We start from the raw sequence: 57,259 nt of genomic DNA on the forward strand, positions 1-57,259 counted from the left end.
GCGGCCGCCGCGACGAGCGCGCCGCCCTGCATGACACCGCGCATGAGCGCGCGCGGCGGGCGGGGCAGGCGACGTGGGCGAGGTGGGCGGTGGAACCGGGCAAACATCATGGTTTATCTCCTGATTTACCGCGCAACAGCGATTCGGGATGGCGCTCCAGATAATCCGACAGCGCATTGAGCGACTGCAACGTGCGCGTCAGTTCCTGCAACGCCTGATGAACGTCGGACTGCAACGGCGAGTCCTGCTGCAAGGTCGCCTCGGCCGAGCTGAAGGTCTGCTTCGCGGCCGAGAGCGTGTCGCGCGCCTGCGGCACGACTTCCGTGTCGAGGCGCGAGAACAGCTGGTCGGCATTCTTCAGCGCGCTGTTCAGGTTGTTGCCGATCTGGTCGAACGGCACCTTGTCGAGCTTCTTCGCGATGTCGGCAACCTGCAGCTGCAATTCGTCGAGCGTGTTCGGAATGGTCGGCAGCTCGATCGGATCGTTCGTCACGTCGACGCTGGCAGGCGGCGCTTTCGGGAAAATATCGAGCGCCACGTAGAGCTGGCTCGTAATCAGGTTGCCGGTGCGCAGCTGGCCGCGCAGCCCGTGCTTGACCAGTTGCGCGAGCAGGTTCTGACCGGCGAGCGTGCCCGGGGCCGGCGCGGTTTCGCGGAAGCGCTTGCCGAGGCGGTCCGGATACACGTTCATCGTGACCGGCATCGTGAAGCTGCGCGTCTTCGGGTCGTAGTCGATGCCGATGTTGGTCACCTGGCCGAGCACGATGCCGCGGAAGTCGACCGGCGCGCCGATCGACAGCCCGCGCAGCGACTGGTTGAAGTTCATCACGACGCGCAGCGGGATGCCGTCCGGTTCGCGCATCGCGTCCGCTTCGTCGGAGCCGAGGCGGAACGTCTGGTTGTTCGGCGCCTGCGGGCCCATGTTCTGGCCGAGCGGCGACTGGAACGACAGGCCGCCGACGATCACCGTCGCGAGCGACTGCGTGTTCAGCTTGAAGCCGCTCGAATCGAGCCGCAGATCGACACCGCTCGCATGCCACCAGCGCGTGTTGGTGCCGACGTACTGGTCGAACGGCGCGGACACGAACACCTGCATCGTCACGCCGGTGCCGTCCTTGTCGAGCGAGAAGCCGACTACCTGGCCGACCTGCACGCGCCGGTAGAAGATCGGCGAGCCGATGTCGATCGAGCCGAGCGAGTCGCCATGCAGCGTGTACTGGCGGCCCTTCTGGTCGCCGGTGATCGGCGGCGGCGTTTCGAGGCCGACGAAGCTCTTTTCCGTTTCGGTCGAGCGGCCCGCGTCGGCGCCGATATAGGCGCCCGAAAGCAGGGTGGTCAGACCCGACACGCCGCTCGCGCCGACCCGCGGGCGCACGACCCAGAAGCGCGAGTCCTTGACCGCGAACTGTTCGCCTTCCTTGGTGAGCTGCACCTGCACGAGCACGTGCGACAGATCCTGCGCGAGCCTGATCGTCTTGACCGAGCCGACGTCGACGTCCTTGTACTTGACCTTGGTCTTGCCGGGCTCGAGCCCTTCGGCACTGATGAAGCTGATCGTGATGACGGGCCCGCGCTCGGTCACAGACTTGACCACGAGCGCGATGCCGATCAGCGCGGCGATCAGCGGAATCACCCAGACGAGCGAGGGCAGCCAGCGGCTGCGCGGCTCGATGTCGGGGTCGGGCAGATGAGGCGGCAGCTTCGGTCCGTTCGAATCGTGGCGCGGCGCATCGTCGGAAGCGGGCGTCGGTCCTTGCGGGCTAGTCATGATGAGGGTCCTGAGGTTGGGAGGGGCTGCCTTCCACGGGGTCCCAGATGAGCCGTGGATCGAATTGCATGGAGGCGATCATGGTCAGGATCACGACCGAGCCGAACGCGATCGCGCCCGGTCCGGCCGTGATCACGGCCAGCGACCTGAAGCGCACGAGTGCCACCGTGAGCGTGACGACGAACACGTCGAGCATCGACCAGCGGCCGATGCGCTCGACCATCCGGTAGAGCGTCGTGCGCTGCTGCGGACGCCAGCGCGAGCGGCGCTGCGCCGTGGCGGTCAGCAGCGCGAGCACGCCGAGCTTGAGCATCGGCACCATGATGCTCGCGATGAACACGATCACCGCGAGCGGCCAGTCGCCCGAGGTCCAGAAATAGACGACGCCGCTCATGATGGTGTCGTCCTCGGAGCCGAGCAGCGACGCGGTGTGCATCACGGGCAGCAGGTTCGCGGGAATATACAGCAGCGCGGCCGCGATCAGCAGTGCCCAGGTACGCGTCAGGCTGTCGGGATGGCGCGAGTGCAGGTGCGCGCCGCAGCGTCCGCAGTGCTGCGGCGCGCGCGAGCGCACGCGCGGCTCGACGCGTCCGCACGCATGACAGGAAATGAAGCCCGCGCGTTTCGCGGTGACGTATTTCATCGCGGGTTCATCCTTCGCGTCGAGTGGGCGGCAGCGGCCGCTTGCCGCGCCGGCCGAGTTCGTCGGCGAGGTCCCACAGCACGGCCGGGTCGAACGTGACGACCACGGCGAACATCAGCGTGAGCGCGCCGAACGCGAACAGCGCCGCTTCGGGGATCACGCGCGCGAGGCTCACCATCTTCACGATCGTAATCAGCACGCCGAGCATGAACACTTCGATCATGCCCCACGGCCGCACGAACTGGATCGCGCGCAGCACGCGGTTGAAGTGGCTCGGCACGTAGCCCGCGCGCAGCGGCACGAGCACGTAGAGCAGCGCGACGAGTTCGGTGAGCGGAAAGAGGATCGTCGAGCAGAACACCATGACCGCGACGATCTGCATGTCCTCGCCCCAGAGCGCGACGAGCGCACCGAACAGCGTGGTCTGCGAGGTGATGCCGTTGGTTTCGAGTTCGACGATCGGAAAGCCCTGCGCGATCAGGAACGTGATCAGCGCGGCGAGCGTCATCGCGCAGATCGCGTCGAGCTTGCGCGAGACGCCGCGATAGAGCGTTGCGCCGCAACGCGGACAGCGCGCGGCAGTGCGGCCGACAAGCCGTGGCTTGCGGAACAGCGTATCGCATTCATGGCACGCGATCAGATTGTCATGTTCCATGCGGTAGATGGGCTAACGACGTGGAAGGCGGCGTGCAAGGTCCGTTGTGCCCGCTTGTGCCTGCTTGTTGCCTGGGTTATTGCCTGGTTATGGCCTGTTTATGCCGGGCTTATCCCTGTGCATGCCCGTTGTGCAGGGCGCAGCGGGCGGCGGGGTGGAGCAATAGTACCAAACGCGCCCCGCCACCGCCGCTATGCGCCGTAGCAAAGTTCGGACCTGTCCGCCCCGTGCCGCGACAGCCGGCTTGCCGTGCCTGGAGTAGCATGGCGGCCTTGGCGTGTGTCGCAGCAGGGCTCCCACCGCAGGCAACGCGAAATGGCGGGGAATAGCCGGGCAAGCCGCGCCGTTAACTTCCATCCGACTGCGTTCCCTCCGACTGCGTTGCTCCGTCATGCCACTCAATCCTTCGTTCGGTACCCGGGAGTCGTACACGCGGACCGCCATCGCGTTTCACTGGCTGATCGCGCTCCTGATCGTCTGCGGCTTCGCGCTCGGCTGGGTGATGACCGACATCCCGGGCTTCACGCCTGCCAAGCTGCGTTATTTCTCCTGGCATAAATGGATCGGCGTGACCGTGTTCGCGCTCGCGATTGTGCGCATCCTGTGGCGCGCGACGCACGCCGCGCCGCCGTTGCCGCGCCGCATGCCCGCCTGGCAGCGCGGCGGCGCGCATCTCGTGCACCTGCTGCTGTACGCGCTGATGATCGCGATTCCCGCGTCCGGCTATCTGTATAGCTCGGCGGCCAACGTGCCGGTCGTCTATCTCGGGCTGATTCCGCTGCCGCGCCTGATCGCGCCGGACCCGCATCTCAAGGACCTGCTGAAGAACCTGCACATCGCGCTCAATTACACGTTGCTCGTGCTGGTCGCGCTGCACGTCGCGGCCGCACTCAAGCATCAATGGCTCGATCGCGACGGGCTGCTTTCGCGCATGCTCCCTTTTCTCAAATAAGGACAACCATGAAGGTCTCGTTTTATCGCTATATGCTCGCCGCGTTCGCGGCGGCCTCGCTGACCGCCGCCGGCGCGGCGCTCGCGCAGGTCGACGTCGCGAAGAGTTCGGTGACGGCCACCTCGAAGCAGATGAACGTGCCGGTCGAAGGCAAGTTCGGCAAGTTCAGCGCCGAGGTCAGCTTCGATCCGGCCAGGCCCGCGGCCGGCAGCGCGCAGATCAACATCGACGTCGCCAGCTACGACCTCGGCGACGAGAGCTACAACGAGCAGGTGCGCGGCAAGGAATGGTTCGACGCGAAGACGTATCCGGGCGCGACGTTCGTGTCGAGCGCGATCGCGCCGGCCGGCGGCGGCAAGTTCAACGTGACGGGCAAACTGTCCATCAAGGGCAAGTCGCAGACCGTGGTCGTGCCGGTCACAGTGGCGCAGCAGGGCGCGCTGCAGACCTTCGACGGTGCGTTGCCGATCAAGCGCTCGCAGTTCGACATCGGCACCGGCGAGTGGAAGGACACTTCTGTCGTCGCCGATGAGGTGCTCATCAAGTTTCATCTCGTTGTCGCGCACAAGTAGTGCGCGGCCGGCTTCTTCCTGATTTCTTACCGCCATCCAGGAGCATGAATTGAAAACGTCCATGTCGATCGCTGTCGGTGCGCTGGCATCCTCCCTTTCGCTCGGCGCGTTTGCCGCCGATACCTATATGCTCGATCCGACTCACACGTATCCGAGCTTCGAGGCGGATCACTTCGGCGGCCTGTCGATCTGGCGCGGCAAGTTCACGAAGACCACCGGCACGGTGACGCTCGATCGCGCGGCGAAAACCGGCACGGTGGACGTAACCGTCGATCCCGCTTCGGTGCAGACCGGCAACGGCAAGCTCGACGAGCACCTGAAGGCGGCCGAGTTCTTCGACGTCGCCCAATATCCGGGCGTGACCTACAAGGGCACCGGGATTAAATTCGACGGCGACAAGCCGGTCGAGGTGATCGGCAACCTGACGATTCGCGGCATCACGAAGCCGGTGAATCTGAAGATCGATTCGTTCAAGTGCATGCCGCACCCGGTGCTCAAGCGCGAAGTCTGCGGCGTCGAGGCGAGTACCGAATTCAACCGCGCCGATTTCGGCATGGACTTCGGCGCGAAGTACGGCTTCGGCATGGAGACGCGTTTGCATATCCAGTCCGAAGGCATCAAGCAGCAGTAAACGCGCTGCTTTCGCGACTACCGTCGCCGCGAAGCGAGCCGCGCACTGTCTCGCTTCGCGCTGCGCCGCAACACGAAAACCGCTTCGATCGCTCGCACGACGAAGCGGTTTTTTACCGCTGCTACCGAATGCCGCGCCCTTATGGGGCCGGCCTCCGCTATTTGCCGCTCGCCTCGTTTTATTTTTTCAGTTAAATAGAACGCATGAAGCCATGCCGGTGATGCGCGTAGCCGGTGCGGCCTGCGCGGCACAGCGCCTTCGCCGATAAATATTGCGCGCGGCACAGGAGATCGGGATGAATGCAACGACAGCAGCAAGCGTCGCGGGAAGCCGGCACAGCTCGTGGCGCGCCGTGGCGGCGGCCTCGATCGGCAACGCGCTCGAATGGTTCGATCTGGTCGTGTACGGCTTTTTCGCCGTCATCATCTCGAAGCTGTTTTTTCCGGCCGGCAACGAGACGGTCTCGCTGCTGCTCACGCTCGGCACGTTCGGCGTGTCGTTCTTCATGCGGCCGCTCGGCGCGATCGTGATCGGCGCGTACTCGGACCGCGCGGGGCGCAAGGCGGCGCTCACGCTGTCCATCGCGCTGATGATGACCGGCACGCTCATCATCGCGGTCCTGCCGACCTATCAGAGCATCGGCCTCGCCGCGCCGCTGATCCTCGTGGTCGCGCGCTTGATGCAGGGCTTCTCGGCGGGCGGCGAGTTCGGCAGCGCGACCGCGTTTCTCGCCGAGCACGTGCCGGACCGGCGCGGCTTCTACGCAAGCTGGCAGATGGCGAGCCAGGGGCTCACGACGCTGCTCGCCGCCGGCTTCGGCGCGCTGCTGACCGGCAGCCTCTCGCCGCAGCAGATGACGTCGTGGGGCTGGCGCGTGCCGTTCGTCTTCGGTCTGCTGATCGGCCCGGTCGCGCTCTATATCCGCACGAAGCTCGACGAGACGCCCGAATTCCTCGCCGCCGAAACGACGCAGACGCCGCTGCGCGATACGTTCGCGACGCAGAAACTGCGGCTCGTGATCGCGATGGGCGTGGTCGTGCTCGGGACCGTGTCCTCGTACCTGGTGCTGTTCATGCCGACCTATGGCGTGAAGCAGTTGGGGCTCGCGCCGTCGGTCGCGTTTTCGGCGATTGCGGTGACGGGGCTGATCCAGATGGTGCTCTCGCCCGTGGCCGGGCATCTGTCGGACCTGCATGGACGCACGCGCATCATGCTGAGCGCGGCCGGCCTGCTGCTCGTGCTGGTCTATCCGGCGTTTCTGTATCTGATCGCGCATCCGAGCTTCGGCACGCTGATCGTGTGGCAGATCGTGTTCGGTATTCTCGTGAGCGGCTACTTCGGCGCGACGCCGGGTTTGCTGTCGGAAATCTTTCCGGTGCAGACGCGCACGACCGGCATGTCGCTCGCGTATAACATCGCGGTGACGGTCTTCGGCGGCTTCGGGCCGTTCATCATCGCGTGGCTGATCGGCGCGACCGGTTCGAAAGCCGCGCCGAGCTATTACGTGATGTTTGCCGCGCTGGTGAGCATCGCGGCGTTGATTGGGGCGCGGCGCAGGTTGGGGTTCCGGTAGCTGGATTGCAGCCTGATGCGGGTTCAGTGCACTTTTTCCGTCATGTGCCCGGCGGCACGAAGCCGCCCGGCGGGTCGCTACTCGCTTAGAAGGCGCTTCAGTTCGTCGAGAAACGATGCCGTCGTGTGGCCCCATAGCTTCGGATTGAAATCCTGTCCGTACTTTTCATAAAAGGCACTGTCCAGGTTTTCGCCGCAGCTTGCCGCCAGTCTGTTAATTTCATCGATAGCAGACTGGCGCATTTCAGGCGTAATTCCATTTTTATAAATGCTAACAATTTCCTCAATCGAGTCTGCGTGGTAGTGATAATCCTGATTCAGGTATCCGCCAAAGAGGATATCGAGATTTGGGTATGAGGGATTATTTTCTGCGCGAGTCATCATTGGGTGTATGTCTTCCCAGCCTCTGATTAAGCGCTATCGTTTCACGCGTGTGCGGCATGGTTGCAAGGCGGAGTAAACGTAAAAGGCCGGTTTGCAATGAACCGGCCTTTTGACTCTTTCGGCTCGCGCAATCCGTGAGCTATGCGCGAATCCGCATCAGACTTGCGCGCCCGCGTTCGGATCGTTCGGATCGACGCGGTCCTTCTTTTCCTTCAGCAAGTCTTCGCGCTTGACGCCGAACCACATCGCGAGCGCCGCGGCGACGAACACCGACGAGTAGATACCGAACAGAATACCGACCGTCAGCGCGAGCGCGAAGTAGTGCAGCGTCGGGCCGCCGAACAGGAACATCGACAGCACCATCATCTGCGTACAGCCGTGCGTGATGATGGTTCGCGACATCGTGCTCGTGATCGCGTGGTTGATCACTTCGATCACGCTCATCTTGCGTTCGCGGCGGAAGGTCTCGCGAATCCGGTCGAAAATAACGACCGATTCGTTGACCGAGTAGCCAAGCACCGCGAGCACCGCAGCCAGCACCGACAGCGAGAACTCCCACTGGAAGAACGCGAAGAAGCCGAGAATGATCACGACGTCGTGCAGGTTGGCGATCACGCCGGCCACCGCGTACTTCCATTCGAAGCGGAACGACAGGTAGATCACGATGCCGACCACCACGCACGCGAGCGCGAGCAGACCGTCGGTGGCGAGTTCCTTGCCGACCTGCGGGCCGACGAATTCGACGCGCTGCAACTGCACCTCGGGCGTATCGGCCTTCAGCGCGCCCATCACCTGTTCGCTCTGTTGCGCGGACGTGTAGCCCGTTTTGAGCGGCAGGCGGATCAGCACGTCGCGCGAGGAGCCGAAGTTCTGCACCTGCGCGTCGGCATAGCCGAGCTTGCCGAGCGTGTTACGCACCGGGTCGAGCGGCACCGCGCCCGGATACTGCACTTCGATCACGGTACCGCCGGTGAATTCCACCGACAGATGCAGCCCGCGATGCACGAGGAAGAACACCGCGGCGAGGAAGGTGATCAGCGAGATCGCGTTGAAGACCAACGCGCGCTGCATGAACGGAATGTCTTTGCGGAAACGGAAAAATTCCATGGTCTTGTTCTCCGGGACTCAGCGGGATGAACCCGGTTTCTCCGGCGTCGAGGCGCTCGACGCCGGCGTGCCTGGCGCATTGCGTCGGCGCACGGTCGGCTTCGCGCGGCCTTGCGCGCCGGCCGCGGCCTTTGCGCCCGCCTTCGGATTGGCCTTGGCGGCGGCCTTCGTGGCGGCGATGGCCTGCGCGGTGTCGGTCGCGTCGTCGTCGCTGCCGAGGCTATTGCCGGCGTAGGCGGCGCCTGCTCCCGCCGTTTGCGGACGCCACACCTGGCCGATCGACAGCGACTTCAGCTTCTTCTTGCCGCCGTACCAGAAGTTGACCACGCCGCGCGAGAAGAACACGGCCGAGAACATCGACGTCAGAATGCCGATACAGTGAACCATCGCGAAGCCGCGCACCGGACCCGAGCCGAATGCGAGCAGCGCGAGGCCGGCGATCAGCGTGGTCACGTTCGAGTCGAGAATCGTCGCCCATGCGTGCTCGTAGCCGTTCTGGATCGCCAGTTGCGGCGGCGCGCCGTGGCGCAGTTCTTCGCGCACGCGCTCGTTGATCAGCACGTTCGCGTCGATCGCCATACCGAGCGCGAGCGCGATAGCGGCGATACCCGGCAGCGTGAGCGTGGCCTGCAGCATCGACAGCACCGCGACCAGCAGCAGCAGGTTCACCGAGAGGCCGATCATCGAGATCACGCCGAACAGCATGTAGTACGCGATCATGAACACGGCGATCGCCGCGAAGCCCCACACCACCGAGTGGAAGCCCTTCTTGATGTTGTCGGCGCCGAGGCTCGGGCCGATCGTGCGTTCCTCGATGATTTCCATCGGCGCGGCGAGCGAACCGGCGCGCAGGAGCAGCGCGAGGTCGGTGGCCGCTTGCGGGGTCGGCTGGCCGGTGATCTGGAAGCGGTCGCCGAGTTCGGACTGGATGGTCGCGACCGTCAGCACCTCGCCCTTGCCGCGCTCGAACAGCACCATCGCCATCGGCTTGCCGATGTTGTCGCGCGACACGCTGCGCACCGCGCGGCCGCCGGCCGAGTCGAGACGGATGTTGACCGACGGACGCTGATGCTCGTCGAAGCCCGCCGACGCGTCGATGATGCGGTCGCCGGTGAAGATCACCTGCTTGCGCAGCAGCACCGGCACCTGGTTGCCTTGCGTGAACAGTTCGTCGCCCGGCGGTACCGGGTCGTTCGGGTTCGGATGCGTGTTGACCGGGTCGGCGAGACGCGCTTCGAGCGTCGCCGTGCGGCCGATGATGTCCTTCGCCTTCGCGGTGTCCTGCACGCCCGGCAGTTCGACCACGATGCGGTCCGTGCCCTGCTGCTGGATCACCGGCTCGGCTACGCCGAGTTCGTTCACGCGGTTATGCAGCGTCGTGATGTTCTGCTTGAGCGCGGCGTCCTGCACCGCGCGCTGCACGGCCGGCGTGAACGTGCCGACCAGCTGCACGCCGCCGTCCGCGCCGGTGTTCGGCTGCGAGGCCCACTGGAGTTCGCTGACGCTGCGGCTGAGCAGCTTGAGCGCCGCATCCGCCGTGGCCTGGTCGGCCAGATTCACCACCACCGACTGGTTTACGCGATTCACGCCGCCGTCGCGGACGTTGTTGTCGCGCAGCAGCGTGCGCACGTCCGAGGCGTCCGAATCGAGCTTCTTGTTCAGTGCGCCGGCCATGTCGACCTGCAGCAGGAAGTGCACGCCGCCGCGCAGGTCGAGACCGAGGTACATCGGCAGCGCGCGCAGCGCGGTCAGCCAGTTCGGCGAGGCGCTTTGCAGGTTCAGCGCGACAATGTACTGCGGATCGTTCGGGTCGCTATTGAGCGACTTCTGCAACAGGTCCTTCACGCGCAGCTGCGTGTCGGTGTCCGTGAGGCGCACGCGGATGTTCGCGTTGTTCTGCGAGTTGTCGAACGTGACCGCGGTCGGCTTGATCTGATTGCCGGCGAGCGCGGCTTCGACCGACGCGAGCGTCGTGGCGTCGAGCCTGACCGTCGCCTTGCCGCTCGACACCTGCACGGCCGGCGCTTCGCCGTACAGGTTGGGCAGCGTGTACACGAGGCCGATGACCAGAGCCACCAGCATCACGGCGTATTTCCAGAGGGGGTAGCGATTCATGAGTGGTCCAACGGGAAGGTTGGCTTGGATGCGATGCGTCCGGCGATGAGCGCGGGCGGTTCAGCGCGGGGAGGGCATGAACCGCCGGCGAGGCCGCGCCGGACGCGGGGAGAGCAGGCCTTACAGCGACTTGATCGTGCCCTTCGGGAGAATCGTCGTGACCGACGCCTTTTGCACGGTGATTTCCGTGCCTTCCGAGACTTCGATGCCGACGTAGGCTTCGCCCACCTTCGTCACCTTGCCGACGATGCCGCCGTTCGTCACGACTTCATCGCCCTTGGCCATCGCCGCGAGCATGTTGCGATGTTCCTTCTGACGCTTCATTTGCGGGCGAATCATGATGAAGTACAGCACGCCGAACATCAGGATCAGCGGCAGGAAGCTCATCAGGTTCGATTCGATGCCACCTGCTGCAGCGCCTTGAGCATAGGCATTGGAAATGAACGACACGTTGGTCTCTCCGTTATCAGTCAAACGAACAAAAAATCAGCCGATTATTCTACCACCGGCCGCACACGCGCCGGCACGGCGAATCGGCTTTGCGATCAACCGTTTAAAGCCGCGCCTGCGGCCCGCGTGGCGGGCCTCGGCGCGCGGCCGGCGAAAGTGAATTGTAAGTTTATGCGCGCGGCCGTGGGTGGCCGGGTGGATTCCTCAGCGGAATCAGTGTGCCGCACGATCATGACGACGGCTCGACGCCGCGCGCGCGGTCCTCGTGAAAACGCTTGCGGAATGTGTCGAACATTTTTGCGTCGATCGCGTCGCGCATTTCCTGCATCAGTTCGAGGTAGTAGTGCAGGTTGTGAATCGTGTTCAGCTGCGCGCCGAGGATTTCTCCGACCCGGTGCAGGTGATGCAGATAGCCGCGCGTGAAGTTGCGGCAGGTGTAGCAGCCGCATTGCTCGTCGAGCGGGCGCAGCGAGTTCTTGTGCGTCGCGTTGCGGATCTTGATGTCGCCGAAGCGCGTGAAGAGCCAGCCGTTGCGCGCGTTGCGCGTCGGCATCACGCAGTCGAACATGTCGACGCCGGCCGCGACGCCCGCCACGAGGTCTTCCGGCGTGCCGACGCCCATCAGGTAGTGCGGCTTGTTGGCCGGCAGCTTCGGGCCGATGTGGTTCAGAACCCGCATCATGTCTTCCTTCGGCTCGCCGACCGACAGCCCGCCGATCGCGAGGCCGTGGAAGTTCTTCTCCGCGAGACCGGCGAGCGATTCGTCGCGCAGGTCCTCGAACATGCCGCCCTGCACGATGCCGAACAATGCATTCGGATTGCCGAGGCGCTGGAATTCGTCGATCGAGCGCTGCGCCCAGCGCATCGACATGCGCATCGAGTCGGCCGCTTCCTTGTGCGAGGTCGGGATGTTGTTGGTCGCGTACGGCGTGCACTCGTCGAACTGCATGACGATGTCCGAATTCAGCACCTTCTGGATCTGCATCGACACTTCCGGCGACAGGAACAGCCGGTCGCCGTTGATCGGCGAGGCGAACGTGACGCCATCCTCGGTGATCTTGCGCAGATCGCCGAGCGAGAACACCTGGAAGCCGCCCGAGTCGGTCAGGATCGGCTTGTTCCAGCCCATGAAGCCGTGCAGGCCGCCGTGCGCTCCGATCGTTTCGAGCCCCGGGCGCAGCCACAGGTGAAACGTGTTGCCGAGGATGATCTGCGCGTGCATTTCCTCGAGCTCGCGCGGCTGGACCGCCTTGACGGTGCCGTAGGTGCCGACCGGCATGAAGATCGGCGTCTCGACCACGCCGTGATTGAGCGTGACGCGGCCGCGGCGCGCGAGGCCGTCGGTGCCGAGCAGTTCGAATTTGAGGCCATTCTCCGGGTGCTCGTGAGCCGCTTGTTGCAACGATGGATGACCAATGGTCATGGAGTGACTCCTGTGCTACCGGAAAACAGTCCGGCGCAAACAATGAAAACCGCCACGAGGGATCGCGGCGGCTGGGAAAACTGCCAATACGTCAAAGCAGAAGCTATGCTCGAGCCGGCTCAAACCTCGCGCCGCGTCAGCAGCATCGCGTCGCCGTAGCTGAAAAAGCGATAGCGCTCGTCGATCGCATGACGATACGCGGCGCGAATCGTCTCGACGCCCGCGAACGCCGACACCAGCATCAGCAGCGTCGACTTCGGCAAATGGAAATTCGTCACCAGCCGGTCGACCACGCGGAACCGGTAGCCCGGCGTGATGAAGATGTCGGTTTCGGCGCTCGCCGCGGCGAGCGGGTGGCCGGCCGCTTCGGCGTCGCGCGCGGCGGCTTCGAGCGCGCGCATCGAGGTGGTGCCGACCGCGATCACGCGATTGCCGCGTGCTTTGGTCGCGGCGATCCGGTCCGCGAGCGCTTGCGGCAGGTGATACCACTCGCTGTGCATCTTGTGCTCGGCGATGTTCTCGACGCGCACCGGCTGGAACGTGCCCGCGCCGACGTGCAGCGTCAGCGTCGCGCGTTCGACGCCGTGCGCATCGAGCCTCGCGAGCAGCGCGTCGTCGAAGTGCAGGCCGGCGGTGGGCGCGGCGACCGCGCCCGGATTCTGCGCGAACACGGTCTGGTAGCGGGTTTCGTCGGTCGCGTCGGGATCGTGCTCGATGTAGGGCGGCAGCGGCAGGCGGCCGTATTGCTCGATCAGCGTGAGGCAGTCGGCGGGGAAATGCAGCGTGTAGAACGGGTCGACGCGCTTGCCGACCGTGACGTCGAACGCATCCGCGAGACGGATCGTGGTGCCTGGCTGCGGGCTCTTGCTCGCGCGAATCTGCGCGAGCGCGTCGCGTTCGCCGGTCAGGCGCTCGACCAGCACCTCGATCTTGCCGCCGCTCGCCTTCTGGCCGAAGAAGCGCGCCTTCAGCACCTTGGTATCGTTGAAGACGAGCAGGTCGCCCGGCGCGAGGCATTCGGGCAGCTCGGTGAAGCGGCGGTCGATCAGGCGCGCGGCGCCCGCGGCGTCCACGTCGAGCAGACGGCTCGCGCTGCGCTCGGGCAACGCGACTTGCGCGATCAGCTCGGGCGGCAGATCGAAATCGAAATCGGAAAGCGTAAACATGCGAACGACTGGAAGCGGGTTGGGACTGATTTGGGACTGAATTGAGCCGAAGCCGGAGCCGGGCCGCTATGATGGCGGGACGCCGGAGCGGTCCGCACGCACCCTGTGCCGCATCCCGTATGCGCTAGAGCGCGAAGGGCGGCACGACCTTTTCTTTCGACAGCAGCCGATATTGTACTTGCGAAGCAGCCCATGCCTTTGTCCGACCGCCGATTGTCCACCGCCACCCCAGACGCGGGCGCCGAGCCGCGCCGCCGCGGCGCGCGGAGCGAGGCGGGGGAAGGCGGTGCGGCGGAAGGCGGATCGCGAGGTGCGGGAGAGCGCGTGATGGCGGCTGGCCATCGTGGTACGCCTCGCGGTGAAGAAAGCGGTGAGGGGGCGGGCGATACGGCGAGTACACCGCCGGGTGGCGACGTGAAGAGCAAACCCGCCGCGAATGTCGGCATCGAGGCTGCGGCTGAAGCGGCAGGCGAGGCCGACGCCAAAGACACAGCCGAGGCCGTGGCAAAGCGCAGAACCAAAGCCAGCAGCGAGACCGGCGCCAAAGGCTCCGCCGAGGCCGCCACCAAACCCGCCGCCCAAGCCGCCTCGAAACCCGCGCTCAAAACCGCCGACAAACTCGCCAAGCTCGGCCTCACCCGCGACATCGACCTCGTGCTGCATCTGCCGATGCGCTACGAGGACGAAACCTCGCTGACGCCGATCGGCCATCTGCTGCCGGGCGGCATCGCGCAAACCGAAGGCGTCGTGTTCGACAACGAGATCGCCTACCGCCCGCGCCGTCAGCTACTCGTGAAGCTGCATGACGATGCCGGCGACGAACTCGTGCTGCGCTTTCTGAACTTCTACGGCTCGCAGGTCAAGCAGATGGCGATCGGCGCGCGGCTGCGCGTGCGCGGCGACGTGCGCGGCGGCTTCTTCGGCATGGAGATGGTGCATCCGGCCGTGCGCGCGGTCGAGGCGGACACGCCGCTGCCGCAGGCGTTGACACCGGTCTATCCGAGCACCGCGGGCGTGTCGCAGGCGTATCTGCGCAAGGCGATCGACAACGCGCTCGCGCGTACCTCGCTGCCGGAACTGCTGCCCGCGCCGGTCGCGCGCGCGTTTCTCGATCCGCTCGGCGTGCCCGGGCTGATGGACGCGGTGCGTACGCTGCATCATCCGGGCGCGCAGTCCGACGAAACCGCGCTGATCGACGGCACACATCCGGCGTGGGTGCGCATCAAGTTCGAGGAACTGCTCGCGCAGCAGATGTCGCTCAAGCGCGCCCACGACGAGCGCCGCACGCGCGCCGCGCCGGCCATGCCGCGCCGCAAGCTCGGCGACGACGCGGCGCTGGTCGCGCGGCTGCTGAAGGCGCTGCCGTTTTCGCTGACGGCGGCGCAGGAGCGCGTCGGCGGCGAGATCGCGCTCGATCTGACGCAGCCGCATCCGATGCAGCGCCTGTTGCAGGGCGACGTCGGCAGCGGCAAGACGATCGTCGCCGCGCTCGCCGCCGCGCAGGCGATCGATGCCGGCTACCAGGCCGCGCTGATGGCGCCGACCGAAATCCTCGCCGAGCAGCACGCGCGCAAGCTGCGCGGCTGGCTCGAACCGCTCGGCGTGAACGTCGCGTGGCTCGCGGGCAGTCTGAAGGCGAAGGAGAAGCGCGCCGCGATCGAAGCGGCGGCGCTCGGCACCGCGCAGCTTGTGATCGGCACGCACGCGATCATCCAGGACGCGGTCGAGTTCGCGCGGCTCGGCCTCGTGATCGTCGACGAACAGCATCGCTTCGGCGTCGCGCAGCGGCTCGCGCTGCGCGCCAAGGCGCAGAACGCCGCCGACGGCGCGCGCGATTTCCAGCCGCATCAGCTGATGATGTCCGCGACGCCGATTCCGCGCACGCTCGCGATGACCTACTACGCCGACCTCGACGTTTCCACGATCGACGAACTGCCGCCCGGCCGCACGCCGATCCTGACCAAGCTCGTCTCCGACGCGCGCCGCGAAGAGGTGATCGGCCGCGTGCGCGAGGCGGCGCTGACGGGGCGCCAGGTGTACTGGGTGTGTCCGCTGATCGAGGAAAGCGAGACCTTGCAGTTGCAGACCGCGGTCGAGACCTACGAAACGCTCGCGGCGGCGCTGCCCGAACTGAAGGTCGGGCTCGTGCACGGGCGCCTCGCGCCGGCCGAGAAGGCCGCCGTGATGGATGCGTTCTCGCGCAACGAAATCCAGCTGCTGGTCGCGACGACCGTGATCGAAGTGGGCGTCGACGTGCCGAACGCGTCGCTGATGGTGATCGAGCATGCCGAGCGCTTCGGCCTCGCGCAGCTGCACCAGTTGCGCGGTCGCGTGGGGCGCGGCAGCGCCGCGTCGGTCTGCGTGCTGCTCTATACGGGACCGCTGTCGATGACCGCGCGCTCGCGTCTGCAAACGATGCGCGAAACCACCGACGGCTTCGAGATCGCACGCCGCGACCTCGAAATTCGCGGGCCGGGCGAGTTTCTTGGCGCGCGGCAGTCGGGCGCGGCGATGCTGCGTTTCGCCGATCTGCAGAACGACCAGTGGCTGATCGAGCCCGCGCGCGAGGCAGCCGCGGTGCTGCTCGAAAAATACCCCGAGGTGGTGTTGCAGCATCTCGCGCGCTGGCTCGGCGCGCGCGAGCAATATCTGAAAGCGTGATAGTGGGCGCGTGCGCGGGCTTGAAGGCGCGGGCGGGTTCGGCTTGATGGCGCGTAACGGCGCCTCGGTGCGCGCGAAGCCGTGCGTGCACCGAGGCGCACAACTGCCGCACATAAAGCGCACCTAAGCGCGAATCCGCGCGACCCAACCCCGCCAAACGCTCGCCGAAAATCCCGCAAAGGTTGGCGAACCGACCCTATAGGTGTATAACTAGAACCTATCAAACTCTCCATACTGATTGATCCCCGAATGACGCTCACCGAATTGAAATACATCGTGGCGGTGGCTCGCGAGCGCCACTTCGGCCGGGCGGCCGAAGCGTGCTTCGTTAGCCAGCCCACGCTGTCCGTGGCCATCAAGAAGCTCGAGGACGAGCTGAACGTGCAGATTTTCGAGCGCGGCACGAGCGAGGTCAGCGTCACGCCGATCGGCGAACAGATCGTCACGCAGGCTCAGCGCGTGCTCGAACAGACGCTCGCGATCAAGGAAATCGCCAAGCAGGGCAAGGACCCGCTCGTCGGCCCGCTGCGCCTCGGCGTGATCTACACGATCGGGCCGTACCTGCTGCCCACGCTCGTCAAGCAGATGATCCAGCGCGTCCCGCAGATGCCGCTGATGCTGCAGGAAAATTACACACTCAAGCTGATCGAACTGCTCAAGCAGGGCGAAATCGACGTCGCGATCATGGCGCTGCCGTTTCCCGAAACGGGCCTGATGCTGCGCCCGCTCTACGACGAGCCGTTCGTCGTCGCGCTGCCTTCTGGCCACGCATGGGAAAACCGTCCGAAGATCGACCCCGACGACCTCAAGCAGGAAACCATGCTGCTGCTCGGCAGCGGTCACTGCTTCCGCGATCACGTGCTCGGCGTGTGTCCCGAGCTGATGCGCTTTTCGCAGAACGCCGACGGCATCCAGAAGACCTTCGAGGGCTCCTCGCTCGAAACGATTCGCCATATGGTCGCGAGCGGCGTCGGCATTACCGTGCTGCCGCGCATGTCGGTGCACGAAGTCAGGCCGCACGCGGCCGGCATCGACGCGGGCCTGCTCAGCTATGTCGCGTTCGACGAACCCGTGCCGGACCGCCGCGTCGTGCTCGCGTGGCGCAAGAGCTTCACGCGCATGCCCGCGATCGATGCGATCTGCGACGCGATCGCCGCGTGCGATCTGCCGGGCGTCAAGAAGCTCGATCTGCCGGCTGCCGTCAACTGACGGCGGGCTCCGCACCGCGCTGTCGGTGCGGATGCCCGTGTGGATGTCTCACAAACAGGGCGCAAGCCCTATCAAATAAATTAAATTAATCAAACACGAGAATTCGATAGGGTTGATATAGTTTCTTCCATGGATCGCCCGATCCCTTTATTTCATAAGGCTGAGTGTTCGGACCCGAAGCGCGGAACCCGAGGCAAGCCAGGAGGACAACACCATGCAAGCGAATTCGCAGCCCGTTCACGTTTCCACCCCTGCGCAAGCGGCTACGCCGCGTGTCGTGCCGAGTTTTCGCACGGTCGCTCTGTCGCTGCTGGTCGACCGGGTTCTGGCCGCTTGACGCGCTGGTGCCGCGCGAGCTGGCGAACCGCATCGGCGCGGGCAATTTCCCGACGTGGCGCTGCGCGATTCAGGTGATGCCGGAAGCGGACGCCGCCCACTACGCGGGTAACGTACGAACCAACGATACGAACCGGGAGCAGGATCATGATTCAGATGATGATGACAACCATCGGCGCTCCGAGCGCCGCACGCGGCATGCAGGCGCATCGACATGCGTGGATGTTGCGCAAGACGGTCGGCTGCGCGATCGTTGCGAGTGGTTTTGCGGTGATCGCCGTGCAGGCGTTGCAGCACGTTTTCGGTGGTTGAATACAGGGCTTTTTGTGCAGTTGCCCCGAACATGTCAATCAACGCAACACCGCTGTGACGGCAAGGTGAAGGCAAGTCGGCGCAGGGTGCCGTCGGCATGACGGCGTAGCCCGGCACCCGGCTAACGCAGCGGGGTTTCACGCTACACTGTCGAACGTTTTATATCCGTTTCTGCTGACCGTCATTTGCCGACCGGTCCGTATCACTCTTCAAAGGAGTCATCATGGCCAAGAAAGAAGCTGCAGCCGTACAGCACGTCAACATCGGGATTAGCGACAAGGATCGCAAGAAGATCGCGGAAGGGCTCTCGCGTCTGCTCGCCGATACCTACACGCTGTACCTGAAGACCCACAACTTCCACTGGAACGTCACGGGTCCGATGTTCAACACGCTGCACCTGATGTTCGAAACGCAATACAACGAACTGTCGCTCGCCGTCGACGCGATCGCCGAACGCATCCGCGCGCTGGGCGTGCATGCGCCGGGCAGCTACCGCGACTTCGCGAAGCTGTCGTCGATTCCCGAAGCCGACGGCGTGCCGGCGGCCGAAGAGATGATCCGCCAGTTGGTCGAAGGTCAGGAAGCAGTGGTGCGTACCGCGCGCGCGATCTTCCCGTCGACGGAAGCCGCCAACGACGAACCGACCGCCGACCTGCTCACGCAACGCATGCAGACGCATGAAAAGACTGCGTGGATGCTGCGCTCGATGCTGGCGTAAAGCGCGTTTGAGTTGCGCCTGAGCGGCATCTGATGCCGGTACGCGGACAACGTCCGCGTCGCGCTGCAACGAACGAGCCCCCTGCACAGGGGGCTTTGTTTTTTGCGCCGCCGTTGCGTCGCTATTGCGTCGCTATTGCGTCGTTCGCATGCACGCGTCGTGCGGCTCGCGTCGCACCTCGATACGCAGCCGCGCGAATCCGGGCGCGTCACGCACATCCCGTAAAATAGCGGGACCGTGTTCGCACTTCATCGAATCCGTCCCATGTTCGCACGACTTCCCCTGTATCTGCGCCTCGTGCGCATGGACAAGCCGATCGGCAGCCTGCTGTTGCTGTGGCCGACGCTCAACGCGCTGTGGATCGCGTCCGGCGGCCATCCGTCCTGGCAGTTGCTCGTGATCTTCACGATCGGTACGGTGCTGATGCGCTCGGCCGGCTGCGCGATCAACGATTACGCGGACCGCGATTTCGACCGCCATGTGAAGCGCACCGAAAACCGTCCGCTCACCTCGGGCAAGATCAGGGCATGGGAAGCAGTGGCGCTCGCCACCGGTTTGTCACTGCTCGCATTTCTGCTGATCCTGCCGCTCAACGCGTTGACGAAGCAGTTGTCGGTGGTGGCGCTGTTCGTTGCCGGCTCGTATCCGTTCACGAAGCGTTTCTTCGCGATTCCGCAGGCCTATCTCGGCATTGCGTTCGGCTTCGGCATTCCGATGGCATTCGCCGCGATCCAGGATCACGTGCCGCTGCTTGCATGGGTGATGCTGCTCGCAAATATCTTCTGGTCGGTCGCCTACGACACCGAATACGCGATGGTCGATCGCGACGACGACATCAAGATCGGCATCCGCACCTCGGCGCTGACGTTCGGCCGCTTCGACGTGGCCGCGGTCATGCTGTGTTACGCGGTGACGCTCGGGATTTACGTCGGCATTGGCGTGACGCTCGGTTTCGGCGTGCTGTACTGGATCGGTTGGGCCGCGGCAGCAGGCTGCGCGATCTATCACTACACGCTGATCCGCAATCGCGAGCGCATGCCGTGCTTTGCCGCGTTCCGCCATAACAACTGGCTCGGCGGCGCGCTGTTCGCGGGGATTGCCGCGCATTACGCGGCGGCTTCGTTCTGATGCGCGTGCGCGGCGGCTGATCCGGCCGCTGCGGCTATTGTTGTTTTTCGACGCCGTAGGTGCCTGCCCTGAATCGAAGGGTGGCCACCTACGGCGTTTTTGCTTCTGCGTGACGATGTGCGGGTGGTTTCGAGCGCCAGGCCGTCGCTCTGTTTTCCGGCGGATGCCTGAGCGCCGCCCGATAGCGACCCGATCGCTACGAGATAGCTACCCGAGCATCGCATGGCCGCCGCCCCATCGCCGCCCGGCCACTTACTGCTTGCCGAACTCCTCGCCCATCTCCTTCGCACGCGCATCCGCCGCGAGCACGCCGCGCACAATCGCATCCTTGATGCCGCTCGCGTCGAATGAGGCGAGCGCCGCCGCGGTCGTGCCGCCTTTCGACGTCACGCGTTCGCGCAGCACGCCCGGCGGCTCGTCGGAATTGGCCGCCAGTTGCGCGGCGCCGGTGAAGGTCGCGACCGCGAGCGCGCGGCCCTGCGCTGCGTCCATGCCGAGCTGGCGCGCGGCTTCCTGCAGCGCCTCGATGAAATAGAACACATAGGCCGGCCCGCTGCCCGAGATCGCGGTGACCGCGTCGATCTTCGCTTCGTCGTCGAACCAGACCGTTTCGCCGACCGCACCGAGCACCTGCGACGCGAGCGCGCGGCCCGCTTCGTCGACGCTCTGCGTGGCGACGAGGCCCGTCACGCCCATGCCGATCAGCGCCGGCGTATTCGGCATCACGCGCACGATGCGGCCGTGGCCGCCGAGCCAGCGCGACATGTCGGCGATGCGGATGCCCGCGACGATGCTCACGGCGAGTTGCGACGCCTGCAGATGCGGCGCGAGTGCTTCGGCCACGCTCTTGAGGATTTGCGGCTTCACCGCGAGCACGACCGCGTCGTAGGCGGCGAGCGCGCTGTCGGCGCTCGCGCCGGTGCGGATGCCGAATTGCTCTTCGTTGCGCTTGCGCGCGTCTTCGTTCGGATCGATCGAGTACAGATCAGCCGGCGCGACGCCGCGCTTGATGAGGCCGCCGATCAACGCCGCGGCCATGTTGCCGCCGCCGATAAACGCAATTTTCATGATGGTCCGGTGAGGTTCAGATAAGAAGCGGGAATGCGACGAGGGCGCTCGCGCAGCCGCGCGCGAATGCCCGGGAAAAAGCTCAGTGCGAATAATCGCGCGCGCCGAAAATCGCGGTGCCGACGCGCACGATCGTCGCGCCTTCGAGCACGGCGGCTTCGAGGTCGGCCGACATGCCCATCGAGAGCGTGTCGAGCGCGAGCCCGTCGCCGCGCAGGCGTTCGAACAGCGCGCGCAATTCGCGATGCGGCGCGCGTTGTGCTGCGAGATCGCCGGCCGGTTCGGGAATCGACATCAGTCCGCGCAGCTTCAGCTTTGGCAGCGCGGCGATCTGCTGTGCGATTTCCGCCGCTTCGGCGATGCCGACACCGCTCTTCGACGCCTCGCCGCTGACGTTGACCTGCAGGCACACGTTAAGCGGCGCCAGGTTGTCGGGGCGCTGCTCGGAGAGCCGCTGCGCGATCTTGAGCCGGTCGACCGAATGCACCCAGTCGAAATGCGCGGCGACGGGGCGCGTCTTGTTCGATTGCAGCGGCCCGATGAAATGCCATTCGAGCGACGCGCGCAGATCGGCCAAGGCCTCGATCTTGTCGAGCGATTCCTGCACGTAGTTCTCGCCGAACGCGCGCTGGCCGGCCGCATGGGCGGCGCGCACGGCATCGGCGGGAAACGTCTTGGAGACCGCGAGCAGCTGCACGGATTGCGCATCGCGCCCGGCCGCCCGCGCGGCTTCGGCAATGCGCTGCCGCACGTCGGCGAGGTTGTGCGCGAGGTGGTGGAGCAGGTCGGACATGGAGCGAGCCGGTGTTCAGCGAAGACGATGCCCCGATTATACGGACAGCATGTGCTCGACCAGCTCGATCCAGTGCGCGACCGGCGTCGACGTGCCGCTTTGCAGATGCGCGATGCAGCCGACGTTCGCCGACACGATCACCTGCGGTTCCTGCGCCTGCAGCCGCTCGAGCTTCTGATCGCGCAGCGCGTACGAGAGACGCGGCTGCGTCAGCGAATAGGTGCCGGCCGAGCCGCAGCACAGATGGCTGTCGGCGGGCAGGCGCACGTCGACGCCGAGCGCGCTCAGCAACTGCTCGACCTTGCCGCGTATCTGCTGGCCGTGCTGCAGCGTGCAGGGCGGATGAAACGCGACCGTGTGCACCGAGCGGCGCCGCGTGATCGCGACGAGCTGTTCCTCGAACTCCGGCAGTATTTCCGCGACGTCGCGCGTCAGCTCGACGATGCGGCGCGCTTTCTCCGCGTATTCGGGATCGTGGCGCAGCAGATGCGCGTATTCCTTGACCGTCGCGCCGCAGCCCGAGGCGTTCATCACGATCGCCTCGGTGCCCTGTTCGACGTGCGGCCACCATGCGTCGATATTGGCGCGCAGGTCGTCGAGCGCTTCGTCGTGATAGCCGAGGTGCAGGCGGATCGCGCCGCAGCAGCCGGCCTCGGGCGCGACCACCGTTTCGATGCCGAGCGCATCGAGCACGCGCGCGGTCGCGATGTTGACGTTCGGCATCATCGACGGTTGCACGCAGCCCGCCAGCATCAGCATCTTGCGTTCGTGTTTCGCGGCGGGCCATGCGAGCGGGTTCTGCCGCGCGGGCACCTTGTCGCGCAGCTTTTTCGGCAGAATGCGGCGCACGCGCTGGCCGAGCCGCATCGCCGGCGTGAAGATCACGCTGTTCGGCACGACGCTCGCGAGCACGCGGCGCAGCAGCCGCTGGTTGAGCGGGCGCCTGATTTTCTCTTCGGTGAGCTTGCGGCCGATTTCGACGAGCCGCCCGTATTGCACGCCGGACGGGCAGGTCGATTCGCAGTTGCGGCAGGTGAGGCAGCGGTCGAGGTGGACCTGCGTGCTGCGCGTGACCGGCGCGCCTTCGACCATCTGCTTGATCAGATAGATGCGCCCGCGCGGGCCGTCGAGTTCGTCGCCGAGCAACTGGTAGGTCGGACAGGTGGCCGTGCAGAAACCGCAATGCACGCACTTGCGCAGGATGGCGTCCGCTTCGTTGCCATCGGGCGTATTGCGAATGAAGTCCGCGAGGTTGGTTTGCATCGCGTCGCTCAGAAGTCGGGGTAGAGACGGCCGCGATTGAAGATGCGGGCCGGGTCGAAGGCGTGTTTGAGGCCGCGATGGATTTTCATCAGCGGCGTGGGCAGCGGCGTGAAGACGCCGGCGCTGCGGTCGTAGCCGTGGCCGCTGCGGAAGATCGTCGCGTGGCCGCCGGCCTGCTTCGCGCTGATGCGCACGGTTTGCGCGTCGGTGTCGGTGATCCACCAGCGCTGGCCGCCGCCCCATTCCATCAGCTGCGCGCCGGGCAGTTGCAGCGGCTCGGTGATCGACGGCAGCGCGAGACGCCACAGCGCGGCCTTCGGCGGGATCGCCGAGAAGAACGCATCGGTCTGCTCGCGCAGGCCGGCCCAGAAACGCTCGGCCTCGACCGCATCGACGACTTCGCCGTCGAGCGCCGCGCGCGCCGCCTTGACCGCGGCTTCCGCGCCCGCGAGCCGCACGGCGAGCGTGCCGTTGCGCCATGCGCTCGCGGTGATCGGCAGCGGCCGGCCGGCCCATTCGTTGAGTTTGCGGACCGCGTCGGTGCCGTTCATGTCGAACTTCAGCGTGGCTTCGGCCTGCGGCAGCGGCAGCACCTTGACCGACAGTTCGAGGATCAGTCCGAGCGTGCCGAGCGAGCCCGCCAGCAGCCGCGAGACGTCGTAACCGGCGACGTTCTTCACGACCTGGCCGCCGAAATGCAGCACCTGGCCCTGGCCGTTCATGACGACGGCGCCGAGCACGAAGTCGCGCGCCGCGCCGACGGCCGGGCGGCGCGGCCCGGAAATGCCCGCGGCGATGCAGCCGCCGAAGGTGGCCTGCGGCCCGAAGTGCGGCGGCTCGAACGGGAGCATCTGGTCGTGCTCGGCGAGCGCGGCTTCGATCTCCAGCAGGGGCGTACCCGCGCGCGCGGTGATGACGAGCTCGGCCGGATCGTAGGCGATGATGCCGCGATAAGCGCGCGTGTCGAGGATCTCACCTTCCAGCGTCTGACCGTACCAGTCTTTGGTGCCGCCGCCCCGGACGCGCAGCGCGCGTCCTTCTGCGCTGGCCGAACGCACGCGTTCGGACCAAACGGCGACGATGTCGTCCTCTTCCATGGTGTCCTGCTCGTTGTGTTTCGGTTGATTGTACCGGGCGGGGGCTCGCTGGCAACCAGGAGCGCACCCGCATCGGCAGATCGGCTGAAGGGACCGCGAAAGGCGGGGCAGGCGCTATGCAACGGAGCGCCTGCCCCGCCTTTTGCGGTGCGCGCTTCATGCGCGACGCGAGCATGAACGATGCGAGCGGCAACGGACGCTAGAAGCGCGGCAGCTCAGGGTGAGGCAGCAGCCCGCCGCGCACATGCATCTTGCCGTATTCGGCGCAGCGCGCCCGCGTGGGAATACCCTTGTCGGGGTTCAGCAGGCCGGGCGCGTCGAATGCGCGCTTGACCGCGTGGAACGTGTCGCGTTCCTCGGGCGAGAACTGCACGCACATCGAATTGATCTTCTCGATGCCGACGCCATGCTCGCCCGTGACCGTGCCACCCAGTTCCACGCAGGCTTCGAGGATGTCGCAACCGAATTCCTCGGCGCGGTGCCACTCGTCCTTGTCGTTGCCGTTGAAGAGGATCAGCGGATGCATGTTGCCGTCGCCGGCATGGAACACGTTGATGCAGCGCAGCCGGTATTTTTTCTCCATCTCTTCGATGCGCGCGAGCAGCGGTCCGATACTGCGGCGGGGCACGGTGCCGTCCATGCAGTAGTAGTCCGGCGAAATGCGGCCGGCGGCCGGAAACGCGTTCTTGCGCCCGGACCAGAAGCGCAACCGTTCCTCTTCCGTGCGCGAAATCTGGATGCGGGTTGCACCGTGTTCGCGCAGTACCGCGGTCATGCGCACGATCTCGTTGGCGACCTCGTCGGGCGTGCCGTCCGATTCGCACAGCAGGATCGCCGCCGCGTCGAGGTCGTAGCCCGCGTTGACGAATTCCTCGACCGCGCGCGTGGCCGGCTTGTCCATCATCTCGAGGCCGGCCGGAATGATGCCCGCCGCGATGATGCCGGCCACCGCGTCGCCGCCTTTCACGACGTCGTCGAAACTGGCCATGATGACCTGCGCCGTCTGCGGCTTCGGGATCAGCTTGACTGTGACCTCGGTGACGATCGCGAACATACCCTCGCTGCCGATCAGCACCGCGAGCAGATCGAGCCCGGGCGCGTCCGGCGCGAGCGAGCCGAATTCGACGATCTCGCCTTCCATCGTCACCGCGCGCACGCGCAGCACGTTGTGCACCGTGAGGCCGTATTTCAGGCAGTGCACGCCGCCCGAATTCTCGGACACGTTGCCGCCGATCGTGCAGGCGATCTGCGAGGACGGGTCCGGCGCGTAGTAGAGCCCGTAAGGTGCGGCGGCTTCGGAGATCGCGAGATTGCGCACGCCCGGCTGTACCGTGGCGGTACGCGCATACGAGTCGACCTCGACGATTTTCCTGAAGCGCGCGAGCGATACGACCACGCCATGCCGGATCGGCATGGCGCCACCCGAGAGGCCGGTGCCCGCGCCGCGCGGCACGATCGGCACGCCGAGGCGATGGCAGATCTGCACGATGCGTTGCACCTGCGATTCGGTTTCCGGCAACGCAACCGCGAGCGGCAGACGCCGGTAAGCGGCGAGGCCGTCGCATTCGTACGCGACGGTGTCTTCCTCGCGATACAGCAAACAATGATTCGGCAACACGGCCATCAGCGCCTGCACGACTTCGCGCTGGCGCTGGGCGAGTACTTCGGCCGACAGTTCAGCGGGTGCGTTCATGTAACTTGTCTCCCCTTGCTTTTGCCGATCCGGCTCTTCGTTCGAGCCGGTTGTTTCAGGCGGCCTCGTTGCGAGCCGATTCGCTTCGAGTCACGTCGTTCCGGGTCACGGCGTTTTGAGTCACATCGTTCCGGGCCACCGCGTTTCGAGGCCGGCGCGACCGCCGCCCGATGTGGCGGCCGCCGCTTCCGGCGTGCCCGGTCTGCGTCAGGCCGCCCAGCTGAATATCTTGCCCGGGTTCATCAGATTGCGCGGGTCGAGCGCATGCTTGATCGAGCGCATCGTATCGACCGCGACGTCGCCGTGTTCCTCGAGCAGGAAGCGCATCTTGTGCAGGCCGACGCCATGCTCGCCGGTGCAGGTGCCGTCCATGCGCAGCGCGCGCTGCACGATGCGATGGTTCAGGCGCTCGGCTTCTTCGAGTTCCTCGGGCTTGTCCGGGTCGATCAGGATCGCGACGTGGAAGTTGCCGTCGCCGACATGGCCGACGATCGGGCAGGGCAGCGGCGAGGCCTTCAGATCCTGCTCCGTTTCCACCACGCATTCGGCGAGGCGTGAGATCGGCACGCAGACATCGGTCGTGACCGCACGGCAGCCGGGCTTCAGTTGCAGCATCGCAAAATAGGCGCTGTGACGCGCGTTCCACAAACGGCTGCGGTCTTCGGGGCGCGTCGCCCATTCGAAACCCTCGCCGGAATTTTGCGCGGCGATGTCCTGCACGAGTTCGGCCTGTTCCTTGACGCCGGCCTCGGTGCCGTGGAATTCGAAGAACAGCGTGGGGGCTTCGCGCAGCGTCAGATTCGAGTGGCGGTTGATCGAGCGCACCGCGAGCGAGTCGACGAACTCGACGCGCGCGATCGGCACGCCGATCTGGATCGTCTCGATGACCGCGCGTACCGCATCGCCCATCGACGGGAACGCGCATATCGCGGCCGATACCGCTTCGGGCTGCGGATAAAGCCGCACCGTGATTTCGGTGATGACGCCGAGCGTGCCTTCGGAGCCGACGAAGAGCCGCGTGAGGTCATACCCCGCCGACGATTTGCGCGCGCGCGTGCCGGTTTTGATGACGCGGCCATCGGCCAGCACGACCGCGAGGCCGAGCACGTTTTCGCGCATCGTGCCGTAGCGCACGGCATTGGTGCCCGACGCGCGCGTGGCCGACATGCCGCCGATGCTCGCGTCGGCACCCGGATCGATCGGGAAGAAGAGGCCCGTGTCGCGCAGTGCTTCGTTCAACTGCTTGCGCGAGATGCCGGGCTCGACGGTGACGGTGAGGTCCTCGGCGTTGATCGACAGCACGCGGTTCATGGCCGACAGATCGATCGACACGCCGCCTTGCACCGCGAGCAGATGCCCTTCGAGCGACGAGCCGTTGCCGTACGGAATGATCGGCACGTCGTACTGGCCGCATAGCTTGACGGCGGTTTGCACGTCTTCGGTCGTGTGCGCGAAGACGACGGCGTCGGGCAACTGGGGATCGAATGGCGATTCGTCGCGGCCATGATGCGCGCGCACGGCTTCGGCAACCGACACGCGTTCACCGAACGCGGCTTTGAGCTGGTTCAGCAGTTCGGCGGGAAACGGCCGGCGCAGCGGGGCCGGCGGCACGGGATGGTTCACGCATGTCTCCTGTCGAACGGAGTGGGCGGCTTGGCGGTCGACCCGAGTGGTGCCTGCGGTTGGCCGAAGTGAGCGCTCGCGCGTCATTCGGTTCCCGGCGAAGCTCCTGCTTCGGTTTCATGCAAAGCGCTTACTCCGATTTCATGAAAGATTTTTGAGGGCACGGCTTATGTGTGCCGCATTCATTTCATTTTACGCCGATCGTCCGTGGGCCGGCACCGGTCCGCGCTCGGCTCGGCTTCCCGGCTCATATAATGGCGGCGATTTCGCGATGCGCGCAATATGGATAAACGTGGTGGGCGTATCGCCACTGAACGTATGGGGGACATCATGGGCAACCGCCTGAGCAAGATCGCCACTCGCACCGGCGACGACGGCACCACCGGTCTCGGCGACGGCCGCCGCGTGCGCAAGGACAGCGCGCGCATTGCCGCGATCGGCGATGTCGACGAACTCAATTCGCAACTCGGCGTGCTGTTGTGCGAGAGCCTGCCCGACGGCGTGCGCGCGGCGCTGGTGGCGATCCAGCACGATCTGTTCGATCTGGGCGGCGAGCTCTGCATTCCCGGCCACACGATGATTACCGAGCGGCATCTCGCCCAGCTCGACGGCTGGCTCGCCGACTACAACGCCGCATTACCGCCGCTGAAGGAATTCATTCTGCCCGGCGGCTCGCGCGCCGCAGCGCTCGCGCATGTGTGCCGCACCGTCTGCCGCCGCGCCGAACGCGCGATCGTGGCGCTCGGCGAGCATGAGGCAATCAACGTGGCGCCGCGTCAATATGTGAACCGGCTGTCCGATCTGCTGTTCGTGCTCGCGCGCGTGCTCAATCGCGCGGATGGCGGCACCGACGTGCTATGGCAGCACGATCGCGGCACGCATTGAGTGCAATTGAGCGAATGGTGCGCGGGTGCGCATGGCATCAGGCACCGGGCCCCGCGTTAGCCGATCGCGAGCGTAACCGGCTTGCCGATGCGGCTCATCATTTCGACGAGCGTGTCGATCGTGAACTTGGTGGTTTTCTTGTTGACCACGTCGGATACGCGCGGGCGCGACACCATCAGAATTTCCGCCGCCTCGGCCTGCTTCAGATGATGCTGTTCGATCCAGCTCGACAGCTCGGTCATGAGCTGCTCCTTGAGCAGGCGCGTGTCGTTGATCTGCTTTTGCGACGCCGCGTGCAGGCGCTTCGCTTCTTCGGCGGAAAAGCCGAGTTCGAGAAACAGATTCGCACCGGGTTGGGTGACGTGGCGAATGCGGGTGTCGGTCGTCATTGATAAGGTTTCCTATCGTTAATGATCGCGCGGTAGCGCATCTCGGCGATCTTTTTGTCTCGCGGCCCGAGCTTCTGCGTTTTCTTCTGAAAACAATGCAGCACGTAGATCGCTTCGACAAACTTACTCACATACATCACGTGAAAAATGCCGTCTTCGTCTTTGATGCGGATTTCGCGCGTTCCGGTGCCGATCGAGTCGAACGCTTTCCAGTCGTCGGGGGCGAGTCCCGCCTGAATCTTGTGCAGTTGAAACCCCGCGCGACGACGTGCCTCAGCGGGAAAGGCGAGCCGATCGCGCAAGCTCGAACCTAATCAGCGAATTTCTTTTTCCTGCTCCATAACCGCCTTTGTGTATAAAATATTATACGAGCCATCCAGCCCGGTCAAGTCCGTTTGCATGCCTCTGAGTCAGGTACGCACGCGTTGCGAAGGCGTCACATGCAAGCGGACAACGAGCTGTTACGGTACAGAGGCGGCGCGCGCAGCACCATCGTCCGTTCGGCCAATAAAAAACCCGGTTCGAAGCCGAACCGGGTTTTCTACGGATGACTGACGAACTGCCGGAGCAGCGGCGCGGCAGGCGTTCAGTTGCCGCTGCCGCGTGCCACGCGGCGCTGCCTGACGGCTTCGGCGAGACCTTCGAGCACCGTGACGCTTTCGTCCCAGCCGATGCACGCATCGGTAACGCTCTGGCCGTACGTGAGCGTGCCGCCTTCCTGCAGATCCTGGCGGCCCGCCACGAGGTGCGACTCGACCATCACGCCGACGATCCGCTCGTCGCCCGCGGCGATCTGGCGGCCGATGTCCGCGCACACCGGAATCTGGTTCTCGTGCTTCTTCGAGCTGTTCGCGTGGCTCGCGTCGATCATCAGGCGTGCGGCGAGACCTGCCTTGCCGATGTCGGCGCAGGCGGCGTTGACGCTGTCGGCGTCGTAGTTCGGCGCCTTGCCGCCGCGCAGGATCACGTGGCAATCCTCATTGCCGGCCGTCGACACGATCGCCGAGTGGCCGCCCTTCGTGACCGAGAGGAAATGGTGCGGCTGCGAGGCGGCCTTGATCGCGTCGACGGCGATCTTCACGTTGCCGTCCGTGCCGTTCTTGAAGCCGACCGGGCACGACAGTCCCGAAGCCAGTTCGCGGTGCACCTGCGACTCGGTGGTCCGCGCGCCGATCGCGCCCCACGAGATCAGATCGGCGATGTACTGCGGGCTGATCATGTCGAGGTATTCGGTGCCGGCGGGCAGGCCGAGTTCGTTGATGTGCAACAGCAGCTCGCGCGCGGCGCGCAGGCCGTCGTTGATCTTGAAGCTGTTGTCCATGTGCGGATCGTTGATGAGGCCCTTCCAGCCCACCGTCGTGCGCGGCTTTTCGAAGTACACGCGCATCACGACTTCGAGTTCGCCGGCGAAGCGCTTGCGCTGTTCGATCAGACGTCCTGCGTATTCGATCGCGGCCTTCGGATCGTGAATCGAGCACGGGCCGATCACGACGATCAGGCGGTCGTCCATGCCATGCAGAATGCGATGCATCGCGTTGCGCGAGTCGTAGATCACGTTGGAGACCGACTCGTCGCACGGGAATTCGCGAATCAGGTGAGCGGGCGGCGTGAGTTCTTTCAATTCGCGGATGCGGACATCGTCGGTGTTGTGCGGGGGCATGGGGTTCTCCTGAATCGGTTCGTAGTTCGTAGCGTGTTCGCGTGAGTAGCGGGTGTCAAAGTTCGTCTGGAAGCAAGGTTTCAAAAGCGTGAGGCGAAAAAAAACCGCCAGGCTGGCTGGCGGTTTTTCGGGAATTCTTGGTGTCCTGCGTGCACTAACACCCCTCTCGATCCGCCAGCGGTCTGAGATACCAAAAAAAGTAAAAATAAAACTTGGCGGACATGGCGAGGTGAAATGCGTTGCTGGTCAAAAAAGGTGAGTGACTTTATAACCCGGTACAGGCTCGCTTGACAAGCATGGGCCTATAAAAATGCGGATAATCCGCACGTTTCGTACTTTTTTCACACGAAACGTGCATGACTTGCCGGATCAGGCGGTGCCGCCGACCGTCATGCGCTCGATGCGCAGCGTCGGCTGGCCGACGCCCACCGGCACGCTCTGGCCTTCCTTGCCGCACACGCCGACACCCGAATCGAGCTTCATGTCGTTGCCGATCATCGTGACGTACTTCAGCGATTCCGGGCCGCTGCCGATCAGCGTCGCGCCCTTGACCGGATACGTGATCTTGCCGTTCTCGATCATGTAGGCCTCGGAAGCCGAGAACACGAACTTGCCGTTCGTGATGTCGACCTGGCCGCCGCCGAAGTTCACCGCATAGAGGCCGTTCTTCACGGACGCGAGAATTTCCTGCGGGTCCTTGTCGCCGTTCAGCATGTAGGTGTTGGTCATGCGCGGCATCGGCAGCGCCGCGTACGATTCGCGCCGCGCGTTGCCGGTGACCGGCATCTTCATCAGGCGCGCGTTCAGCGTGTCCTGGATGTAGCCCTTCAGGATGCCGTCCTCGATCAGCGTCGTGCATTGGGTCGGGTTGCCTTCGTCGTCGATGTTGAGCGAGCCGCGGCGGTTCGGCAGCGTGCCGTCGTCGACCACGGTGACGCCCTTCGCGGCGACCTGCTCGCCGATGCGTCCCGCGAACGCCGACGAACCCTTGCGGTTGAAGTCGCCCTCGAGCCCGTGGCCGATCGCCTCGTGCAGCAGCACGCCGGGCCAGCCCGGGCCGAGCACGACCGTCATCGCGCCGGCCGGCGCCGGCCGCGCGTCGAGATTGACGAGCGCCGCATGCACCGCGTCGTCGACGTAGCGCGACAGCACTTCGTCGGTGAAATAGCCGTAGTCGAAACGCCCGCCGCCGCCGCCGCTGCCGATTTCGCGGCGGCCGTTCTGCTCGGCGATCACGGTGACCGAGACGCGCACGAGCGGCCGGATGTCGGCCGCGAAGCCGCCGTCGCTGCGCGCGACGAGCACCACGTCGTATTCGCCGGCGAGGCCCGCCATCACCTGCTGGATGCGCGGATCGCGGCCGCGCGCCATCTGTTCGATGCGCTCGAGCAGCTTGACCTTCGAGGTCGCGTCGAGCGAATGGAGCGGATCGGACGGCAGGTACAGATCGCGCCCGGCGATGCCGGTCAGCGACGAGGCCACCTTGATCTTCTGCTTGCCGCCGCCCGATCTGGCGATCGCGCGCGTGGCGATGGCCGCCTGGCGGATCGCCTCGGGCGAAAGGTCGTCCGAGTAGGCGAACGCGGTGCGGTCGCCCGACACGGCGCGCACGCCGACGCCCTGATCGATGCTGAAGCTGCCCGACTTCACGATGCCTTCCTCGAGGCTCCACGCTTCGCTGCGGGTCGCCTGGAAGTAGAGGTCCGCGTAGTCGACGCGGTGCGTGAAGATTTCGGCGAGCGTGCGCGTGAGCAGCGACTCGTCGAGACCATAGGGCGTGAGGAGAATGTCCTTGGCGGCGGCGAGATTACGGATACCGGGTTCGATGATATTCATGCGAAATATGTTCTGCTCGATACGAGGGGGGCGGGGAGCGCCTGAGCCACCATATGCGTGGCGGGCGCCGCAGTTTCAATGTCGGATTCAGGTCAGCACGCGATGACGCCAGGCCGGCAGGCTCTGCCGCACTTCGTCGATCCGCGCGCGTTCGAGGTTGCCGGCGACCACGCCGGCGCCTTCGTCGCGCACCGCGACGATCTCGCCCCACGGGTCGATCAGCATGCTGTGGCCCCAGGTGCGGCGGCCGTTCTCATGTTTGCCGCCTTGCGCCGCGGCGAGCACATAGCACTGGTTTTCGATCGCACGGGTGCGCAGCAGCAGCTCCCAGTGCGCGCGGCCGGTCGTGTAGGTGAAGGCGGACGGCACCACGATCAGCGCGCAGTCGCCCATGCGCCGATACAGCTCCGGAAAGCGCAGATCGTAGCAGACCGACAGGCCGACCCGGCCGAACGGCGCCTCGAAGCCGCGTACCTCGGTGCCGGGGCGGATCGTGCGCGCTTCGTCGAACGATTCTTCGCCCTTCTCGAAGTTGAACAGGTGAATCTTGTCGTAGCGCGCGGCTTCGTTGCCGTGCGGGTCGAACACGAGCGTCGTGTTCAGCACGCGCGAGGCTTCCGGCGCGGTGAGCGGCAGCGTGCCGCCGATCACCCAGAGCTTGTGGCGGCGCGCCGCGTCGGCGAGAAAGCGCTGGATCGGGCCGTCCTGGTAGGGCTCGCGCACGGCGAGCTTGTCGGTGTCCTTGAAGCCCATGAAGCAGAAGTATTCGGGCAGCAGCACGAGTTGCGCGCCGTCGGCGGCGGCTTCGGCGATCAGGCGTTCCGCGTCGGCGAGATTGCGCTCGCGATCGGGCGTGCTGACCATCTGCAGCGCGGCGATCCGGAAGGGGCTGATGAAGGAGCCGCCGGATGCCGCGGCGGACGGCGATGAAGAGACGTGTGTTTCGCTCATGAGCGTGTCGAAAGGCTCCCGGCACAGCGGCGGTGCGAACCGCGGACGCCGCATGCGTCGTTCAGGGCGGGCTCGAACGCGGCTCAGGGCGCTTCCACGGTCGAAGCCGGAGCGTCCATCTTACCCCGTTCGGTCGTCACCCGCTCGATGTGCGGTTTCGCCCACGAGCCCGTGATCGTGTACTCGCGCGCGAACACGTGCGACACCCCGTGGGTGAGCGCGATATCGGCGATCAGCGCGCCGAGGCCGATCAGCGGATTGACGACCGTCGCGGCGATCACCGCGGAGCCCGCGCTGACGGTCGGCACGACGTGCAGGTGCAGGTCCTGGGTTTTCTGCGCGATGTTGACCGAGCCGGCCATCTCGGCGCGCGCCGGCGCGGTCACCATTCTGAAGTTGTCGGTGCGGGCGATGCCGTCGTGAATCTGCGCGGTGCCGGTCACGCTCGAAAACGGCAGCCCTTCGCCGATCACGTCGCGGAAATCGAGCGTGGCGATGCGCGCGAGGCTTTGCAGGCTCAGCACGCCGAGCAGCGTCGCGACGCCCGGATCGATCTTGAGAATCTGGCCGTGACGCAGATCGAGCGCGAGGTTGCCGTTCAGCGTCGAATAGTCGATCCTCGCCGGACCGCCTTGCCAGGCGGCCTTGCCCGCCAGCGAACCGCTGCCGCCCTTGAGCGTCTTCGGCAGGCCGAGGCGTTCGAGCAGCGCGCCGGCATCCTTGATGTCGAGCTTGAAATCGAACACGGTGCGGCGCGGCGTGGTTTCGTCGGCGGAACTGGCGAGTTCGGTCGAGGTGCGCCAGTTCGCGGTCGCGCTTAGTGTCGCGGCGGGATTGGTGACGTCGAACTTGTCGAGTTGCCAAACCGGCACGCCGTTTTCCTCGAAGTTGTGCGCGTCGACTTCGAGTTTGCCGATGTTGCGGTCGCGCACGATCAGCTCGTTCACGACCAGATCGATCGACGGCATGTTTTGCGCGGGCGCCGACATCGCCGGGCCGAGCAGGTCCTTGTCCGCGACCGATGGAATCACGACGCGCGCAAAGCGCGCCTGCAGCGAGCCCGGCGAGTCGCGGGTCGCGCCCGGTAGCCACGACACGTGGCCCGACACCTGGTTCGAGGCGATGTTCGCCTGCCAGGTGCGGTCCGCGCGCGATGCGCCGACGATCACGTTGTCCCAGTGGCGCTTGAGCAGCGTCAGCGTGTCGACGTGCAACGCGAAGCGGCTCGGCAGGAATTGCGTGAGCGCGGGGTTTGGCTGTGGCGGCGCGGCGGTCGCAGTGGGGGCCGCCGTGCTCGTGCCGGCGGCACTGGCGCTGGCCGCGGGCACGCCGGCGCTGCCGTTGTTACGCAATTGCGCGAAGAGCAGGCGCCACGCGTCGGCGTCGAATTCCTTGAGATCGACCGCGGCGACCACGCCATCGGCCGGCAGCTCCGCCGGCCGGTTCACGCCGACCGCGCCGCGCACGACCGCCGGCGGCGTATTGGGCTGCACCTTCGGCGCGTAGCGCAGCAGGTACGTGGCGGCGATCGGCCCGAACGCGAGGTCGGCGCGTTCGAGACCGGCGTCGCCGGGCGGCGTCGCCGGGCTGACGGTGAAGTGCAGCGGCATCGGCGTGCCGAGCGGCTTGTCGAACGGCGCCGGGAAATCGAGCGCGAGGCCGCTCAGGTCGGAATCGGCGCTGACCTGCGGCAGGCTTCCCTTCGCGCCGTTCACCTTCAGCGCATAGGGCGCGCTGCCGCTCAGGCGCGTCAACACCTGCCCGGCCGGGCCATGCAGATCGAGCCCGCGCGCGGCATCGACGGCAATGTGGCCGTTCAGCGCGAGCGCGTACGTGCCGTTCTGGCGCAAGCCGCCGTTCGCGTGCAGGTCGCCGCCGAGGAACTGCGCGGAGAGCCGCTCGACCTCGGCCGTGTGCTCGGTGAAGCGCACCCGGCCGTTCAGTTGCGACAGCGGCGGCACGTTGTTCATGCTCAGGCGGTTATCGAGGAAGCCGAGCGCGCCTTCCACGCCGATATGCGGCTTGGGCGTGCGTGGGATCGTCAGCTTGAGCGCGAGCGATGCGGCGCCGTCGGCGCGGATCTTCTCGGTTTGGTGCCGCGCCATGATGCCGAGCGAGCTGTCGTTCACGTAGTCGAGCATGTCGGCGAGCGGGCCGCGGCCATTGCCCTGGATGACCAGGTTCGAGCTTTTCGTGCCGAGGTCGGCGATTCTGCCACGCACGCTGGTGAGCGCGACGCGCTTGTAGCGTCCGCGCTCGATGTCGAAGCGCAGCACGTTCTGCTTCAGTTCGAACACGCCGTCGATGTCGTCGAGCGCCGGCCACAGGTTCGGCGTGCCGTTCCTCATGTTGCGCGGCGGGTAGGGCGTCGGGTCGAAGCGGCCGCCCCGGAACGGCGCGACGATATGGAAGATGCCGGCGGCGGGATCGCGCGAATAGGGGAACTGGGTCAGGTCGCCGTGCACTTCGATCGTGGCGCCGCGCGAGATGCCCGCCTGCAGTCCGTGGCCCAGATAGATGCGCAGCTTCTCGCTGACGGAGGTCGGCAGATAGCGCACGATGCGCGTGACCTGCGCGCGCTGGAAGTCGGCCTTGAGGTCGAGCGAGCCGCGGCCGTGGCCGGGGTTGCTGTAATTGGCAGCGGCGGTGGCCGCGACGTCGGCGTTGGAGACCGCGACGTCCGCGAGCTTGAGGCTGAAGGCCGGCCGGTTGTCGCCCGGCGCCTTCGCGCCCATGACCCAGTCGGCGCGGGCGTGCAGCCGGTCGAGCTTCAGGCGCGGATCGTCGAACACGCCCGGCAGCGTAATCGCCACGTTCGAGGTATCGAGCAGTGCATGGCCGCCTTTCTCGTCGGCGTCGACGTTGCCCCACAGGTTTTCGATGCCCGGTATGCCGGCGCGCGGATGGCCGCGCGGCGTGAGCCCCGGCCCCGGCTCCTGGGCGGCGAAGCTGATGCCCTGCAGATCGCCCTTGAAGCGATAGCGCTCGATCGGCTCCGCGCCGGCCGGCCGACGGTCGCTGCCTACCTCGCCGGATTCCGGCTTGCCGCGCTCCACTTCGATCACGTAGTTGGCGACGAGCCCGCGCGGATTGATGCGCACGAGCCCGTTCAGGAAGCGCCGCGGCAACGGCAGCGCGCGGCTGAATTCGGCGAGGATGCCGAGGTCGACGTGATCGCCGCTGACGCCGAGCAGTTGCCCGTGCTGCTGCGTCGCGGCCCGGAACCGGCCATCGAGCGTGTGGAACTGGAGCAGGCGCGTGAGCGGCGTGCCGTCGTCGAGCGGCGGCTGGCCGAGTTCGGCGCTCAGGTCCGAGAGCTGCAGTCGGTAGTCGCCTTCGGTGGCTTCGACGTGCCACAGGAAATGGGCGACCGGCACGAGCAGCCGCGGCTGGGTCGGCCGCACGCGCAGCGCGATGTCGGTGCCGTTGAGCCGGCCGCCCGCCGCCGTCATGCGGCCGTCGGAGAAGTCGATCCAGATGGCGTTGTCGATGCGGCCGGCGAACGTCTCGATCGGGAATTTGATGTAGCGCGCGAGCGTCGGCAGATCGACGGTGCCGGTCGAGATGTACGCCTGGCCTTTCCAGTTGATCGGCTTGCCGATCTCGGAAAGCGGCGCGTGCCGGAAGTGCGTGCGGAAGTCGAGCGGCCCCTTCAGCACCTGGCCGTCGGGCGGCGCCTGCAGCGCCATGCGGTGGTCGTAGCCGTCGTTGAGGATCGCGATGCGGATGTCGCGCAGCGCGAGTTCCGGCGCCTCGCGCAGCGCGTCGCGCCAGCGCAGCACGCCGCCGCGCACGACGATCGCCTGCTGGCGCAGGAGCCAGGTGGAAAGCGCGTCGTTGCCGCTATGCCGGGTCGGCACCGGCACGCCCGCGACCGACAGCACGCCGTCGTCGCTGCGCGCGACCAGCACGTCCGGCTGATCGACGATCAGGCTCGACAGCGCCGGTTGGAACTGCCACAGCGAGCGCCATGAGACCGTCGCGGTTGCGTGCGGAATCGTCAGCGCGGCGTGGCCGTCGCGATCGCGGATGACCAGGTTCGTGACGTCGAGGCCCGGCTGGAAGCCGCTCCAATGCGGCGCGAGCCGCCCGATGGTGAATTGCGTGCGCAGCTTCTCGGAGACCACCGCTTCGATGCGCGGCCGGAACATGTCGATGCGCGGCAGCACCACGTAGCGCAGGCCGAGGAACAGCCCCGTGGCGATGAAATAGAGGACGAGCGCGAGCGCGAAGACCACCCGCAAGATCCGGCGCAGCACGACGTGGTCGCTTCCGCTCGCGTGCCGGAGCTGCTCGGTGGCGTGCGGGTCGACGGATTCGTTTCGCTCGGACATGCTGCGTCGGCTGGGCGTATGGTAGTTTTGCGGATTAACTATGGAATGTAACACACGGAAAAGCGTCGGCGGACCTCCTGCAAACCCTGTCCGCGTGCCGCTTTGCGGCTGCCGCCGGCCGGTCCGGCAAGGCCTTGTGCGCGCTTTTCGAAGCGTTCCCTTCCGTGTGCCGCCATGCATCGAAACAACACCGGACAACGCCAACCAGCAACGAGCGAGCCTGATTCTTGATGACTGACGCCACTCTCCTGAGTTCCAGCTATTCCCGCTATGCGGCGCGTGCCGCCGCGGCCCGTCCGCAACTCGTCGAGCACGTGAACGCGCTGGCCGCCGTGCCGCTCACGCGCGAGCGCATCGATGCCCGTCTCGACGCGTTGTGCGCCGGGGCGGCCGGTCCGGCCGGCGCGCCGCTCGGCGAGGAAGCGCTGAAGAAAGCGCTGCGCCAGTTGCGCACCGAGGTGTTCTGCGCGGTGATGGAGCGCGATCTGGCTGGCGAGGCCGACATCGCCGAAGTCACGGGCGCGATGACCGATCTCGCGGAAGCGACGATCCAGCGCGCGCTCGCGGTGCTCACCGCCGAGCTCGAAGCGCTCTACGGCGAGCCGCGCGGCCCGCAGGGCGAACGGCTCACGCTCGGAGTGGTCGGCATGGGCAAGCTCGGCGGGCGCGAGCTGAACGTGTCGTCGGATATCGATCTGATCTTTGTCTATGAGGACGACGGCGAGACGGCCGGCGGCCAGCGCTCGCCGCTCGCGACCCAGGAGTTCTTCACGCGCCTCGGCAAGCGCCTGATCGGCGCGCTCGCCGAAGTGACCGCCGACGGCTACGTGTTTCGCGTCGACATGCGCTTGCGGCCGAACGGCGATTCGGGGCCGCTCGTGTGCAGCCTCGGCATGCTCGAAGAGTATTTCTACGTGCAGGGCCGCGAGTGGGAACGCTATGCGTGGATCAAGGGCCGGCTCGTGTCGGAAGGCGGGAGCGCCGCGGCGCAGCGGCTCTCGAAGCAGCTCGACGCGATCGTCACGCCGTTCGTCTACCGGCGCTATCTCGACTTCGGCGTGATCAGCGCGATTCGCGCGCTGCATCTGCAGATTCGCCAGGAAGCGCAGCGCCGCGCCTCGATGCGGCCCGACAAGGCCGACGACATCAAGCTCGGACGCGGCGGCATCCGCGAAATCGAATTCAGCGCGCAGGTGTTCCAGCTGATTCGCGGCGGCCAGGACGCGGGCTTTCGCGTGCGGCCGACGCTCGCCGTGCTGCGCCATGCGGCCACGCATGGGCTGATGGACCCGGCGGTGTGCGTGAAGCTGTCGCAGGCGTACCGCTTTCTGCGCGAGCTCGAACACCGTCTGCAATACCGCAACGACGCGCAGACCCATGCGATGCCGGTCGATCCCGAAGACCGCGCGGCACTGGCCCGCGCGATGGGCTGCGACGATTACGCGGCGTTGATGGCAAAGCTCGACGCGCATCGCGAATTCGTCGAGCAGCAGTTCGACCAGATTTTCGCCGACAAGGTGAGCGGCCGCGACGGCTGCGCGGCCCCCGAAGATGGCGCGGCCGCGTGGGTCTGGAGCAGCGCGCTCGCCGACGACAGCGCCGACGACGCGCTGCGCGCGCGCCTGATCGAGCTGGGCGTGGCCGAGCCCGGCGATCTGCTCGCGCGGCTGCAAGGGGTGTGGCGCTCGTCGCGCTACATGGGCCTGAACGAGCGCAGCCGGCAGCGCTTCGACATCGTCGCGCAGCGCGCGCTCGAAGCCGCGCGCACGCTCGAACCGCCCGAGCGGCGCGGCAATACTGTCGCGCGCTTTTTCGATCTGCTCGAAGCGGTGAGCCGGCGCGGCGCCTATCTCGCGCTGCTGACCGAATATCCGCAGGCGCTGCACCAGGTGCTGTCAGTGCTCGGCGGCTCGCGCTGGGCGGCGGGCTATCTGATCCGCCATCCGCAACTGCTCGACGAACTGCTCGACGGCGAGGCGATCAACAGCCCGTTCGACTGGGCCGAGTTCAAGCGCGGCTTGCGCCTGCGGCTCGCGGCCGCCGACGGCGTGGAGCAGCAGATGGACCTGCTGCGCCACGCGCACCATGCCGAGGTGTTCCGCATTCTGCTGATCGATCTGGCCGGCAAGCTCTCGGTCGAGCACGTGAGCGACCGCCTCTCCGAGCTGGCCGACGCGGTGCTCGACGTGACGCTCGAAGCGGTCTGGAAGCAACTGGCGAAACGGCATCGCGACGAGCCGCGCTTCGCGGTGATCGCGTACGGCAAGCTCGGCGGCAAGGAACTCGGCTACGCGTCCGACCTCGACCTGATCTTCCTCTACGACGATCCCGACGATGCCGCCGCCGACGTCTACGCGACCTATACGCGCCGTCTGATTACGTGGCTCACGACCGCGACCGGCGCCGGCACGCTGTTCGACATCGACCTGCGGCTGCGGCCGAACGGCGAGTCGGGTCTGCTTGTCACCGATCTCGACGCGTTTCGCCGCTACCAGCTGCGCGAGGGCGACGCCGCCAACACCGCATGGGTCTGGGAGCACCAGGCGCTCACGCGCGCGCGCTACTGCGCGGGCGACGCCGAAATCGGCGCGAAGTTCGAGGCGATCCGCGAACAGGTGCTGACGACGCCGCGCGAGGCGGCGCCGCTCGCGAAGGAGATCGTCGAGATGCGCGAGCGTGTCGCGGCCGGGCATCCGAACCATACGCCGGAACTGTTCGACCTCAAGCACGATCGCGGCGGCATGGTCGATATCGAATTCACGGTGCAGTACTGGGTGCTGCTGCATGCGGCGAGCGATCCCGAGCTGATCCGCAACACCGGCAACATCGCGTTGCTGCGCGAAGTGTCGCGCTTCGGGCTCATGAGCGAGGCCGAAGCGGAGACGGTCGGCGCCGCGTATCGCACCTATCGCAAGCTGCAGCACACGCTGCGGCTCGACGGAATGGAGAAGGCGCGGGTCGATCCGGTGCGCGTGAATACCGAGCGGGCGGCGGTGCTGGCGTTGTGGAAGAGGGTATTGGGGTGAGGGCGCGCGGCCATGTCGGCCCCCTCACGTCCGACTTACGCCGCCAGCATTTCCTTCGCGTGCTTGCGCGTGGTCGCGGTGATTTCGAGACCGCCTAGCATGCGCGCGACTTCCTCGATGCGGCTCGCCTTGTCGAGCGAGGTCACGCTGCTGATCGTGCCGCCCTTGCCGTTGCCGGTCTTCGCCACCTGGAAGTGGTGATCGCCGCGCGCGGCGACCTGCGGCAAGTGGGTGACGCACAGCACCTGGCGCGCGTGACCGAGCTGATGCAGCAGCCGGCCGACCACTTCGGCGACCCCGCCGCCGATGCCGGTGTCCACTTCGTCGAAGATCAGCGTCGGTGTCGGGCTCGCCGCGCTTGCGATGACCGCGAGCGCAAGGCTGATACGCGCGAGTTCGCCGCCCGAGGCGACCTTCGCGAGCGGCCGCAGCGGCACGCCGGCGTGCCCGGCCACGCGGAACTCGATCTGTTCGAGCCCATGCGCGCCGCCTTCGGGCAGCGGCACGAGCGCGACCTCGAAGCTGCCGCCCTTCATCGACAGTTCCTGCATGCCGGTCGTGACCGCTCCGCCGAGCGCCTTGCCCGCTTTCGCGCGCGCTTTCGAGAGTTTTTTCGCCTCGGCGAGGAAGGCTTCTTTCGCCTGGGCTTGCGCGGCGCGCAGGCCGTCGAGGTCGGCGGCGGCGTCGAGCGCGGCCAGTTGCGTGCGCCGTGCCGTGTGTTCTTCGGGGAGCGTTTCCGGTTGCAGGCGGAATTTGCGCGCGGCCGAATGCAGCGCGTCGAGACGCTTGTCGACCTGCGCGAGCCGGTCGGGATCGAGTTCGAGCCGCTGCGCGTAATGGCTTAGCGAATACGCCGCTTCCTGCAACTGGATTTCCGCCGGTTCGAGCGCAGCCAGCACGTCGTTGAGCGCCGGGTCGATCTCCGCGAGGTCGCGCATTTTCGAGACGATCGAGCCGAGGTGCGCGATCATCGCCTCGTCCGATTCGGACAGCGCGCCGAGCGCGCCCTGCACGCCGTCGATCAGATTCGCGGAATGCGACAGCCGCTTGTGCTCGGCGTTGATCTCTTCCCATTCGCCGGGCTGCGGCGCGAGCTTGTCGAGTTCGGCGAGCTGCCAGGCGAGCCGTTCGCGCTCCAGTTGCAGCTCGCGGTCGCGCGTCTGCGCGTGCTCGACCGCCTGGACCTTCTCGCGCCACGTGCGCCAGGCGCGCGTGACCGTGGCCGAGACGTCCGAAAGACCCGCGTGCGTGTCGAACAGTTCGCGTTGCGCATCCGGGCGCATCAGCAACTGGTGCGCGTGCTGGCCGTGAATGTCGACGAGCATTTCGCCGACTTCGCGCAGTTGCGCAAGCGTCGCCGCCGTGCCGTTGATGAACGCTCGCGAACGGCCGTTCGCGTCGACCACGCGCCGCAGCATCACCGTGCCGCCATGCTGGCCGTCGTCGGCCTCGGCCGCGCCGAGCGCCTGCTCGTCGAGCCATGTGTCGACCTGGGCGTGCGTCTCAAATTCGGCGGTGATGTCGGCGCGGCTCTCGCCCGTGCGCACGACGTTCGCATCGGCGCGCGCACCGAGTGCTAGCGCGAGCGCGTCGATCAGGATCGACTTGCCGGCGCCGGTTTCGCCCGAGAAAACGGTAAAGCCGCCGTCGAATTCGAGGTCGAGCGCGGCGACGATCACGAAGTCGCGTATCGAGAGATGGCGAAGCATGGAAGTCGTCTGGTGAGCTTGGGGTTCAGGTGTCAACCACGGCGGCGGGCGCGCTCGAATAGGGCAGCGCCGCTCAGGGCTTGGAGTCGTCTTCGTGCGACGGGTACTCGTGCCAGTGCAGCTTCTTGCGCAGCGTCGCGTAATAGCTGTAGCCGACCGGATGCAGCATCGGCACCGTATGGCGCGAGCGGCGCACCTCGATCGTGTCGCCGAGCGCGAGCGAGGTGAACGACTGCATGTCGAAATTGACGTTCACTTCGCGGCCGGAAACGATCTGGATGCTCACTTTCGAGTCGTCCGGCAGCACGATCGGCCGGTTCGACAGCGCATGCGGCGCGATTGGCACAAGCACGAAGCCCTGTAGCTGCGGATGCAGGATCGGCCCCTGCGAGGACAGCGCGTAGGCGGTCGAGCCGGTCGGCGTCGCGACGATCAGGCCGTCCGAGCGCTGGTTGTACATGAAGCGCCCGTCCACCGACACGCGCAGTTCCGCCATGCCCGAGACGCCGCTGCGGTTCACCACCACGTCGTTGAAGGCGAGCGCATGGTAGATCGGGTTGCCCTCGCGCATGATGCGCGCCTCGAGCAGCACGCGCTCCTCGCGCTCGAAATTGCCCGAGAGCATTTGCGGGATGGTTTCCCGCATGTCGGAGATCGGAATGTCGGTGATGAAGCCAAGCCGCCCGTGATTGATGCCGATCAGCGGCGTGCGGTACGGGGCGAGCTGGCGGCCGATGCCGAGCATCGTACCGTCGCCGCCGAGCACCACGGCGACGTCGGCGCGCGCGCCGATCTCGGCGGGCCGCAGCGCCGGGTAGTCGGTCACGCCGATTTCGGCGGCGGTGCTGGCTTCGAACACGACTTCGAGGCCGAGCTTCGCGATGCACGAAGCGAGCGCGACGAGCGGCTCGCCGATGCCTGGCGTGTTGCTGCGCCCGACGAGCGCGACGGTCTTGAACTGGCTGGTCACTTGCATGCCGGCATTACACCATAGGTGGGGCCTGAAAAGAACCGCAGACAGACCCGGTGGCGAGCCGGTGCTCGCGGGCCGTCGGCGTATCTCGCGATTATCGTTAGAATGGTGAAGCCCTGATGACATGTGCGCCGGCTAAAGTGCGGTGTGGCGCGCGGCCAGGAGCCCGGCCGTGCGTGAAAGCGCCGCCGCGCGGCGCGCCGGCCGGCGGTGGAGCGTTCGCGCGGAGCGGGCGCCGTGCGTGCTCGCGGTAGCCGGGCCCTTGAGCTAAAATTTTTCGTCATGCTAGATCCTCGCGCACAAACCCTCCTCAAAACGCTGATTGAGCGCTACATCGCCGAAGGTCAGCCGGTCGGCTCGCGCACGCTGTCACGTTATTCGGGCCTCGAACTGAGCCCGGCCACGATCCGCAACGTGATGTCGGACCTCGAGGAACTGGGGCTCGTGATCAGTCCGCACACGTCGGCGGGGCGCATTCCGACGCCGCGCGGCTACCGGCTTTTCGTCGATACGATGCTGACGGTCGAATCCGCCGCGGACGAAGAGGCTGTGATGCGCACGGTCAAGACCACGCTGCAGGTGGGCGAGCCGCAGAAGATCGTCGCCGCGGCGGCGAGCGTGCTGTCGAGCCTCTCGCAGTTCGCCGGCGTCGTGCTCACGCCGCGCCGCAGCCTCGTATTCAAGCAGATCGAGTTCATGCGCCTGTCCGACAAGCGCATCCTGCTCATCATCGTGACGCCCGAAGGCGACGTGCAGAACCGCATGCTCGCGACCCAGCGCGACTTCTCGCCGTCGCAACTGGTCGAGGCCTCCAACTACATCAACGCGCATTTCGCCGGCCTTTCGTTCGACGAAGTGCGCCGCCGCCTGCGCGAGGAAATCGACGAACTGCGCGGCGACATGACCTCGCTGATGCACGCGGCCGTCACCGCCAGCACCGACGAATCCGACACCGGCGAGACCGTGCTGATCTCGGGCGAGCGCAATCTGCTCGAAGTCGCCGATCTTTCGTCGGACATGGCGCGCCTGCGCAAGCTGTTCGACGTGTTCGACCAGAAAACCAGCCTCCTTCAGTTGCTCGACGTGTCGAGTCACGCGGCGGGCGTGCAGATTTTCATCGGCGGCGAATCGAATCTCGTGCCGATCGAGGAAATGAGCGTGGTCACCGCGCCGTACGAGGTGAACGGCAAGATCGTCGGCACGCTTGGCGTGATCGGCCCGACCCGCATGGCCTACAACCGCGTGATTCCGATCGTCGACATCACCGCGCGCCTGCTCTCGCTGACGCTGAGCCAGCAGTAGTCAGCAGTAATCAGCCCGGCAATCATCCGGCAGCCGTTCCTCCGGTTTGCCGCGCTGCCGTCAGCGCAGCCCGTGCCGGCCATGATGCGTCATGGCGCGCGGCCTGCCAATCGGCCGAACGGCCAGGGGCGCCTGGCGACGCCTCGCCCGACCCGCGCCGCTATAATGAATCCCCATTGAATCGATTTGCCGCGTCATGCGGCGACTTCCGCTGCCTATGCGCTTCGACCTCGAGCGGCCCTCCCAGAACGCTTCGTCGCATCGCGTCGCCGTGTTGCTGATCAACCTCGGCACGCCCGACGCGCCGACGCCGCGCGCGGTGCGCCGTTATCTCGCGCAGTTTCTGTCCGATCCTCGCGTGGTCGAAATTCCGGCGTTGCTCTGGCAGTTCATTCTGCGTCTGCTGATTTTGCCGTTTCGCGGCCGCAGTTCCGCGAAGAAGTACGCGGCGGTCTGGATGCCCGAGGGCTCCCCGCTGCGCGTGCATACGGAAAAGCAGGTGGAAGGCTTGCGCCATCTGCTGCAGGTGAACGACTACACGGTGCTTGTCGACTACGCGATGCGCTACGGCACGCCTGGCATTCCGGCGATGCTGAACCAGTTGAAGCTCGCGGGCGCCGAGCGCGTGCTGCTGATGCCGATGTACCCGCAATACTCGGCGTCGACCACGGCCACCGCTTTCGACGACGCCTTCTCCGCGCTCAAGCGCATGCGCAACCAGCCGGAAATCCGCACGGTGCGTCAGTACGCCGATCATCCGGCGTATATCGCGGCGCTTGCCGCGCAGGTGCATCACTACTGGCATCAGCATGGCCGTCCCGACTTCGCGGCCGGCGACAAGCTCGTGTTCAGTTTTCATGGCGTGCCCAAGCGCACGCTCGATCTCGGCGACCCCTACCACGCGCAATGCCAGCAAACCGGCGCGCTGCTGATGCAGGCGCTCGGACTCACGCCGGTCGAATGCCGCATCACGTTCCAGTCGCGCTTCGGCAAGGCCGAGTGGCTGCAGCCCTACACGGCGCCCACGCTGAAGGAACTCGGCGCGGCGGGCGTGCGGCGCGCCGACGTGTTCTGTCCTGGCTTTACCGCTGACTGCCTCGAAACGATCGAGGAAATCGGCATGGAAGTGCGCGACGAGTTTCTGCATGCGGGCGGCAAGGAGTTTCACCGGATCGCTTGTCTGAACGCGTCGCCGCCGTGGATCGCCGCGCTTGGCGAAATCGTCGCGCAGAATCTGCAGGGCTGGCCGGTGCAGGCGGTGCCGGTGCCGCACACCACGGGAGCGTGAAGACGCCGATGAATTACCGCATTTCAACCGAACCGGGCGCGAAGCTGCGCATCGACAAATGGCTGTGGGCGGCGCGTTTTTTCAAGACGCGTTCGCTGGCCGCGGACGCCGTCGAGAAAGGGCGGGTGCGCATCGGCGGTGCGGCGGTGAAGCCGGCGAAGGACGTGCGCGTCGGCGACTTCGTCGAGATCGAGATCGAACGGGTCGTGTGGCAGGTGGAAGTGCTGGGCGTGTGCGACGTGCGCGGCCCGGCGAGCGTCGCGCAGACGCTCTATGCGGAGACCGAAGAAAGCAAGGTGAAACGGCAGGTCGAGCAGGAGCGGCGCAGGATCTATCGCGAGCCGGCCGCCGCGTTGCACGGGCGGCCGACCAAGCGCGACCGGCGCTCTATCGACAGATTTTCAGGTGAGGATTGAAGAACTGTTCCATCGTGGCGTGCACGCCGCCGTATTCGGTGGTGTGGTCGTTGACCGCACCGGACATACAGATGGTCGTGGTACCCGCGATCAGTACCAGTGCGACCACCCCGATTGCAAAGGTCAGTTTCACGGTACTCCCCTTGGGAAGATTGAAACGGGCTGAAAAACGGGCTGAATAGGTACAACTGTCAGACGTCGGTAAGGTCTACGTTAGATTAGGGTTAACGTGGCGTTTCCGATGTATGAGTGGAGAATAGGCCAGTTGCCGGCCGCACTCAATCCCTATCTGATTGCGCCACGTTAACGGTTGTTACGGCGCATTTCGCCTGCACACCGGTGGTGCGAAAAGAGCCCCGAGAGCCGCTTGAAACGGCTCTTTGCGGCCCCATCTGCAGTTTTGTATGCGGTTGCGCGCGAACGCGCGTGTCGCGATTTTGCAACGCACAAATCCCGACGCGTGTCATGTGTTTGCGTCACCGTTGGTTTTTACTTTTTAACGACTTTCAGCGACATGGAAAACACGCAAGAGAACCCGACGAGCCAGACTCCCACGCCCGCCGACGAAGCCGCGCGCCAGGCCGCCGAGGCCGCAGCCGCCCCGCAGGAAGCCGCCGCGGGCGCCGAAGCGCCGGCAGCCGGCGAGCAGGCGCTGGCCGACGCTCAGGCGAAGATCGCCGAGTTGCAGGAAAGCTTCCTGCGCGCGAAGGCCGAAACCGAGAACGTGCGCCGTCGCGCTCAGGAAGACATCACCAAGGCGCACAAGTTTGCGATCGAGAGCTTCGCCGAGCATCTGCTGCCGGTGATCGACAGCCTCGAAGCGGCCGTCGCCCATTCGTCGGACGACCTGCAGAAGGTTCGCGAAGGCGTCGAACTCACGCTGCGTCAATTGAGCGGCGCGCTCGAGAAGGGCCGCGTCGTCGCCATCAATCCGGTCGGGGAGAAGTTCGACCCGCATCGCCACCAGGCTATCTCGATGGTGCCGGCCGACCAGGAGCCGAACACCGTCGTCGCGGTGTTGCAGAAGGGCTTCGTGATCGCCGATCGCGTGCTGCGTCCCGCGCTCGTGACCGTCGCGGCACCGAAGTAAGCGCCGCGCGGCTTCGCTCGGGCGGCAGTCCCGTGATTGAAAAAATTTAAAGACCGCATCGTAAAAGAGGTCTTGAAAACGATGTGGCCGCACTTATTTTGAGTGCAGGTATGAATTGAGAGCGGGGCGCCTTCGGGCCGGATGGGCCAACCGGGCGCTTCCCGCAGCGATCAAAGTCAGGAGATTAGTAAAAATGGGCAAAATCATCGGCATCGACCTCGGCACGACCAATTCGTGCGTGGCGATCATGGAAGGCAACTCGGTCAAGGTGATCGAGAACTCGGAAGGCGCGCGCACTACGCCGTCGATCATCGCTTACATGGAAGATAGCGAGATCCTCGTTGGCGCGCCGGCCAAGCGTCAGTCGGTCACGAACCCGAAGAACACGCTGTACGCGGTCAAGCGCCTGATCGGCCGCCGCTTCGAAGAGAAGGAAGTGCAGAAGGACATCGGCCTGATGCCGTACAGGATCATGAAGGCCGACAACGGCGACGCATGGGTCGAAGTGCGCGATCAGAAGCTCGCTCCGCCGCAAATCTCCGCCGAAGTGCTGCGCAAGATGAAGAAAACCGCTGAGGACTACCTCGGCGAGCCGGTTACGGAAGCCGTGATCACGGTGCCGGCGTACTTCAACGACAGCCAGCGCCAAGCGACCAAGGACGCGGGCCGCATCGCCGGTCTGGAAGTCAAGCGCATCATCAACGAACCGACCGCTGCGGCTCTCGCGTTCGGTCTGGACAAGGCCGAAAAGGGCGACCGCAAGATCGCGGTGTACGACCTGGGCGGCGGCACGTTCGACGTGTCGATCATCGAAATCGCCGACGTCGACGGTGAGAAGCAGTTCGAAGTGCTCTCCACGAACGGCGATACGTTCCTCGGCGGCGAAGACTTCGACCAGCGCATCATCGACTACATCATCGGCGAGTTCAAGAAAGAGCAGGGCGTCGATCTGTCGAAAGACGTGCTCGCGCTGCAGCGCCTGAAGGAATCGGCTGAAAAGGCGAAGATCGAACTGTCGTCGAGCCAGCAGACCGAAATCAACCTGCCGTACATCACGGCCGACGCGTCGGGTCCGAAGCACCTGAACCTGAAGATCACGCGCGCCAAGCTGGAAGCGCTGGTCGAAGAGCTGATCGAACGCACGATCGAGCCGTGCCGTGTCGCGATCAAGGACGCGGGCGTGAAGGTCGGCGAAATCGACGACGTGATCCTGGTTGGCGGCATGACCCGCATGCCGAAGGTGCAGGATAAGGTGAAGGAGTTTTTCGGCAAGGAACCGCGCCGCGACGTGAACCCGGACGAAGCCGTGGCCGTCGGTGCCGCGATCCAGGGCCAGGTGCTGTCGGGCGACCGCAAGGACGTGCTGCTGCTCGACGTGACTCCGTTGTCGCTCGGCATCGAAACGCTCGGCGGCGTGATGACGAAGATGATCAACAAGAACACCACGATCCCGACCAAGCACGCGCAGGTCTACTCGACGGCTGACGACAATCAGAGCGCCGTGACGATCAAGGTGTTCCAGGGCGAACGCGAAATGGCAGCGGGCAACAAGCTGCTCGGCGAGTTCAACCTCGAAGGCATTCCGCCGGCCCCGCGCGGCGTGCCGCAGATCGAAGTGAGCTTCGACATCGACGCGAACGGCATTCTGCACGTCGGCGCGAAGGACAAGGCGACCGGCAAGGAAAACCGCATTACGATCAAGGCGAACTCGGGCCTGTCCGAAGCCGAAATCGAGAAGATGGTGAAGGACGCCGAAGCGAACGCGGAAGAAGATCACAAGCTGCGTGAGCTGGCCGACGCCCGCAACCAGGGTGACGCGCTTGTTCACAGCACGAAGAAGGCGCTCACCGAATACGGCGACAAGCTGGAAGCCGGCGAGAAGGAAACGATCGAAACCGCGCTGAAGGACCTCGAAGACACGCTGAAGAACGCGTCGAGCGACAAGGCCGCGATCGAAGCGAAGATCGAAGCCGTGGCTACCGCCTCGCAGAAGATGGGCGAGAAGATGTACGCCGACATGCAGGCTGCGCAAGGTGCCGAAGCGGCAGCAGCGGGTGCGGCGGCGGGTGCCGGTGCATCGGCGGGCGCGAGCCAGCAGGCCGACGACGTGGTCGACGCCGAGTTCAAGGAAGTGAAGAAGGACTAAAGCCAGGTCGTCATCCGACCGTAAAGCCGCGCACAGCAATGTGCGCGGCCCGGCTGCACAAAAAACGGCGTCCTTTCGGACGGTCTGAGTGCAAGAGCGGTTATCGCGCCTGGCGAGCCTTTTCGGCTCTCCGGGCACATTTGTTTTATGGAGGGCGTTGTTTTGAGTCGCGTCGAAGCGGGTGAAAACAACGGCCGGACGAGTCGTGAGACTCCAGCATTCAAAAGGAGCTACCGCGCCGCATTGCGCGGGTGGCGTTGAACCGATATGGCGAAACGGGATTACTACGAGGTTCTGGGCGTCGCAAAGAACGCGAGCGACGACGAAATCAAGAAGGCTTATCGCAAGCTCGCGATGAAGCACCACCCCGACCGCAACCCGGGCAACAAGGATGCGGAAGAGCATTTCAAGGAAGTGAAGGAAGCCTATGAAATGCTGTCGGACTCGCAAAAGCGTGCCGCGTACGACCAGTACGGCCACGCGGGCGTCGATCCGAACATGGGTGGGGCCGGCGCCCAAGGCTTCGGCGGTTTTGCCGATGCATTCGGCGATATTTTCGGCGACATCTTCGGCCAGGCGGCCGGGGGCGCCGCACGCGGCGGCGGCCGTGCCGGTCCGCAGGTCTATCGTGGCGCCGATCTGCGCTACAGCATGGAAATCACGCTCGAACAGGCCGCGCATGGCTACGACACGCAAATCCGCGTGCCGAGCTGGGTTTCGTGCGAAGTCTGTCACGGTTCGGGCGCGAAGCCCGGCACCAAGCCGGAAACCTGCCCGACCTGTAGCGGCTCGGGCTCGGTGCGCATGTCGCAGGGCTTTTTCAGCATCCAGCAGACCTGCCCGAAGTGCCACGGCACCGGCACGTATATTCCCGATCCGTGCGGTCACTGCCACGGCGCAGGCAAGGTGAAGGAAACCAAGACGCTGGAAGTGAAGATTCCGGCCGGTATCGACGACGGCATGCGCATCCGCTCGGCCGGCAATGGCGAGCCGGGTATCAACGGCGGTCCGTCGGGCGATCTGTACGTCGAGATTCACATCAAGCAGCATTCGGTGTTCGAGCGCGACGGCGACGACCTGCATTGCCAGATGCCGATTCCGTTCACCACGGCGGCGCTCGGCGGCGAGATCGAAGTGCCGACGCTCGCGGGCCGCGCGAGCTTCACGGTGCCGGAAGGCACGCAGTCGGGCAAGACGTTCCGTCTGCGCGGCAAGGGTATCAAGGGCTTGCGCTCGAGCATCGCCGGCGATCTGTATGTGCACGTGCAGGTCGAAACGCCGGTCAAGCTCACCGACACGCAGCGCGATCTGCTCAAGCAGTTCGAGAAGGCGCTCGTGGAAGGCGGGGCGCGGCACAGCCCGCAGAGCAAGAGCTGGTTTGATCGGGTGAAGAGTTTCTTCGATTAATCGCAGTCCGATTCGGCGATAAGCATGACGGCGGATGAGCGCGGCGCGGTATTCGCGCTGCTCGACGATTGCGGCGCAACGGCGGCGCGCCGTTCGAGTCGTCTGTACACGGGTTTTGTGCATGAGCGGGTCTGCGCGGATGCCGTGCTGCTCGACGCCGTGTGCGCAAGCGTCGTCGCGGACGCGCGCAGCGGTTTGCATGCCGTCGTGCTCGCCGACTATGAATTCGGCCGCGCGCTCATGGGTCTCGATGCGCGCCGGTCTTCGGAAACGCAGCGTGGCAATGCCGCGCTGCGTTTTTTATTGTTCGAACGCTGTGCGAGGCTTTCGCGCGAAGAGGTCGATGCATGGCTGATCGCGCGCGACAACGACGCGCTCGAGCCTTCGGTCGCGGGCACGGCGAACGTGCGCGCGAGTGTCGATTCCACGCAGTTCAACGCGGCGATCGAGGCGATTCACGCCGCCCTGCGCGCGGGCGATTCCTATCAGGTCAACTACACGTACCGGCTCGGCTTCGACGTATTCGGGCCGCCGGTGGCGTTGTATCGGCGCTTGCGCGCGCGCCAGCCGGTGCCGTTCGGTGCGCTTGCCGCATTGCCGGGCGGCGGCTGGGTGTTGTCGTGCTCGCCGGAACTGTTCGTCGAGAAGCAGGGCGCGACGTTGCGCGCGCGGCCGATGAAGGGCACGGCGCCGCGCTCGCACGATCCATCCGCCGACCAGTGGACCGCCGAGTTTCTCGCCAACGATCCGAAAAACCGCGCCGAGAACGTGATGATCGTCGATCTGTTGCGCAACGACCTGTCGCGCGTTGCCCAGACCGGTTCGGTCAAGGTGCCGGCGCTGTTCTCGGTCGAGCCGTATGCGTCGGTCTGGCAGATGACGTCGACGGTGGTCGCGACGTTGCCGGGCGGCACGTCGTTTGCCACGATCCTGCGCGCGCTGTTTCCGTGCGGCTCGATTACCGGCGCGCCGAAGCATCGCACGATGCAATTGATCGACGAACTCGAAAGCACGCCGCGCGGGTTGTATACGGGCGCGATCGGCTGGCTCGATGCGCCTTTTGCGAATGCTGACAGCGCGCAGTCGGGTGCCGTTACACACGCGGCCGTTACCCATGCAGAGGCAGCGGCCGCGAACACGTCCTTGTGCGGCGACTTCTGTCTCTCGGTCGCCATCCGTACGCTAACGCTGAGTCCATCCGCGCAAACGCAAGCGGGCGACGCCGCCTGTTTCCGCGGCAGCATGGGCATCGGCGCGGGTATCGTTCTCGACAGCGTCGCCGCCGACGAACATGCGGAGTGCCAATTGAAAGCACGTTTTCTGACCGGCGCGGAGCCGGGCTTCGAACTTTTCGAAACGATGTACGCGACGCGGGAAGACGGCGTGCGGCATCTGGCGCGCCATCTGCGGCGCCTGTCGTCGAGTGCGGCGACGTTCGGCTTTGGTTTCGACGAAGCCGGCATTCGCGAGCAGATCGACGCACAGTGTGCGGCGCTGCCCGGACAAACGCCGCATCGCGTGCGGCTCGCATTGAGCAAGAGCGGCACGGTGCAGATCACGGCCGCGGTGCTCACGCCGTTGACGGAGTCGACCGTCGGCGTTCTGCTCGGCGCCGAACAGCAGTTCGCGCCGACGCAGGCGAACGATCCGCTGCGGCGCCACAAGACCACCCGCCGCGCCGGCTACGACCGCGGCTGGCGTGAAGCCGAAGCGAAGGGCGCATTCGATACGCTGTTCTTCAACGAACGCGGTGAGCTGACCGAAGGCGGCCGCTCGAACGTATTCGTGAAGCTCGCGGGGCAATGGTGGACGCCGCCGCTCGAATCGGGCGTGCTGCCAGGCGTGATGCGGAGCGTGTTGCTCGAGGCGGCGGCGGGCCTGCAGGCCGGAGAAAGAGTACTGACCCAGATCGACGTGCTGAATGCCGAGGCGCTGCTGGTCTGCAACGCATTGCGCGGCGCGGTGCCGGCGCGGGTCGTTCGCTAGAGCGCGAAGCGGAGCACCGCGCGAGCGCGCGGTACCGCGGCGAAGCACACAGAAATTTCAACAGAAGCGCTGCATCAGAACGTGTGCTCGGCGCTTGGAAACGCTCCCTCTTTCACCGCCCGCACATACGTCTCGACCGCCGCCTGAATGCTCGGCTGCCCCTGCATGAAATCCTTCACGAAGCGCGGACGCTTGCCGGGGAAAATCCCGAGCATGTCGTGCAGCACGAGCACCTGACCCGAGCAGTCGAGCCCCGCACCGATGCCGATCGTCGGAATGCGCAACTGCTTCGTGACCTCGCTCGCGAGTGGCGACGGAATCGCTTCCATCACGATCAGCTGCGCGCCGGCTTCCTGTACCGCGAGCGAATCGCGCAGCAACTGGCTCGCCGCCGCTTCGGTCTTGCCCTGCACCTTGAAGCCGCCGAACGCATGCACCGACTGCGGCGTGAGCCCGACGTGCGCGCACACCGGAACCGAACGCTCGACCAGATGACGCACCGTGCCCGCGAGCCATTCGCCGCCTTCGAGCTTGACCATCTGCGCGCCCGCGCGCATCAGTTCGACCGCGCTTCTGAACGCGTCTTCCGGCGTGCCGTACGTGCCGAACGGCATGTCGGCAACGATCAGCGCCGACGGCCGCGCGCGTGCGACGCTCGCCGTGTGATACGCGATGTCGGCAAGCGACACCGGCAGCGTGGTGGTCTGGCCTTGCAGCACGTTGCCGAGCGAGTCGCCGATCAGCAGCACGTCGACGCCCGCGCGGTCGAGCAGCGCGGAAAAACTCGCGTCGTAGCAGGTGAGCATCGCGATTTTTTCGCCGGCGTCGCGCATTGCCTGCAGTTTCGGCACGGTGATGGCGCTCCGGCTCGCTTCCTGCAAATAGGTCATGGTTAATCCAATGGAAAAAGAAATGGCCGAGCCCGCTTAGAGCGAGGTGCCTTTGACGAAGAATTCCTTGCGGCCGCGCATCGTCTCGATGCGTTCGGCGAGCAGCGCGAGGTCCGCATCGGAGTCGAGTGGATTCAGGTGCTCGGCGTTGACCGTCAGCACGGGCGTGTGGTCGTAGTGGTAGAAGAACTCGTTGTATGCGTCGCAGAGCGCGCGCAGATAGGCGTCGGAAATCTGCAGTTCCATCGGCACCGCGCGCTTCTGGATGCGCGCGAACAGCACCTCGGGGCTCGCCTGCAGATAGACGACGAAGTCCGGCGCGGGCGCGCTGACGTCGAGCCGGGCGGCGAGCGCGCGATATAGCTGCCACTCGTCTTCCTGCAAGGTGAGACGCGCGAAGATGTCGTTTTTCTGCGTGAGAAAGTCGGCGACGAGCGGCGTGCCGGTGGCCTGCGCCGCGCTCACTTCGTGCGCCTGCTGCGCGCGTTGCAGCGCGAAGTGCAGTTGCACCGGTAGCGCGTAGCGCGCGGTATCGCGATAGAAGCGTTCCAGAAACGGATTCTCGTGCGGGCGCTCGAACAGCTCCTGCATCGACCAGCGTTGCGCGAGGCGCCGCGCGAGCGAGGTCTTGCCGACGCCGATCGGCCCTTCGATCGCGAGATAGCCGAACGGCGGACGTAGTTGCGGCGCGGTGACCGTGAGCGGCGGCGAACTCATTCGCAGCGGCCCTTATCGGCGGAACCGTCGCCGTTCAGCGCGTTGAGCATCGGGCACTGGCACGGCCCCTTCATCTTTTCGATGCGCTGGTCGCGGACATGTTCGAGCAGCGCGCTAGCGCGCCCATGTTGCGGAATGATGATCGCCGCGTCGATTTCGACGAGCGGCACGAGCGCGAATGCGCGCTCCACGAGACGCGGATGCGGCACGATCAGATCGGCTTCGTCGATCGACTGATCGCCGTACAGCAGGATGTCGAGGTCGAGCGTGCGCGGGGCGTTGCGAAACGGCCGCTCGCGGCCGAAGTGATGCTCGATCTTGTGGCACAGCGCGAGCAGATGCCGCACGGGGAGCGTCGTTTCGAGCTTCACGACGCAGTTGAAATAGTCGTCGCCGCCCGCGTCGATCGGGGCGGTGCGATACAGGCTCGATTTGGCGAGCACGGTGATGGTGTGCTGTTGTGCGAGGCACACCACCGCGTCTTTCAGGGTCTGACGCGCGTCCCCGAGATTCGCGCCGAGACCAAGATAAGCAACCGTCATGGCATAACTTCCTGCAACTATCGTTCGACGGCTTCCGCGAACGCCGCGTCAGTCTTCGTGCGAGCCTGCGTGGCCCGCGTCGTTGTCCGTGCGTTCGGCTGGTGTGCCGCCCTCCATTCCGTCACCTGATTTGCGGTTTCTGGCGCCTCCGCGCCGCCGGCGTTTTCTGGGGCTCCGGTCCTTCCCGCCTTGCGTGAGCAATGTCTCGCGCGCGGCGGCGTCTCCTTCGATGAACTCCGTCCACCATGCGCCGGCCGACTCGTCGAGTTCGCCCGAGGCGCAGCGCAACAGGAGGAAATCATACCCCGCTCTAAATCTTTGGTGTTCCAGCAGCTTCAGCGCGCTGCGGCCCGAACGTTTTTCGAGGCGCAGCTGCAGGCCCCAGATCTCGCGCATGTCGGCCGAGAAGCGCTTGTGGATCGCGAGTTTCTCGGTTTGCATGTCGAGCACTTCGTCCATCGCGCGATGCAGCGCGGGCACCGGGTACTCGCCTTCGGCCTCGAATTTCTGCCAGCGCTGCTGCACGTCGTGCCACAGCAGCGTCGCGAACAGGAAGCCCGGCGAGACCGGCTTGCCGGCCAGCACGCGCGCGTCGGTGCTGGAGAGCGCGAGCGAGATGAATTTCTCGCCGGTCGGCTGTTCGAGCACGACGTCGAGCAGCGGCAGCAGTCCGTGATGCAGGCCTTCCTGGCGCAGCCGCTTCAGGCATGCGAGCGCGTGACCCGACAGCATGAGCTTGAGCATCTCGTCGAACAGACGCGCGGCGGGCACGTTGTTGATGAGGTCGGCCATCTTCTTGATCGGCGCGCGCGTTGCGTCGTCGATCTCGAAGCCGAGCTTGGCGGCGAAACGCACGACGCGCAGCATGCGCACCGGGTCTTCGCGATAGCGCGTGGCCGGGTCGCCGATCATGCGCAGCAGGTGTGCGCGGATGTCGGCCATGCCGTTGTGGTAGTCCAGCACGGTTTGCGTGGCCGGATCGTAGTACATCGCGTTGATCGTGAAGTCGCGGCGCGTGGCGTCTTCGTGCTGCTCGCCCCAGACGTTGTCGCGCAGCACGCGGCCGCTCGCGTCGACCGCATGGGTGCGGCGGTCGAGCTCGTCGCGCTTCAGGCGCTTCGGCGGCGCGGCGTCGGCCGCGGGCGGATCGACGAGCGCGCGGAACGTCGAGGTCTCGATGATTTCCTGGCCGAACTGCACGTGCACGATCTGGAAGCGCCGGCCGATGATGCGAGCGCGGCGGAACAGCTTCTGCACCTGTTCGGGCGTCGCGTCGGTCGCGACGTCGAAGTCTTTCGGTTTCACGCCGAGCAGCAGGTCGCGCACCGCACCGCCGACGATGAACGCACGGTAGCCCGCCTGTTGCAGACCTTCGGTGACGCGGATCGCGTTGCGCGAGATCAGCGTGGGGTCGATGCCGTGCACGTCGTGCGGAATGATGACGGGCGCGTCCGGTTCGCGCGGCGCTTTGGCGGCGGCCGCGGCGGATTTGCGGCGCGGCTTCGCGGCCGTGCCGGAAGCGCTCGTGCCGGCGCCGGACTTGCCGCGCGCCGATGCGTTGCCTTTGGCGTCGCCGGCCTCGGCGTGGGTTTCGGCGGAGAGCGTGTCGTCAGCGGTCGCCGCGTCCTGGCCGAAGAGCTTGCGAATGAGTTTCTTGATCACGAGGGTTGAAAGAGTTCGAGGATGCGCCAGCCTTTGGCTTGCGCATGGGCGCGCAACGTGTCGTCCGGATTGGTCGCGATGGGATCGGTGACTTTTTCGAGCAGCGGGATGTCGTTGTGCGAATCGCTATAGAAATAGCTGTGCTCGAAGTCGCTCCAGTTCTTGCCGAGCGAGGCGAGCCACATTTCGGTGCGCACGATCTTGCCTTCCTTGTAGCTCGGCGTGCCGGTCGGGCGGCCCGTGTAAGCGCCGTGCGGATCGCCGCCGACGGTTTCCGCCTCGCAGGCGATCAGCGCGTCGACGCCGAATGCCTGGGCGATCGGCCGCGTGATGAATTCGTTGGTGGCGGTGACAACGCAGCAGAGGTCGCCCGCTTCGCGGTGCTGCTTCACGAGTTCGAGCGCGGCCGGCAGGATGGCCGGCGTGATGACCTCGTGCATGTACTGCGCGTGAAGGTCGGCAAGCTGCGCGCGCGAGTACCTGGCGAGCGGCGTCAGCATGGCGATCAGATAAGCGTGAATGTCGAGCTGGCCGGCTTTGTAGTCGGCGTAGAAGCGGTCGTTTTCACGGGCGAAATTTTCGGCGTCGACCATGCCTTTTTTCACCATGAAGCGGCCCCATTCGTGGTCGCTGTCGGTGGGAATGAGCGTGTGGTCGAGATCGAAGAGTGCGAGGTTAGCCATGGGGGCCTATTTTACTTGAAGCGGGAGA

At 65.8% G+C, this 57,259-nt stretch carries 48 protein-coding genes; 19 read left to right on the forward strand and 29 right to left on the reverse strand.

Features of this window, described 5'->3' with window-relative positions:
• Window positions 1–106: 106 nt before the first annotated feature.
• From G3N58_RS09845 to G3N58_RS09855, 3 genes are read right to left on the reverse strand one after another with little or no spacing between them, the layout of a single operon-like run.
• Entirely contained in the window at window positions 107–1,768 is a 1,662-nt protein-coding gene (locus tag G3N58_RS09845; RefSeq protein ID WP_167035928.1) for an MlaD family protein, read from the reverse strand.
• A complete protein-coding gene (locus tag G3N58_RS09850; RefSeq protein WP_167035931.1) occupies window positions 1,761–2,411 on the reverse strand; it encodes a paraquat-inducible protein A in 651 nt (216 codons plus the stop codon). The genes G3N58_RS09845 and G3N58_RS09850 overlap by 8 nt, the downstream gene beginning before the upstream one ends.
• Before the next feature lie 7 nt (window positions 2,412–2,418).
• Window positions 2,419–3,066 (reverse strand): paraquat-inducible protein A, encoded by a 648-nt coding sequence (locus G3N58_RS09855; RefSeq protein ID WP_205192436.1) that lies wholly within the window; start codon window positions 3,064–3,066, stop codon window positions 2,419–2,421.
• A 391-nt stretch (window positions 3,067–3,457) separates the two neighbouring features.
• Between G3N58_RS09855 and G3N58_RS09860 the strand changes: the two genes are divergently transcribed.
• The 4 genes from G3N58_RS09860 (at window position 3,458) to G3N58_RS09875 (ending at window position 6,794) form a co-directional block, all read left to right on the forward strand.
• Window positions 3,458–4,018, forward strand: a complete 561-nt coding sequence (locus G3N58_RS09860) for a cytochrome b (RefSeq protein ID WP_167035934.1) — start codon at window positions 3,458–3,460, stop codon at window positions 4,016–4,018.
• Between the two features lie 8 nt (window positions 4,019–4,026).
• On the forward strand, window positions 4,027–4,590 hold the full coding sequence (locus G3N58_RS09865; RefSeq protein ID WP_205999061.1) for a YceI family protein: 564 nt from the start codon (window positions 4,027–4,029) through the stop codon (window positions 4,588–4,590).
• 61 nt (window positions 4,591–4,651) lie between these two features.
• The gene (locus G3N58_RS09870) at window positions 4,652–5,221 is read left to right on the forward strand and encodes a YceI family protein (RefSeq protein ID WP_205999062.1); all 570 of its coding nucleotides are present in this window, start codon (window positions 4,652–4,654) and stop codon (window positions 5,219–5,221) included.
• Between the two features lie 295 nt (window positions 5,222–5,516).
• Window positions 5,517–6,794, forward strand: coding sequence for an MFS transporter (locus tag G3N58_RS09875; protein WP_205990894.1), 1,278 nt, complete (start codon window positions 5,517–5,519; stop codon window positions 6,792–6,794).
• A gap of 77 nt (window positions 6,795–6,871) precedes the next feature.
• Here G3N58_RS09875 and G3N58_RS09880 read toward each other — a convergent pair whose 3' ends face one another.
• From G3N58_RS09880 to queA, 6 genes are all read right to left on the reverse strand, one after another.
• Window positions 6,872–7,174, reverse strand: coding sequence for a contact-dependent growth inhibition system immunity protein (locus G3N58_RS09880; RefSeq protein ID WP_167036906.1), 303 nt, complete (start codon window positions 7,172–7,174; stop codon window positions 6,872–6,874).
• Window positions 7,175–7,333: 159 nt separating this feature from the next.
• The gene (secF, locus tag G3N58_RS09885; RefSeq protein ID WP_167035945.1) at window positions 7,334–8,284 is read right to left on the reverse strand and encodes a protein translocase subunit SecF; all 951 of its coding nucleotides are present in this window, start codon (window positions 8,282–8,284) and stop codon (window positions 7,334–7,336) included.
• A gap of 18 nt (window positions 8,285–8,302) precedes the next feature.
• Entirely contained in the window at window positions 8,303–10,399 is a 2,097-nt protein-coding gene (gene secD, locus G3N58_RS09890; RefSeq protein ID WP_167035948.1) for a protein translocase subunit SecD, read from the reverse strand.
• A gap of 120 nt (window positions 10,400–10,519) precedes the next feature.
• Window positions 10,520–10,849, reverse strand: a complete 330-nt coding sequence (yajC, locus tag G3N58_RS09895) for a preprotein translocase subunit YajC (RefSeq protein WP_167035951.1) — start codon at window positions 10,847–10,849, stop codon at window positions 10,520–10,522.
• A 229-nt stretch (window positions 10,850–11,078) separates the two neighbouring features.
• Window positions 11,079–12,272, reverse strand: a complete 1,194-nt coding sequence (gene tgt, locus G3N58_RS09900; protein ID WP_167284248.1) for a tRNA guanosine(34) transglycosylase Tgt — start codon at window positions 12,270–12,272, stop codon at window positions 11,079–11,081.
• 119 nt (window positions 12,273–12,391) lie between these two features.
• Window positions 12,392–13,438 (reverse strand): tRNA preQ1(34) S-adenosylmethionine ribosyltransferase-isomerase QueA, encoded by a 1,047-nt coding sequence (gene queA / locus G3N58_RS09905; protein ID WP_205999063.1) that lies wholly within the window; start codon window positions 13,436–13,438, stop codon window positions 12,392–12,394.
• A gap of 192 nt (window positions 13,439–13,630) precedes the next feature.
• Here queA and recG point away from each other — a divergent pair, with 192 nt between their 5' ends.
• The 6 genes from recG to ubiA all read left to right on the forward strand — a co-directional run bounded on the left by recG (window position 13,631) and on the right by ubiA (window position 19,802).
• Entirely contained in the window at window positions 13,631–16,099 is a 2,469-nt protein-coding gene (gene recG, locus G3N58_RS09910; protein ID WP_205999064.1) for an ATP-dependent DNA helicase RecG, read from the forward strand.
• A 249-nt stretch (window positions 16,100–16,348) separates the two neighbouring features.
• Complete coding sequence (locus G3N58_RS09915) at window positions 16,349–17,308, forward strand: hydrogen peroxide-inducible genes activator (RefSeq protein WP_167284245.1); 960 nt, start codon at window positions 16,349–16,351, stop codon at window positions 17,306–17,308.
• 214 nt (window positions 17,309–17,522) lie between these two features.
• Window positions 17,523–17,645, forward strand: a complete 123-nt coding sequence (locus G3N58_RS34485) for a hypothetical protein (RefSeq protein WP_275691473.1) — start codon at window positions 17,523–17,525, stop codon at window positions 17,643–17,645.
• A gap of 146 nt (window positions 17,646–17,791) precedes the next feature.
• Complete coding sequence (locus G3N58_RS09920; RefSeq protein WP_205999065.1) at window positions 17,792–17,956, forward strand: hypothetical protein; 165 nt, start codon at window positions 17,792–17,794, stop codon at window positions 17,954–17,956.
• 223 nt (window positions 17,957–18,179) lie between these two features.
• The gene (locus G3N58_RS09925; protein WP_167035969.1) at window positions 18,180–18,674 is read left to right on the forward strand and encodes a Dps family protein; all 495 of its coding nucleotides are present in this window, start codon (window positions 18,180–18,182) and stop codon (window positions 18,672–18,674) included.
• A 264-nt stretch (window positions 18,675–18,938) separates the two neighbouring features.
• Window positions 18,939–19,802 (forward strand): 4-hydroxybenzoate octaprenyltransferase, encoded by an 864-nt coding sequence (gene ubiA / locus G3N58_RS09930; RefSeq protein WP_167035972.1) that lies wholly within the window; start codon window positions 18,939–18,941, stop codon window positions 19,800–19,802.
• Window positions 19,803–20,054: 252 nt separating this feature from the next.
• Here the strand turns inward: ubiA and proC are convergent, their stop codons facing one another.
• The 6 genes from proC to G3N58_RS09960 all read right to left on the reverse strand — a co-directional run bounded on the left by proC (window position 20,055) and on the right by G3N58_RS09960 (window position 27,339).
• Window positions 20,055–20,870, reverse strand: coding sequence for a pyrroline-5-carboxylate reductase (gene proC, locus G3N58_RS09935; protein WP_205999066.1), 816 nt, complete (start codon window positions 20,868–20,870; stop codon window positions 20,055–20,057).
• An 82-nt stretch (window positions 20,871–20,952) separates the two neighbouring features.
• A complete protein-coding gene (locus G3N58_RS09940) occupies window positions 20,953–21,663 on the reverse strand; it encodes a YggS family pyridoxal phosphate-dependent enzyme (RefSeq protein ID WP_205999067.1) in 711 nt (236 codons plus the stop codon).
• A gap of 36 nt (window positions 21,664–21,699) precedes the next feature.
• Window positions 21,700–22,926, reverse strand: coding sequence for a glycolate oxidase subunit GlcF (gene glcF, locus G3N58_RS09945; protein WP_205999068.1), 1,227 nt, complete (start codon window positions 22,924–22,926; stop codon window positions 21,700–21,702).
• Between the two features lie 8 nt (window positions 22,927–22,934).
• Window positions 22,935–24,023, reverse strand: coding sequence for a glycolate oxidase subunit GlcE (gene glcE, locus G3N58_RS09950; protein WP_167035984.1), 1,089 nt, complete (start codon window positions 24,021–24,023; stop codon window positions 22,935–22,937).
• Between the two features lie 199 nt (window positions 24,024–24,222).
• Window positions 24,223–25,716 (reverse strand): FAD-linked oxidase C-terminal domain-containing protein, encoded by a 1,494-nt coding sequence (locus G3N58_RS09955; RefSeq protein WP_167035987.1) that lies wholly within the window; start codon window positions 25,714–25,716, stop codon window positions 24,223–24,225.
• Window positions 25,717–25,923: 207 nt separating this feature from the next.
• Window positions 25,924–27,339 carry an FAD-linked oxidase C-terminal domain-containing protein gene (locus G3N58_RS09960; protein WP_205999069.1) on the reverse strand — a complete coding sequence of 472 codons (1,416 nt, stop codon included), beginning with the start codon at window positions 27,337–27,339 and terminating at the stop codon, window positions 25,924–25,926.
• Between the two features lie 330 nt (window positions 27,340–27,669).
• Here G3N58_RS09960 and G3N58_RS09965 point away from each other — a divergent pair, with 330 nt between their 5' ends.
• Complete coding sequence (locus G3N58_RS09965; RefSeq protein WP_205990708.1) at window positions 27,670–28,224, forward strand: cob(I)yrinic acid a,c-diamide adenosyltransferase; 555 nt, start codon at window positions 27,670–27,672, stop codon at window positions 28,222–28,224.
• A gap of 56 nt (window positions 28,225–28,280) precedes the next feature.
• Here the strand turns inward: G3N58_RS09965 and G3N58_RS09970 are convergent, their stop codons facing one another.
• From G3N58_RS09970 to G3N58_RS09995, 6 genes are all read right to left on the reverse strand, one after another.
• Entirely contained in the window at window positions 28,281–28,613 is a 333-nt protein-coding gene (locus G3N58_RS09970) for an XRE family transcriptional regulator (RefSeq protein WP_167035996.1), read from the reverse strand.
• A complete protein-coding gene (locus G3N58_RS09975) occupies window positions 28,610–28,915 on the reverse strand; it encodes a type II toxin-antitoxin system RelE/ParE family toxin (protein ID WP_241017056.1) in 306 nt (101 codons plus the stop codon). The genes G3N58_RS09970 and G3N58_RS09975 overlap by 4 nt, the downstream gene beginning before the upstream one ends.
• A 284-nt stretch (window positions 28,916–29,199) precedes the next feature.
• A complete protein-coding gene (gene aroG, locus G3N58_RS09980; protein WP_167035999.1) occupies window positions 29,200–30,273 on the reverse strand; it encodes a 3-deoxy-7-phosphoheptulonate synthase AroG in 1,074 nt (357 codons plus the stop codon).
• A gap of 369 nt (window positions 30,274–30,642) precedes the next feature.
• Window positions 30,643–32,109: a metalloprotease TldD gene (gene tldD, locus G3N58_RS09985; protein WP_205999070.1), complete on the reverse strand. Its 1,467-nt coding sequence runs from the start codon at window positions 32,107–32,109 to the stop codon at window positions 30,643–30,645.
• 87 nt (window positions 32,110–32,196) lie between these two features.
• Complete coding sequence (locus G3N58_RS09990; RefSeq protein ID WP_205999071.1) at window positions 32,197–33,060, reverse strand: carbon-nitrogen hydrolase family protein; 864 nt, start codon at window positions 33,058–33,060, stop codon at window positions 32,197–32,199.
• 83 nt (window positions 33,061–33,143) lie between these two features.
• The gene (locus G3N58_RS09995) at window positions 33,144–37,394 is read right to left on the reverse strand and encodes a YhdP family protein (protein WP_205999072.1); all 4,251 of its coding nucleotides are present in this window, start codon (window positions 37,392–37,394) and stop codon (window positions 33,144–33,146) included.
• A gap of 230 nt (window positions 37,395–37,624) precedes the next feature.
• Here G3N58_RS09995 and glnE point away from each other — a divergent pair, with 230 nt between their 5' ends.
• On the forward strand, window positions 37,625–40,420 hold the full coding sequence (gene glnE, locus G3N58_RS10000) for a bifunctional [glutamate--ammonia ligase]-adenylyl-L-tyrosine phosphorylase/[glutamate--ammonia-ligase] adenylyltransferase (protein WP_167036011.1): 2,796 nt from the start codon (window positions 37,625–37,627) through the stop codon (window positions 40,418–40,420).
• Window positions 40,421–40,455: 35 nt separating this feature from the next.
• On the opposite strand, the gene recN is transcribed toward glnE, so the two are convergent.
• Window positions 40,456–42,129 (reverse strand): DNA repair protein RecN, encoded by a 1,674-nt coding sequence (gene recN / locus G3N58_RS10005; protein WP_205999073.1) that lies wholly within the window; start codon window positions 42,127–42,129, stop codon window positions 40,456–40,458.
• Between the two features lie 73 nt (window positions 42,130–42,202).
• Window positions 42,203–43,105 carry an NAD kinase gene (locus tag G3N58_RS10010; protein ID WP_205999074.1) on the reverse strand — a complete coding sequence of 301 codons (903 nt, stop codon included), beginning with the start codon at window positions 43,103–43,105 and terminating at the stop codon, window positions 42,203–42,205.
• A 279-nt stretch (window positions 43,106–43,384) separates the two neighbouring features.
• Between G3N58_RS10010 and hrcA the strand changes: the two genes are divergently transcribed.
• The 3 genes from hrcA (at window position 43,385) to G3N58_RS10025 (ending at window position 46,108) form a co-directional block, all read left to right on the forward strand.
• Window positions 43,385–44,404 carry a heat-inducible transcriptional repressor HrcA gene (gene hrcA / locus G3N58_RS10015; protein WP_205999075.1) on the forward strand — a complete coding sequence of 340 codons (1,020 nt, stop codon included), beginning with the start codon at window positions 43,385–43,387 and terminating at the stop codon, window positions 44,402–44,404.
• A 217-nt stretch (window positions 44,405–44,621) separates the two neighbouring features.
• Window positions 44,622–45,692 carry a ferrochelatase gene (gene hemH / locus G3N58_RS10020; RefSeq protein WP_205999097.1) on the forward strand — a complete coding sequence of 357 codons (1,071 nt, stop codon included), beginning with the start codon at window positions 44,622–44,624 and terminating at the stop codon, window positions 45,690–45,692.
• An 8-nt stretch (window positions 45,693–45,700) separates the two neighbouring features.
• The gene (locus tag G3N58_RS10025) at window positions 45,701–46,108 is read left to right on the forward strand and encodes an RNA-binding S4 domain-containing protein (RefSeq protein ID WP_205999076.1); all 408 of its coding nucleotides are present in this window, start codon (window positions 45,701–45,703) and stop codon (window positions 46,106–46,108) included.
• Here the strand turns inward: G3N58_RS10025 and G3N58_RS10030 are convergent.
• Window positions 46,080–46,241, reverse strand: a complete 162-nt coding sequence (locus G3N58_RS10030; protein ID WP_162842037.1) for a hypothetical protein — start codon at window positions 46,239–46,241, stop codon at window positions 46,080–46,082. The two genes, G3N58_RS10025 and G3N58_RS10030, sit on opposite strands and share 29 nt — an antisense overlap.
• Window positions 46,242–46,622: 381 nt before the next feature.
• Between G3N58_RS10030 and grpE the strand changes: the two genes are divergently transcribed.
• The 4 genes from grpE to G3N58_RS10050 all read left to right on the forward strand — a co-directional run bounded on the left by grpE (window position 46,623) and on the right by G3N58_RS10050 (window position 52,737).
• Window positions 46,623–47,198, forward strand: coding sequence for a nucleotide exchange factor GrpE (gene grpE / locus G3N58_RS10035; protein ID WP_167036029.1), 576 nt, complete (start codon window positions 46,623–46,625; stop codon window positions 47,196–47,198).
• A 193-nt stretch (window positions 47,199–47,391) separates the two neighbouring features.
• A complete protein-coding gene (gene dnaK, locus G3N58_RS10040; RefSeq protein ID WP_167036032.1) occupies window positions 47,392–49,344 on the forward strand; it encodes a molecular chaperone DnaK in 1,953 nt (650 codons plus the stop codon).
• Between the two features lie 267 nt (window positions 49,345–49,611).
• A complete protein-coding gene (gene dnaJ / locus G3N58_RS10045; protein ID WP_167036035.1) occupies window positions 49,612–50,751 on the forward strand; it encodes a molecular chaperone DnaJ in 1,140 nt (379 codons plus the stop codon).
• Window positions 50,752–50,775: 24 nt separating this feature from the next.
• Window positions 50,776–52,737 (forward strand): bifunctional anthranilate synthase component I family protein/class IV aminotransferase, encoded by a 1,962-nt coding sequence (locus tag G3N58_RS10050; protein ID WP_205999077.1) that lies wholly within the window; start codon window positions 50,776–50,778, stop codon window positions 52,735–52,737.
• A 74-nt stretch (window positions 52,738–52,811) separates the two neighbouring features.
• Here the strand turns inward: G3N58_RS10050 and panB are convergent, their stop codons facing one another.
• From panB to G3N58_RS10075, 5 genes are read right to left on the reverse strand one after another with little or no spacing between them, the layout of a single operon-like run.
• Window positions 52,812–53,627, reverse strand: coding sequence for a 3-methyl-2-oxobutanoate hydroxymethyltransferase (gene panB, locus G3N58_RS10055; RefSeq protein WP_167036041.1), 816 nt, complete (start codon window positions 53,625–53,627; stop codon window positions 52,812–52,814).
• A 36-nt stretch (window positions 53,628–53,663) separates the two neighbouring features.
• On the reverse strand, window positions 53,664–54,344 hold the full coding sequence (locus G3N58_RS10060) for a deoxynucleoside kinase (RefSeq protein WP_205990820.1): 681 nt from the start codon (window positions 54,342–54,344) through the stop codon (window positions 53,664–53,666).
• Window positions 54,341–54,886, reverse strand: coding sequence for a 2-amino-4-hydroxy-6-hydroxymethyldihydropteridine diphosphokinase (folK, locus tag G3N58_RS10065; protein ID WP_205990821.1), 546 nt, complete (start codon window positions 54,884–54,886; stop codon window positions 54,341–54,343). Before folK ends, G3N58_RS10060 begins: the two co-directional genes overlap by 4 nt.
• A gap of 48 nt (window positions 54,887–54,934) precedes the next feature.
• Window positions 54,935–56,548 (reverse strand): polynucleotide adenylyltransferase PcnB, encoded by a 1,614-nt coding sequence (gene pcnB / locus G3N58_RS10070; protein ID WP_205999078.1) that lies wholly within the window; start codon window positions 56,546–56,548, stop codon window positions 54,935–54,937.
• Window positions 56,545–57,231: an HAD family hydrolase gene (locus G3N58_RS10075; protein WP_167036053.1), complete on the reverse strand. Its 687-nt coding sequence runs from the start codon at window positions 57,229–57,231 to the stop codon at window positions 56,545–56,547. The genes pcnB and G3N58_RS10075 overlap by 4 nt, the downstream gene beginning before the upstream one ends.
• Window positions 57,232–57,259: the final 28 nt, after the last annotated feature.

Source organism: Paraburkholderia sp. Ac-20342 (genome assembly GCF_017104985.1).
Taxonomy (GTDB): Bacteria; Pseudomonadota; Gammaproteobacteria; order Burkholderiales; family Burkholderiaceae; genus Paraburkholderia.

What these genes read in the sequence shown, in the direction of transcription:
- G3N58_RS09940 (WP_205999067.1), bottom strand. Translation starts at nt 21,663, where the DNA reads ATGTCCGACCTGCTCCACCACCTCGCGCACAACCTCGCCGACGTGCGG.
- G3N58_RS09875 (WP_205990894.1), top strand. Translation starts at nt 5,517, where the DNA reads ATGAATGCAACGACAGCAGCAAGCGTCGCGGGAAGCCGGCACAGCTCG.
- G3N58_RS09845 (WP_167035928.1), bottom strand. Translation starts at nt 1,768, where the DNA reads ATGACTAGCCCGCAAGGACCGACGCCCGCTTCCGACGATGCGCCGCGC.
- tgt (WP_167284248.1), bottom strand. Translation starts at nt 12,272, where the DNA reads ATGACCATTGGTCATCCATCGTTGCAACAAGCGGCTCACGAGCACCCG.
- G3N58_RS10050 (WP_205999077.1), top strand. Translation starts at nt 50,776, where the DNA reads ATGACGGCGGATGAGCGCGGCGCGGTATTCGCGCTGCTCGACGATTGC.
- grpE (WP_167036029.1), top strand. Translation starts at nt 46,623, where the DNA reads ATGGAAAACACGCAAGAGAACCCGACGAGCCAGACTCCCACGCCCGCC.
- dnaK (WP_167036032.1), top strand. Translation starts at nt 47,392, where the DNA reads ATGGGCAAAATCATCGGCATCGACCTCGGCACGACCAATTCGTGCGTG.
- ubiA (WP_167035972.1), top strand. Translation starts at nt 18,939, where the DNA reads ATGTTCGCACGACTTCCCCTGTATCTGCGCCTCGTGCGCATGGACAAG.
- proC (WP_205999066.1), bottom strand. Translation starts at nt 20,870, where the DNA reads ATGAAAATTGCGTTTATCGGCGGCGGCAACATGGCCGCGGCGTTGATC.
- secF (WP_167035945.1), bottom strand. Translation starts at nt 8,284, where the DNA reads ATGGAATTTTTCCGTTTCCGCAAAGACATTCCGTTCATGCAGCGCGCG.
- G3N58_RS09995 (WP_205999072.1), bottom strand. Translation starts at nt 37,394, where the DNA reads ATGTCCGAGCGAAACGAATCCGTCGACCCGCACGCCACCGAGCAGCTC.
- glnE (WP_167036011.1), top strand. Translation starts at nt 37,625, where the DNA reads ATGACTGACGCCACTCTCCTGAGTTCCAGCTATTCCCGCTATGCGGCG.
- G3N58_RS09955 (WP_167035987.1), bottom strand. Translation starts at nt 25,716, where the DNA reads ATGAACGCACCCGCTGAACTGTCGGCCGAAGTACTCGCCCAGCGCCAG.
- G3N58_RS09865 (WP_205999061.1), top strand. Translation starts at nt 4,027, where the DNA reads ATGAAGGTCTCGTTTTATCGCTATATGCTCGCCGCGTTCGCGGCGGCC.
- G3N58_RS09970 (WP_167035996.1), bottom strand. Translation starts at nt 28,613, where the DNA reads ATGACGACCGACACCCGCATTCGCCACGTCACCCAACCCGGTGCGAAT.
- G3N58_RS09920 (WP_205999065.1), top strand. Translation starts at nt 17,792, where the DNA reads ATGATTCAGATGATGATGACAACCATCGGCGCTCCGAGCGCCGCACGC.
- dnaJ (WP_167036035.1), top strand. Translation starts at nt 49,612, where the DNA reads ATGGCGAAACGGGATTACTACGAGGTTCTGGGCGTCGCAAAGAACGCG.
- glcE (WP_167035984.1), bottom strand. Translation starts at nt 24,023, where the DNA reads ATGGAAGAGGACGACATCGTCGCCGTTTGGTCCGAACGCGTGCGTTCG.
- tldD (WP_205999070.1), bottom strand. Translation starts at nt 32,109, where the DNA reads ATGAATATCATCGAACCCGGTATCCGTAATCTCGCCGCCGCCAAGGAC.
- queA (WP_205999063.1), bottom strand. Translation starts at nt 13,438, where the DNA reads ATGTTTACGCTTTCCGATTTCGATTTCGATCTGCCGCCCGAGCTGATC.
- G3N58_RS09855 (WP_205192436.1), bottom strand. Translation starts at nt 3,066, where the DNA reads ATGGAACATGACAATCTGATCGCGTGCCATGAATGCGATACGCTGTTC.
- G3N58_RS10010 (WP_205999074.1), bottom strand. Translation starts at nt 43,105, where the DNA reads ATGCAAGTGACCAGCCAGTTCAAGACCGTCGCGCTCGTCGGGCGCAGC.
- G3N58_RS09880 (WP_167036906.1), bottom strand. Translation starts at nt 7,174, where the DNA reads ATGACTCGCGCAGAAAATAATCCCTCATACCCAAATCTCGATATCCTC.
- recN (WP_205999073.1), bottom strand. Translation starts at nt 42,129, where the DNA reads ATGCTTCGCCATCTCTCGATACGCGACTTCGTGATCGTCGCCGCGCTC.
- secD (WP_167035948.1), bottom strand. Translation starts at nt 10,399, where the DNA reads ATGAATCGCTACCCCCTCTGGAAATACGCCGTGATGCTGGTGGCTCTG.
- hemH (WP_205999097.1), top strand. Translation starts at nt 44,622, where the DNA reads ATGCGCTTCGACCTCGAGCGGCCCTCCCAGAACGCTTCGTCGCATCGC.
- G3N58_RS09850 (WP_167035931.1), bottom strand. Translation starts at nt 2,411, where the DNA reads ATGAAATACGTCACCGCGAAACGCGCGGGCTTCATTTCCTGTCATGCG.
- G3N58_RS09965 (WP_205990708.1), top strand. Translation starts at nt 27,670, where the DNA reads ATGGGCAACCGCCTGAGCAAGATCGCCACTCGCACCGGCGACGACGGC.
- G3N58_RS34485 (WP_275691473.1), top strand. Translation starts at nt 17,523, where the DNA reads ATGCAAGCGAATTCGCAGCCCGTTCACGTTTCCACCCCTGCGCAAGCG.
- aroG (WP_167035999.1), bottom strand. Translation starts at nt 30,273, where the DNA reads ATGCCCCCGCACAACACCGACGATGTCCGCATCCGCGAATTGAAAGAA.
- G3N58_RS09925 (WP_167035969.1), top strand. Translation starts at nt 18,180, where the DNA reads ATGGCCAAGAAAGAAGCTGCAGCCGTACAGCACGTCAACATCGGGATT.
- G3N58_RS09990 (WP_205999071.1), bottom strand. Translation starts at nt 33,060, where the DNA reads ATGAGCGAAACACACGTCTCTTCATCGCCGTCCGCCGCGGCATCCGGC.
- panB (WP_167036041.1), bottom strand. Translation starts at nt 53,627, where the DNA reads ATGACCTATTTGCAGGAAGCGAGCCGGAGCGCCATCACCGTGCCGAAA.
- G3N58_RS10025 (WP_205999076.1), top strand. Translation starts at nt 45,701, where the DNA reads ATGAATTACCGCATTTCAACCGAACCGGGCGCGAAGCTGCGCATCGAC.
- glcF (WP_205999068.1), bottom strand. Translation starts at nt 22,926, where the DNA reads ATGCAAACCAACCTCGCGGACTTCATTCGCAATACGCCCGATGGCAAC.
- folK (WP_205990821.1), bottom strand. Translation starts at nt 54,886, where the DNA reads ATGACGGTTGCTTATCTTGGTCTCGGCGCGAATCTCGGGGACGCGCGT.
- G3N58_RS10075 (WP_167036053.1), bottom strand. Translation starts at nt 57,231, where the DNA reads ATGGCTAACCTCGCACTCTTCGATCTCGACCACACGCTCATTCCCACC.
- G3N58_RS09860 (WP_167035934.1), top strand. Translation starts at nt 3,458, where the DNA reads ATGCCACTCAATCCTTCGTTCGGTACCCGGGAGTCGTACACGCGGACC.
- G3N58_RS09870 (WP_205999062.1), top strand. Translation starts at nt 4,652, where the DNA reads ATGTCGATCGCTGTCGGTGCGCTGGCATCCTCCCTTTCGCTCGGCGCG.
- G3N58_RS09915 (WP_167284245.1), top strand. Translation starts at nt 16,349, where the DNA reads ATGACGCTCACCGAATTGAAATACATCGTGGCGGTGGCTCGCGAGCGC.
- G3N58_RS10060 (WP_205990820.1), bottom strand. Translation starts at nt 54,344, where the DNA reads ATGAGTTCGCCGCCGCTCACGGTCACCGCGCCGCAACTACGTCCGCCG.
- hrcA (WP_205999075.1), top strand. Translation starts at nt 43,385, where the DNA reads ATGCTAGATCCTCGCGCACAAACCCTCCTCAAAACGCTGATTGAGCGC.
- recG (WP_205999064.1), top strand. Translation starts at nt 13,631, where the DNA reads ATGCCTTTGTCCGACCGCCGATTGTCCACCGCCACCCCAGACGCGGGC.